This window comes from Flavobacterium sp. WG21, from assembly GCF_000335775.1.
GTDB lineage: Bacteria > Bacteroidota > Bacteroidia > Flavobacteriales > Flavobacteriaceae > Flavobacterium > Flavobacterium tructae.
Genome location: NZ_AMYW01000035.1, coordinates 1 through 48,758, shown reverse-complemented (window position 1 = coordinate 48,758; position 48,758 = coordinate 1). Strand labels below are relative to the sequence as shown.

Below are 48,758 nucleotides of genomic sequence, written 5' to 3'. Positions count from 1 at the left end.
AAAAGCCAGAATTTAATAATTCTGGCTTTTTTTATGCTCAATTAAATACTCTCAGTTCATTGGAGTTTGGAATTTAAAAATTGAATTTTATCAATTCTCTTTATTATCGTTTATCCGGTCTGATAATCATTCTCAAAGACTGATCTTTTGCGAAATAAGCAATCATCCAGTTCCAGAAGGTATTCAATCTGTTTCTATAGGTAATCAAAGACATTAAATGAACAAATAACCAGATAAACCAGGCAAAAAATCCTTTAAAATGCCATTTTGGACTTGGTAAATCTACAACAGCTTTATTTTTTCCAATAATCGCCATAGAACCTTTGTCATTGTAAATAAATGCTTTTAAAGGTTTATTTTGAACCATTGCTTTAAAGTTTTTGGCTAAATTTAATCCTTGTTGAATAGCGACCTGCGCTACTTGCGGATGTCCGTCCGGGAAATTTTTATCACCGGCTGTGATGGCTGTGTCACCAATAGCGTAAACATTTGTCAAACCATTTACTTTATTGTACTGATCTGTCGCCATACGTTTTCCACGGCCATAACTTTCTGTTGGGATTCCTTCAAAAATTTTAGCAGAAACTCCGGCAGCCCAAATCAGATTTTTTGTTTTAATGGTCTCGCCGTTAGCAAAATGAACGGTATCATCAACATAGTCAACAACACGTGTTTGAAGTTTTACCACAACACCAAGTTTGGTAAGTGCCTCAAGGGTATCTTCCTGAGAAGCTTTACTCATAGGCGAGAGGAGTGCGTCTCCCCCATCGACTAAATACACATTACTGGCTGATGTTTCTAATTCCGGATATTCTTTTAATAGAATACTTTTGCGCATTTCGGCAAACATTCCGGATACTTCCACACCTGTCGGGCCTCCTCCTGCTACAACGATAGTTAATAATTTGCGTCGTTTACGCATGTCTTTGGTAATTGCTGCTTTTTCAAGATTTTTAAGCAGGGCATTACGCATTTCGATGGCGTCGTTTAACGTTTTCATCGGAATGGCGTTTTTCATTACATTTTCCATTCCAAAATAACTCGTTTCAGCACCGGTTGCAAAAACTAAATGATCGTATGTTAGTTCTCCGTTGTTCAGAATAATTTTATTCTCGGCCGGAACCACAGAAAGCAATTCTCCTAAACGAAACTCAAGATTCTTTTTACCAGCAAAGAATTTTCTAAACGGATAACTGATGCTTGAGGGCTCTAAAAAAGCAGTGGCAACCTGATATATAAGTGGTGGAAAAAAGTTATAATTGTTCTTGTCTACAAGAGTTACCTGTATCTGAGGATGGTTAACAAGCTCTTTTGCAAGATTGATTCCTGCAAAACCACCTCCTATGATGACTATCTTCATATATGCTGTATATTAACTGGGATTATAGTGAAATTACCTTATAAATATACGACATAAATTAGCAAAGTTAATTGCCCGGAATATTACTTTTTGAATTTTTTAACAGGTTTTTCGGTCACTTCAACTTTGTTCTGTAAAACGTAACTGGCTATCAGTTTTTCAATTAGTTCGTCTTTAGTCAGATGATGAAAAACGGTCTTTACCTTCGTTTTCAGATCGGTTGACATCTCATGATTGGGCTTTGTTTTGAAAATTTGCTTGGCCCATAAAAGCATATTGTTTTCTTCAAGACTTAAAGCCGACGGTTTTTGAAATTTGGTGAATTTAATTCCTAATTCTGCTTCAAATTCCGGAATTTCTGCTACTTCTTCTTCCTGCAAAACCGTTAGTGAAAGCCCCTTTGCTCCTGCCCTTGCCGTTCTTCCGCTTCGGTGAACATAGTTTTCATAAGTGTCGGGTAAGTGATAATTCACCACATAAGAAATCTCTTTTACATCAATTCCTCTGGCTGCCAAATCTGTAGCCACTAATATATTGATATGTCCTTCACGAAATTGCTCCATGATTCTGTCACGTATTCCTTGCGACAAACTGCCATGAAGTGCTCCTGAAGAAAAACGATTGATCGCTAAATTTTTCGCCAATTTATTGACTGCTGCTTTGGTTTTACAGAAAATAATACCGCGTTCCCCCTCTTTTGAATTCAGGAAATGCATTAAAACATCCAGTTTTTCAATTGGATCCACTACAATATATTCGTGATCAATTCCTTGATTACCTGCAGTTTCCATATTTGCGCTAACCTGAACTACGTTTTTATTCAAATAGTTCTGAATCAGTTGTTTGATTGTTCCTGGTAAAGTAGCCGAAAACAATAAAGTACGGTGTTTTTTAGGAAGTTCCGCAATGATCTCGTCCAAACTTTCTTTAAGTATCGAAACCATTTCATCGGCTTCATCCAACACTAAATAAGAAGTTTGTTTTAAATCAATCGCTTTGCGCTGAATCAAATCAATTAAACGTCCCGGCGTAGCTACAACTATTTGTGTAGGTTGTGTTAATCGCTCAATTTGTGGTTTTATTGGAATTCCTCCGCAAATTGAAGCAATAGAAATATTTGGAATATGTTTTCCAAAATCTTCTAAATTTCTAAAGATTTGCTGTCCAAGTTCTCTCGTTGGAACTAAAATGACAGCCTGAACAACAGGAGATTCTGCATCAACTAACTGCAGCAACGGCAATCCGAAAGCTGCGGTTTTACCGGTTCCTGTTTTGGCTAAACCAACTACATCCTGAGTTTCAGCCAGAAGTAATGGAATTGTTTTTTGTTGAATTTCTGTTGGTTCAACAATGTTCAATTCGCCTAATGCTTTTAAAATTGGTGCTGAAATTCCTAATGATGAGAATTGTTTAGACATCTTTTTATTTTGTTTATTTTGTTTTTATTTGTTTCAAGTTTCAGGTTGCTTTGATAACTTAAAAATGAGTTTCTGGTAATTTGCAAAGGAGAAATCGCAATAGAATGAATTACTCTAAAATGCTATTTCTCCTTTTAAGAATATAATTTTGTTTAGATTCCAAAAAAACCTGAAACCTTAAACCTGAAACAAAATTTTTCTATTCGTCCGGTTCGTTCATGATTTTTTCACGATACTTCTTACCTATTAATAACGTCAGGTTCTTTTTATAATCGTCAAGAAGCCATTCGCGGTAATTTTTACTACACTGACTCAAACATTTTGCAAAACGTTTGATACGGCATTCTATATCATCATCAAGTTCTTTTCCTAATGATTTTGCTTCTTGCAGCGTTTCTGTATTGTCCACACACATGGAAGCATGTTGTTCTAACGATTTGTCTAAAACCACTTTTGAACGTAAATTTTGTTTGATAATTAACTTATGTTCTTCATCAACGTCAAAAGTTACATCGGCGGTTTTGCTGAATTTAGCACGTAATTCCGGCGGCATACTGTATTTAAAGTACATTTCAATCTCAGTATCATCACGAAGATTCTCTAAATAAAATTCAGGCGATTTAAAGATGTGCTGCCAGTTTACCGGCTCACTCCATAAACCAAAACGTGCGGCGTTATTCCCCAGGTCGATTACTGTAAATTCGTCTTTTCCGGGTAATTTACGGGACCCACGACCAATCATCTGATAATAAAGCGTTAATGACTTAGTCGCTCTATTCAAAATAATCGTTTCAACCGTTGGTTCATCAAAACCTGTTGTTAAGATTCCTACAGAAGTCAGAATCGCATCCGGTGTTTTTTTGAACCATTGCAAAATATCCTTACGCTCTTCTGAGCTGCTGGTGTTATCAAGGTGTCTGATGTCGTACCCTGCTTCTCTAAATGTTTCATAAACATATAACGAAGTGTGGATACCATTATTAAAAATCAGGGTCTTTTTACCTATTGAGCGTTCTGTATAAGCGTGCAATAATTTTTCCTGCATGATGGTATTCGTATACAAATCATCGGATGATTTTACGGTATAATCACCGTTAATACCTACTTTAAGAGAGGTTAATCCAACATCATAACTATAGGTTGTTGCACGAGCCAAAAATCCCTTGTCAATCAATGAACTAATGGTATCACCCACAATAAGTTCATTGTAACTCTGGTGCATCGGTAATTTTATATTTGAACTCAAAGGCGTTGCTGTTACTCCAAGAATAAAAGCATTTTTGAATGAGTTTAGTAATTTTCGGAATGAATTGTAATGTGCCTCATCAATAATAACCAAACCAATGTTATCTAAATGTAGTTTTTCGTCATTGATACGGTTTTTTAAAGTCTCGACCATGGCCACAAAACAAGAGAAATCGTTTTGGTCCGGTAATTCTTTTACTTTACTGTTAATGATTTTATTAGAAACACCAAACCCTTTTAGCATTTTTGAGGTTTGCTTACAAAGTTCGATACGGTGTGTCAAGACCACCACTTTTTTATCATTATTAGCTAAATAACGACGAACAATTTCGGAAAAAATCACAGTTTTTCCACCACCAGTAGGCAATTGATATAATAAATGATGTTTCGGAGGAGCGTTGTCTAAACGATCAAAAATGGCATCAATATCGCCTTTTTGATATGCATAAAGTTCTTTTTTCTCTTCTCTTTCTATTTCTAAAGTGTTTTGAGACATTGTTTATTTTTGGATTTTTGCAAAAATACACCGAAAAAACAGTTTTTCACTTTATTTTAACCTAAAATAAATGTTTTTTTTAAATAAGATTTTTTATGAGAATCACTTTATTAGTCGATTTTCTCTAAAATTGCCTCGAAATCGTACCTATTTATCCATTTTTGTTGAAGAGTTTCTTGTTGAATGGTGATGATTCTTTCTTTAAAATCCGGTAAAATTCCATTGGAAATCGAAAAATTCACTGCCTGTTCGAAGGAATTGAAGATGCTTTTACAGAATAAATCCTGCTTAACCGGATTTTGAGACGAATAAGTTTGCGCTATTTCTATATTGTAAAGCATAATATCAGCAACAACAAAAGGATCAACTCCTAACAAAATAAAATGTTTGATGTATTTCTGCGCTACCGAACGTCTCAATTTTGCTTTCGGACGTTTTCTGGCCCCTGCTTTTTTGATTGGAAAATATTCGTGTGAAATCTTTACTTTACATTCCTGCAATAGCTTATCTTCTTTAGGGTTAAAGACAAAATCGTAGTACACTTTTACAGGACTAAACTTTTCATACAATTCGATAATTTGCTCTTCGAGCTGTTCCTTATCTAATTCGGCAAGATATTTTTTTAAATCGCGTTTACTCATTATCAAAGTTTAAGATTACAAAAGTAAATTACTTTCCTGATTGATACTGCAAAAACCAACGATAATACTTAATTTTGCTAGTATTAAACTCAAAAAATAGAATATGCTCAAGATTTTCAAAGTTACTGCAATTTTAGAGGGAATCTCTTATTTAGTATTGTTTACCAATATGCTTTTCATCAAAACCAATAATCCTGAACTTTATCATACCTTATTACGTCCGTTGGGAATGACACATGGTGTTTTATTTATCGGATATGTATTGTTGGCTATTTTACTTAAAAAACCTCAAAACTGGGATTTAAAAACTTTTGCAATTATACAGATAGCGTCACTTATTCCGTTTGGAACTTTTTATATAGAAAAAAAATACCTGGAGAATAATGCCTAGACTTTTGGATAAAATATTCAACTTTTTATACCCTATTTTTAGAGACTGGGGCATGAGCCGCAACATTGCGTCCTATGTAAGCCTGGTCTTTAATATTGCCATTATGGTAATACTGGCTTATGCCATCTATTATTTGGCAAAATTTGTTTTGGTTACACTAACCGCCGTTTTTGCGCAGCGTACCAAAACAAAATTTGACGATTACCTTATTCACAATAAAACCACAAAATACACGGCCTATTTAATTCCGTTTTTCTTTATTTACAAGGCTGTTCCTATCATTTTGGATAAGTATGAGTACTGGGAGTCTGTTTTTGGAAAAATAGTGGGCGTTTATATCGTTTTGCTGGGATTGTGGATTACCCGCACCATTTTTAATGCTTTACGTGATTATTTAAAGCAAAAACCAGAATACAGCGACAAACCAATCGACAGTTTTGTTCAGGTTATTATGATCGTACTCTGGATTTTTGGGGTTGCCATTATTATTTCGAAGTTATTCGGAATCAAACAAGGCGAATTGCTGACTATCTTAGGAACACTTTCGGCTATTATTATCTTGATATTCAGAGATACTATTCTCGGGTTTGTTTCGAGCGTTCAGGTTGCAATAAACGACATGGTTCGTATTGGCGACTGGATTACGATGGATAAATTCGGTGCTGATGGTGATGTAATCGAAATTAACCTGACGACCGTTAAGGTTCGAAATTTTGACAACACGATTACCACAATTCCAACCTATGCTTTGAGTTCTGATTCTTTTCAGAACTGGCGCGGTATGCAGAAATCTGACGGTCGACGTATTAAAAGACACGTTTTGATCAAAAGCAGCAGCATTCGTTTTTTGAATGACGAAGATCTGAATCAGATGAAAAAAGTACAATTGATTTCTTCTTATATCGAAACCAGACAATCCGAAATCGACAAATACAATGAAATACGCGGAATTGATAAAACGTTAGCACTTAATGGCCGAAACATGACCAATTTAGGATTGTTTCGCAAGTATATCATGCAATATTTGGTAACACATCCCGGTTTAAACAAAGACATGCACATGATGTGCCGTCAACTGCAATCGACTGCGAATGGAGTTCCTTTAGAAATTTATGCTTTTTCGAGCGATAAACGCTGGGCCAATTACGAATATATTATGTCTGATATATTTGATCACGTAATGGCATCTGTAGAATATTTCGATCTTGAGATATTTGAACTGCCTTCGAAGATTGGTAGGTTTGATTAAGAAAAGTTTTGTTTCATGTTTCAAGTTTCAGGTTTTGACTTCGTCAATAAACCTAACAACAACGTGAAACATGAAACTTGAAACATGAAACATGAAACAAATAAACAAAAATTACTCCTTAACTTTTTCAAAAACAAACCCTGATTCGTTATATTCTATAGGCTGATCAGGCATAAAAAGCGGAAGATTAAAATAAATTCCGATTACTCCTTTTCCTAAGAACAATTTATTGTCTTTTTTTAGCAAGGCTAAAGGAATTCTCTTCCAGCTTCCGCCATTAGAGATAAAATGATAATCACCTCTTAGCGTGTCTCCTTTTATATCTCCTCTTACATCCCCGGAATCTTTACCTATTTTATGGTAGAATACTTCATAACGGCCGAAAAAACGCTTATTGTTTATACGGATATCCAAAACCGCTGTATCGCCTTTGTGAACCGCGCGATAAACGGCATGTTTGTATTCTTCTTTGTTTTCTTTTGAATTGCAGGAAATTAGAGCAAGAGTCGATAAAGAAGCTAATATAAAAGTTTTGACCATTTTTCGAATTTTTAAAATAACAGGTTCTGTTTTTGTGTGTCGAAAAAATTACAAACGATCTTTTACAAATTCAATTTGAGTTTTTCCGTGAGCTTTGGGTTTTCCCTCTTCATCCAGGCTAACCATCGTAGTTTTGTCTATGGTAATAATAATTTCACGAGTCATCATATTACGTACGGCACATTTTAAAATCAGTGAAGTGTTTCCAAATTTCACAACATCAATTCCAATTTCAACGATATCACCTTGTCGGGCGGAACTCTTAAAATCAATTTCAGACATGTATTTGGTAACTACTCTGGTATTTTCCAACTGAATGATCGTATAAAGTGCCAGTTCTTCATCGATCCAGGCAAGTAACTTTCCTCCAAATAATGTTCCGTTCGGATTTAAATCTTCGGGTTTGACCCATTTTCTGGTATGAAATCGCATAATATTTAGTTTGAATAAAAAATTTTGTATCGGATTTTTTTCTAAATTTAAAGAAAAAACATGGAAGCAAGAGACACTTTTTTAAAAGAATTCAGAGGCGAAACTTTAGGAACTATAAGTGCTCAATCTTCTGCGGATGAGTTGTTTCAAAATCAAACCATTAGACCCATTTTAAAACTTCAGAACGATTTATTCGTTGCGGTTTTCATTAACTATGTCAACAAAAATAAAGCTGATTTTTACTCGTACACCGTAGAAAAGAAACTCCAAACCATCGAAAACTCCATTCAAAAAGATATTAAGTTTAGAAATTCTCTGAAAGGAATCGTAATGGCGCTTTTTACCCTTGAAGAATACGAAACTTATATCCAAAACTCCTCCAGTCTCAACAAAAGGATGATGAATTTACTCATCGACCGCTTGAAAAGTCAAGTGCAATTGTTTGAATTAGAATCGAAGTCGAAATAGAATTTAAATGAAAATAAAATTTGGCCTATAAAACAAATCCAACAGGTTTTAAAAACCTGTTGGATTTACATAAATTACTATCTAAACCTCAAAATAAAAAAGACTAACGGTTAAATAAACTGTTAGTCTTTTTACTTTGCATCCATTAGGACGCAGTTCTCAAAAAAATGTTTTACACTTAATAAAACAAAATCTTACAAACGACGATTCTATAAGTTTAAAATCGACCGTAATTGTTGCTGTTTATTCCTCAGACAACATTAATTCCTTGATATATTTCACTGGAGCACTTCCAAAACTCAAGAATTTCTCGTGAAACTTCTTCAGATTGAATTTATCCCCTTCTTTCTTTTTAAGCTCTTCTCTTAAGTTATAGATCTCCGTGTATCCTGTAAAATAAGAACACAATTGTACTTGTGATAAAGTAACACGTTTCCATTTCCCATCTGCCTCAGCTTGTTGCTGAAAAGCTTCTTTAGTCAATAAATCCAATGCCGATTCTTTAGACATATTTTTAGTATGTACACTAATGTCCAAAATGGTGTTGCAAGTAGCTCTCAAGTTCCATTTGTAGTACATTAACCACATCTCATCAGAGTTTTTATATCCGCTTTCCAACATCATTTTCTCTGCATAAACAGCCCAGCCTTCTACCATAGCGCCATTTCCTAAAATAGATTTAATGATACTTGGCGATTGATTGCTGTACACCAATTGAGTATAATGTCCCGGAACAGCTTCGTGAATGTTTAAAATTTGAAGGATATAATCGTTGTATTCACGCAGGTAACTTTCTGAATTTTCAGCCGTCCAGCCAGACATGCTTCCCACATTATAATAGGTGTTGGCATTTTTATCATAAGGTCCGGGAGCCGAAATAGAAGCTCCTGCCACGCCCGCCATATAAGCCGGCTCTTTACGAACTACAAGTGGTTTTGAAGGATCGATATACAGTAAATCTTTTGCTTTAACATACGCTGTTAATTCCGGAATTTGTTTTTCAATTTCAGACTGGAATTTCTCAGGTGTAGTATGCTGTAAAGAGATTTTATCAATTACTTGTTTGATTAAATCCAGTTTGTCAGCAGGCTTTGGTTCGTTTCCTTTGTATTTTTTCCAAAGTTTATCAGCCAAAACAAACATTTTTTCGTGCAAATCTTTTTTATGATCTACGGCAACTTTGAAGATTTCCTCTGCTGTATAGCTTGATTGGATATCAAAATTGAACTTTTTAGCAAACAATTCCGATCCAAGTCTGAAAGAACGTGGTGTTTTGTTGTCTAACTTCTTTAACCAATCAGCATAATCTGCAACTGCTTTTTTAGCAACTTTTGCTTTATCGAGCATTTCTTTTTTCTCGGCAGCAGTTAATTTACTTTTTTCCAGAGCTGCAGCCAAGTCAACGTCAAAAACGGTAGAACCGCCCAAATTTTGCGCTATAGCAAGCTCTGTATGTTCAACTGTTGGATTTTTAATATTCTTTTTGGCTGCTTCATAAAATGCAGGAACATTATTCATTTTAGCATTGAAAGCACGTAAACGAACTTCCAGTGAATCGTATTTACCATTTAAGATTTCGGCGAAAGCTCCACAAACATTATATTCAGAAGGATTCCACTGAGAAGATTTTACTTCTTTAATGTTAAAAACAGTAGCTTCCAACTGATTTTTTATCATTTGAAAATCTGTCTTATTGTTATCCGACAAATCTTCAAGTTTAAATTGTTTTAAAGAATCTAATTCAGAATTAACAAAATCAAGTTGTCTTTTTTCCTCAGCAGCATCCGGAACGACCAAAACACTGTCTAGTTTGTGATAACCAACAGCCGAAGCCCAGCCCGGGTTAATCTTCCATAAATCAGTAACAAAACGATCCTTATAAGCGTCGAATTTTGTATCTAATGCTTTGTCGCTCTCTGACTTCCCATTCTTATTACAAGAAAAAAGTACCGTGATTGCAAAAATTGAAACAAACAGTTTTTTCATAAGTTATATTTTTTATGGTTTAAAGATAAAAAAAATGTTCTTTATGCAAAACTATTTGTTATTTGCAATTAATATTTCAATAATTCTAATAAAACATCTTCAAATCGATTTTTAGCTAAAAACTGATCCTCCAATGCTTTGGTAAACGGAATAGGTGAATCTAAACTGGCAACTCTTTTTACAGGACCGTCTAAATGTTCAAAGCATTCTTCCATAATCAAGGCCGAAATATCACTCGCAATACCTCCAAACAAAGTATCTTCCTGATAAATGATTACTTTTCCTGTCTTTCTAACCGAATTAAAAATAGTTTCGGTATCCAAAGGCTGTAACGTTCTTAAATCGATTAAATCTGCTTTTATTTCAGGATTTTTATTCAGCGTTTCTAATGCCCAATGAACCGTGGCACCAAAAGCAATAATAGTAACAGAGTTCCCCTCTTTCAATAAAGCTGCTTTTCCTAACGGGATAGTGTAATAATCCACAGGAACATCCTGATAAACGCTGCGATACAATTGTTTGTGTTCGAAAAACAGTACCGGATTCGGATCATTTATAGAAGTATTCAATAATCCTTTTGCATCATACGGAAAGGCCGGATAAACGACTTTCAGTCCCGGAGTTTTAGTAAACCATGCTTCATTGGTCTGCGAATGAAAAGGTCCTGCCTGAGTTCCTCCGCCACATGGCATTCGTACCACAACATCGGCCTTTTCTCCCCAACGGTAATGTGATTTCGCCAGCAAGTTTACGATCGGATTAAAACCTGTAGAAACAAAATCGGCAAACTGCATTTCGACAATAGCTTTACAGCCGTTGATTGACAATCCCATCCCGGCAGAAACTACTGCACTCTCACAAATTGGGGTATTTCGTACACGTTCTTTCCCGAACAACTTCACAAATCCATCCGTAATTTTAAAGGCACCGCCATACTCGGCGATATCCTGCCCCATTATCACCAGATTCTCATGCTGCTCCATCGATTCTTTTAAACTGCTGCTGATGGCATCAATAAATCTAATATTAGCTACTTCAGAATCAGATTTAACTTCCTCATAAACAAAAGGTTTATAAACATCTTCTAATTCACCACTATAATCCGGAACGATTTCCGGCTCTGCATTTGCCATGGCCCAGTTTTCATCAATTTCCTGTTTAAGGGAACTGTGTAATTGTTCGTCAAATTCAGCGGTCAGAACACCGGTTTCTATTAAATACTTTTGGTAATTCGCTACGGGATCTTTGGCTGCCCATTCGTCCATTAGCTCTTGCGGAACATACTTAGTACCACTCGCCTCTTCATGACCACGCATTCTGAAAGTCTTAAACTCCAGTAAAACCGGATGTGGATCTTTCTGCATTTCTTCTTTCAGTTGTGCCAGTTTATTATAGATTTCCACTATATTATTTCCATCAATAATATGACTTTCTATACCATAACCTATCCCTTTATCGGCCAGGTTTTCACAAAAATACTGCTCGTTTGTTGGTGTAGATAATCCGTAACCGTTGTTTTCAATTACAAACATAACAGGTAGTTTCCACACGGCAGCTATATTCAGCGCTTCATGAAAATCACCTTCACTGGTAGCGCCTTCACCTGTGAATACTGCTGTTATTTTATTCTCATTTTTAAGTTTATGCGCCAGTGCAATTCCGTCTGCGATTCCAAGTTGTGGCCCCAAATGCGAAATCATACCGATAATATTGTATTCCTGAGTGCCAAAGTGAAAACTGCGGTCCCTTCCTTTTGTAAAACCATTTGCTTTTCCCTGCCATTGCGAAAATAAACGATGTAACGGAATATTTCTGCTGGTAAAAACGCCAAGATTTCGGTGCATAGGCAACACATATTCTGAATCATCTAAAACAGAGGTCACTCCTACTGCGATGGCCTCTTGCCCTATTCCGGAGAACCATTTGGAAACTTTCCCCTGACGAATTAAGATGAGCATCTTTTCTTCGATTAATCGGGGTTTGAGAATTTTTTTATATAAGTCTAATAATTGAGTGTCAGTTAGGTCTTGTCTGTAAAAGATCATTAGCGGTTAGTTTTTAGTATTTCAAATATAGAAAAATATAACAATTTTATAGCTTTTTGTTAGAAAATTTTAATTTTAGTATAACTTTTAAAATTGAATTCTAAAATATTCTCTACCTTTGTTACTGAAAGGTTTTACAACGCCTTTTATCTTTAAATAAAAATGTAAAGTATGCAAAACATTCCTAGTGTAGACTTACGTGATTTCCTTTCGGACGACCCGAAACGTAAACAAAAATTTGTAAATGAAATCGGCAGTGCATTTGAAAACATTGGCTTCGTAGCCCTAAAAGGTCACTTTTTAGACGACCAGTTGGTAGACGAGCTTTATAGCGAAATTAGAAAATTTTTCGCTTTGCCAGTAGAAACTAAGCATAATTATGAAATTCCCGGTATTGGCGGACAAAGAGGTTATGTCTCTTTTGGAAAAGAACATGCTAAAGGACGCAAAGAGGGAGATTTAAAAGAATTCTGGCATTTTGGCCAGTACGTGGATGCTTCTTCTAAATATGCAGCAGAGTATCCTGAGAACGTAAATGTTACGGAATTACCTCGTTTTAATGTTGTAGGTAAAGAGGCGTATCAAATGCTTGAGAAAACAGGTGTTTATGTATTAAGAGCCTTAGCTTTACATTTAGGTCTGGATGAGTTTTATTTCGATCAGTATGCGAAAGACGGAAACTCTATTTTAAGACCAATTCACTACCCACCTATTACTACTGAGCCGGAAAATGCAATTCGCGCGGCTGCTCATGGTGATATCAATTTGATTACCTTATTAATGGGTGCTCAGGGTAAAGGATTACAGGTTCAGAATCATGATGGCGAATGGATTGATGCTATTGCTGAAGACGATCAGTTAGTGATTAATGTTGGAGATATGTTGTCAAGACATACAAACAACAAGTTAAAATCAACTATTCATCAGGTAGTTAACCCACCTAGAGAATTATGGGGAACCTCTCGTTATTCCATTCCGTTTTTTATGCATCCGGTAAGCGATATGAAGCTGGATTGTTTGGAAAACTGTATTGATGCAGAGAATCCTAAGAAATTCGAAGATATTACAGCTGGAGATTATTTATACGAACGCTTGGTAGATTTAGGTTTAATCAAGAAATAAACCTAAATTAGATTCCAAAATTTAAAAATTCCAAATCCCAAACTCATCATTGGGATTTGGAATTTGATTTTTACATACTATCTTTAATTAGCATTTATTTTTTAGCATAAAAATTATGGACTTACAAGATCAATTAAAAAATTTGTTTCCGGATCATATCGAATCCAATGAACCTGAAGAGATTCAGGAACAAGATCATGTTCTTTATATCCAAAAGGAACCTATGATCTGCAAATTCGAAAAACGAAAAGGAAAAGCCACCACCATAATCGAAGGCTACGAAGGATCAGACGAAGATTTCAAAGTATTGGCTAAAGAAATCAAAACCAAACTTAGTGTTGGCGGAACTTTTAAAGACGCCTCTATAATTATTCAGGGAGATTATCGGGATAAAATTATGGAAATCCTTAAAGCTAAAGGATTCAAAACTAAAAGAGTTGGCGGATGAAATGTTTCAGGTTTCAAGTTTCAGATTACTTTAACTTGAAACTTGAAACCTGAAACCTGAAACCTGAAACAAATAAACTTAGTACCTCAGAACCTTAGAGCCTTAGTGCCTTAAAAAAACTTAGAACCTTAAAAAAAATGATACAAAATTCAGAATTAATACTTAATCCGGACGGGAGTGTTTACCACTTAAACCTTCGTCCTGAACATATTGCACACGATATTATTTTCGTAGGAGATCAAAACAGAGTTGAAAAAATCACTCAGTTTTTTGATTCTATTGAATATTCTACACAAAAAAGAGAATTTAAAACCCAAACCGGAATCTACAAAGGAAAAAGAATATCGGTAATGTCAACGGGAATTGGTCCTGACAATATTGATATCGTGATAAACGAACTTGATGCTTTGGTAAACATCGATTTTGAAACACGCCAGCCAAAAGAAAATCTGACTTCTTTGAATATTATACGAATTGGAACTTCAGGTTCTTTACAAACCGATATTCCTGTAGACAGTTTTGTGATGTCTAAATACGGATTGGGACTTGACAACATGCTCCGTTCTTATTTAATTGACGAAGTTTCGAATGCTGATATTGAAGAAGCTTTCATCAAACATACGAACTGGGATGCTAGAAAAGGAAAGCCTTATGCCATTGCATGTTCTGAAAAGCTGGAAAAAATTATCGAATCGGATCAAATGTTCAAAGGAATCACTGCTACAGCCGGAGGTTTTTACGGACCACAAGGACGTGTTTTACGCTTGGACATTCAGGATCAGGAATTAAATAGTAAAATGGATAATTTTAGTTTTGACGAACAAAGAATTACCAATTTAGAAATGGAAACTGCAGCGATATACGGACTTTCTGCTCTTTTAGGACACAATGCGCTTTCGTTAAATGCAATTATCGCCAATCGTGCTTCGGGAACTTTCAGTGAAGATCCTTATAAAGCGGTTGATGCACTTATTGCGTATACCCTTGATAAACTGGCAGGAAATTAATTCAATACTATAATCCATTCAGAAATTAGATTATTCATGGAAAATGCTATTTTAAAGTTTGAAAAATTACTGAAGGATAATTCGGCATATTTCCCTTCTCTCAAAAGTGAAATTTTGGAAGCTAAAAACCCCGGGAAATGGTCAAAAAAAGAAGTTATCGGACATTTGGTTGATTCAGGGATTCATAATCTGGTTCGTTTTACAGAAATTAATTATCTGGAAAAACCATATTATCACAGACCTTACAATCAAATGGATCTGGTAAATTTAAATCAGTATCAAACCATGGACATTAATGATCTTACACAACTTTGGCTTTCTATAAACCGTCAAATCGTAAGGATCATGAAGAATGTAGATGAAAAAGCTTTGAATTATGAGATCATTTTAAGCGATGCATCTGTAATTGATTTAAAGTTTCTAATGACTGATTATGTAGAACATTTAGAACATCATATTAATCAAATAAGATCCTAAAATTATGTTTTTAAGAGTTGCCCGACATACCGATAATATTGAAAAAATAGCTAATTTTTATATCAATGTCCTTGGTTTTGAACTCTTGGGCAGCTTTGAGAAACATAAAGATTATGATGGTGTATTTCTTGGAATGCCACAATCCGACTGGCATTTTGAATTTACACAATCAAAAGTAAAAGCAAATCATACGTTTGATGAAGATGATGTAATTGTACTTTATCCAAAGTCAATTATCGATTACAACGAATTGATAGACAGAATTGAACGCAATAACATCTCAATCTTAACTGCAACCAACCCTTTCTGGAACGAGAACGGAAAGATGTTTTTAGATCCTGACGGTTATCGCATTGTGATATCGCCTTTGAAAGCAGTGATCGACGAGATTAATTAATAGAGGTTGCAATAAATATAAAATGAAATAATGGCAGAAACACATAAAAAAATACTGTTCAAATACTACAGTACTTACCTGGAAGAAATAGTGTCGGAAACCATGTGGGCAGAAATTTTAGATTCTGAGAAAGGTCTTTTTAAACTGGATAATATTCCCTTTTTCGGTCCTTTAATTGCTACAGATGATATCTTTAGAGCAGAATATGATGAAAATGAAAAGTGTTTCATTCACAAAGAAACCATAGAACATTCAGGAAACTCGATCGTACAGGTTCTTATTCTAGAAAAAGAATTTGATAAAGAAATCATACGCGAAAAATTAAAAGCAATCAATTGTTTGTCAGAAGCATTAAATGATACCTTTCTTGCAGTCGAAATTACAAAAAATACCGATTATTCGATTGTAAAGAACTTATTATCAGAATACGAGGCAAATGCTATAATTGAATTTGCCGAACCTTGTTTATCAGACAAACACAGAACCGATTTATTAAAAAATTAATACCCCAATAAACGTAGAATACTCTTAACCAACTTAAACTAAACTTAGAATGAAAACTGTAAAAATTGTAGGTGTTCCTGAGCACTTCAATTTACCATGGCAAATGTGCATTGAAAATGGTGAATTTGAAGCCGAAAATATTGATTTACAATGGAAAGACATTCCGGAAGGAACCGGCAAAATGTGCCAGATGCTGCGCAATGATGAAGCTGACATTGCCGTTATTCTGACTGAAGGTATTCTAAAAGATATTGCAGCAGGAAATCCAAGTAAAATTATTCAGATCTACGTACAATCACCTTTGATTTGGGGAATTCATGTTGCTGCAAAATCAACTTTTGAAACCGTGAAAGATCTTAAAGATAAAAAAGCAGCCATTTCACGATTGGGTTCAGGATCACAGTTGATGGCTTATGTCAATGCACATGAACAAGGATGGAAAACCGATAATTTACAGTTTGAAATCATAAATACGATAGACGGCGCTGTTGAAGCATTGACTAACGGAACTGCCGATTATTTTATGTGGGAGCGTTTTATGACCAAGCCACTGGTTGATAAAGGTATTTTCAGAAGAGTTGGTGACTGTCCTACTCCATGGCCATCGTTTGTAATTGCCGTCAGAGACGAGTTTTTGAAAAAGAACCCTAAAATAGTCGAGCAGATATTGGAGATAATCAATAGAACAACTCAGGATTTTGCTCAGATTCCAAATATTGACAAAACTCTGGCAAGTCTTTTCAATCAAAAACAAGAAGACATTCAGGAGTGGTTAAAATTAACCCAATGGTCTCAGAAGCAACTGACTGAGAAAGCTTTTATCAAAATTCAAAATCAATTATTTGATCTGGGAATTATTGAGAAAAAAAGTACTTTTGTTGAAACCGTAAAAGCGCTGTAAAAACTGCTTTTGAATCTTATGATAAAATTTCCTAAAATTGACTTTCCGCAATTAAAATCCAAACTACAGGTGAAATCACCCTGGGACAGGATTATTATTATGCTGTTGAGTCTTTTGATTACGGTTCCGATTTTTATCATATTACATCAAAATCTGATCGATTTGCAATGGGCATTCAATTTAGATCGTGTTTTGATTTTTATACTCGTTTTTACTGCAATTTTCTTTCTTCTGATGTTGCTCAGAACCATCATTATACTCTGCATTGCGATATATTTATTGGTATTATTCTACGGAACGGTTATTGGAAATTATGGCTTCAGTGAAATCTCCGAAGACTACAATTCGATGATTTACACCATGTCTGACAATCCATTCCCACAGGATATTATTGTGGCAAAACTACTTCCGTTTCCTAATAAATCCAAAATTATCAATGCGATAGAGTATCAGAATCCAAAGGTTCGAAACTTTGCCATTATGGCCACCTCTAAGCATTTTAAAGGCCTTAAAGGTTATTCAGATTATAGAACCATTATTCAGTGTTTTGCTGTATTTAAAGAAATCAACAGCCGTTGGAATTATGTTAATGATCCTAAAGAAGGGGATTATATTGCAACTGCCAGTGAGTCTTTAGAATACTTTTCAGGCGATTGCGACGATCATTCTATACTAATGGCCGCTGCTGTTCGATCGATTGGCGGAACTCCCCGATTGATTCATACGAAAGGACATATTTACCCTGAAATACTTATCGGCTCAACAATCGACTTGGAAAAAGTAAATTACCTGATCAAAAATGTGCTTTTTGTAAAAGAAAGTTATGGTAAAAAAATTCATTACCACATAGACGAACGTGGGCAGGTATGGATGAACCTGGACTATACCGCCAAATATCCGGGTGGCCCTTTTATGTACGAAGAAATTCTGGGAGAGCTCACCTTAAACTAGTTTTTCTGAAGCTATTCAGGCACAAAACCCTTGAGATTTATGGTTTTTTCATGTGTGATAGTAATTTTATAAATATTTGATTTTTAGATTTTTAATTAGAATAAATTTTGTAATTTTCTGTAGTTTAACATATAACCACAAAATCATGAAAAAATCTAAATTATTTATCTTCGCAATTGCAGTACTGGCTGTATTAATGATTTCATGTCATAAAGGTCGAAATAAATTAGTGAACTCCTGGAAAATTACTGCTGTAGAGCCTAAATTACCGATTTCGGATTCTATGAAAAATGTAATTCTAACTCAGGGTACACTTACCTTTACGGAAGACGGACATGTTACCGGATATCTTACTCAAGAAATTAACAATGGTACTTATGCTTTAACAAAAGGTGGTAAAAATTTAGTGATAAAGGATGAAACCGGTACTCCCTACCCTTGTGAAAGTATCATAACAGAAGATCAACTGACACTAGACAGTAAAGAAATGAAAGTTACCCTCAAAAAAATATAATGTTCTGCACCTTAAAACAATAAAACCACTCTTTTATAAACCAGAAAGAGTGGTTTTTTATTTGGAGTAATACCCCAATCTCTTTTTAAACAATCAAACACTTCTGAAAGTGAATTCCTTCATTGATTTGTTTTTTTTGAGTCAAACTATTGTAATTTAATATTTTAAGCCTAACTTTAATAAACTAAAACAAATGCCCCAATAGAACCTATGATTTTAAATTCGAAAAAAATATTTCTGATCGACGGCTTAGGAGCTTTATTCTCTACCCTTTTATTGGGTGTCGTATTAGTTGAATTGGAAATCTACTTCGGCGTTCCCAAAAAAACGCTTTATCTTCTTGCCGTTTTAGCCTGTTTGCTTATGGCATCTTCATTTGCGAGTTACTGGTTTGCGAATGAGAACTGGCGAGGTTGTCTAAAAATTATTGCTTTTGCAAACCTGTTGTACTGTGGTATCACGGCAGGCCTCTTACTCTATCTTTATACCCACCTAACCTATTTAGCGGTATTCTATTTTCTCGCGGAAATTGCAATTATACTCTTTCTTGCTCGAATGGAATTTAAAATTGCGAGCCGTTAACTTCTTATCTACTCTACGGCTCCATCGTTCGGAAGCCCATAAAACATTGATAATACTATCATTACAACAAAATATTTTTAAAAAATAGTGTCAAAAATTTTGCGCAGTCAAATAACTGCATTATATTTGCTGTCAAATAACTGCACAATGGAAATTCGTAGAGATGTATTTCAGGCAATTGCCGACCCTACCCGAAGGGCAATCTTAAGCTTAGTGGCTATCCAGTCAATGACTCCGGGAGTTATTGCTGAAAATTTTAATTCTTCAAGACAAACCATTTCAAAACACATTCAAATATTAACGGAATGTGAACTCTTGGAGCAAACGCAAAATGGAAGGGAAATTTATTACGTTACTAATGCCAGAAAAATGAAAGAAGTTGCTGATTTTATAGAACCGTTCCGCCAAATGTGGGACGATCGTTTTAACAAACTGGAAAGTATCATGAAAAACTATAAACCGAAAGAATAACCAAATTATGGAACGAAAAACGAAAATTACTGCCGAAGAAGGTCAACAGGATTTATTAATTACAAGAGAATTTGATCTTCCTCTAAAATTATTGTTCATGGCTTATACAGAGCCCGAAATTGTTGAACAATGGATGGGAACCAAAGTACTACAACTTGAAAATAAGAAGTATGGCAGCTGGCAATTTGAAACTTCCGACCCTAAAGGGAATGTGGTTTTTAAAGCTAATGGAGTGGTTCATGAGTTTTTTCCGGAACAGAAGATTACGCGAACATTTGAAATGGAAAACTCTCCTTTTCCGGTTCAGCTTGAGTTTCTTGAATTTGAGGCGATAACAGAAGAAACCAGTCAGTTAAAAATGCATATTATTTACAGATCTGCTGCACTTAGAGATCAGATGTTAAAACTGCCTTTTGCTCAGGGAATCAATATGGCTCACAACAGATTACAAGAATTCGCTGCCAAAAAACTAAATTAAACTAACTTAAACTAAACTATAAAATCATGAAAAAAAGAGACAAAATCATCTATTGGGTTGCTACATTATGGCTGGCGTTAGGAATGACTGCTACAGGAATCGTACAAATGCTAAAAATAAAAGAACAGGAAGGCATGATACAGCATTTAGGGTTTCCAATATACTTTCTGACACTTATTGGCATTTGGAAATTATTAGGTACTGTGGCGATCTTAATTCCTAAATTTCCATTACTAAAAGAATGGGCCTATGCCGGCTTTTTCTTTACCATGACGGGTGCTGTTTTTTCGCATTTGGTTGTTGGAGACCATCCAAAAGAACTATTTGGTCCGGTATTGCTTATAGTTTTAACTATTGTGTCCTGGTATTTCAGACCCTTAGAAAGAAAGGCAGTTTTGGTAAATTAGACTATTTCTACTAATAACCGTGAAATTTTTACACTCAAAAACATTTAGCTTCTAAAAATTAAACCCAAATGAAAAACAAACTATCAACAGAACAAAGCGAAGAATTATTGAAAGTACTACAAATCCGTTTTGAGAACAATATGAAGAGACATACAGGTCTTGCGTGGGATGATGTTCAGAAAAAACTGGAGGCAAATCCGGGGAAACTCTGGTCACTCGATGAGATGGAACGAACCGAAGGCGAGCCGGATGTTGTTGGATTTGACGAGAAAACGGGAGAATTTATTTTCTTCGATTGTTCTGCCGAAAGTCCAAAAGGCCGAAGAAGTCTGTGTTTTGATCATGAGGCACTGGAAAAAAGAAAAGAACACAAACCTGCCGGAAGTGCTGTAAATATGGCCGAAGAGATGGGAATTGAACTTTTAGATGAAATACAATACAAAGAACTTCAAAAACTGGGTAAGTTTGATGCCAAAACTTCAAGCTGGATTGTTACACCTTCTGAAATTCGTAAACTGGGCGGGGCATTGTTCTCTGATTTTCGCTACAATACCGTATTTGTCTATCATAATGGCGCCGAATCTTATTATGCAGCCAGAGGTTTTAGAGGATCTTTGAGAGTTTAATGAATTTTAATAACAATAGCATATGAACCCTAAAGTTGATCTTTACTTTGAGAATGCTGAAAAATGGCAAAAAGAACTGGAAGAGTTACGAAAAATTGCGCTGGATTGCCAATTGACAGAAGAACTAAAATGGGAAACAGCCTGCTATACGCTGTATGGTAATAATGTTGTTTTGATACATTCTTTCAAAGAGTATTGTGCTTTTCTGTTTTTTAAAGGAGCCTTAATGAAAGATACGGACGGAATTCTAATACAGCAGAGTGAGAATGTTCAGGCCGCAAGACAAATTCGTTTTACGAGTCTTGACGAAATCAAAGCTCAGAAAGCAATCTTAAAAACGTATATTTATCAAGCCATTGAAATAGAAAAAGCCGGTTTGAAGGTAAAATTAAAGAAGACAGCCGAATTTGAGATCGCAGAAGAATTTCAACAAAAACTAGACGAAAACAAGGCTCTTGAAACTGCTTTTAAAGCTTTAACTCCAGGTCGTCAACGGGCTTACTTACTGTATTTTTCAAGCCCAAAACAATCTAAAACCAGAGCATCCAGGGTAGAAAATATGACAGATCAGATTCTTCAGGGAAAAGGATTGAAAGACTAATTTTTTTAAAGATGATGTAGGAACCGTTTTAATAAAGAAGAATAGTTTTATCTTAGTATAAAAAACAAAGCTCATGGAAGACCAAAAAAATCAAACCAATCCCTCCTCTTCTGACCCGACACCAAAAGTAACGGGAGTTGGAGGCATATTCTTTTTTTCAGAAAACCCAAAGGAAACCAGAGATTGGTATGCCAAAAACTTAGGACTTGAAGTTAACGATTGGGGATCTACTTTTGAATCCAGAAAAATAGATGCTCCTGAGGTCGTAGAATCTCTTCAATGGAGCCCGTTTAAGAAGGATGACGCGTATTTCTCTCCTTCCAAAAAAGAGTTTATGATTAATTACAGAGTGCAGCATATTGAAGCTCTTGTCAAACAGCTTAAAGAAAACGGTGTAACGGTACTTGATGATATTGCCACCTACGATTATGGAAAGTTTGTTCACATTATGGATACTGAAGGCAATAAAATTGAACTTTGGGAGCCGGCATAGGATTTATTGGTCTTCTCAGTACAAAGAAACTATGTTTCTATAGGGATAATCTTTTTACGCAGATTGCTTTGCCTGTTCGCTATCGCTCGGGTCTGCAGATTTAGCTGATTTTTTTTCTGAAATAGTTCTCCGCTATACAGAAGGAATGTGTTTCTTTTAGTTTGTGTTTCTCAGTACATAGAAAAACTATGTTTCTCTGTGTTTAGTTTTTTTTCACGCAGATCCCGCAGATTTAGCAGATTTTTTTTTCTAAAAATATTTCTTAGCAATTATATTCGATCGAAGCATCCAATTGCCTCTTGGCTGAAATAGCTTAAAAACTATTTTGGCAAACATGAGGTGTTATAAACATGCAATTCAGTTTCATAAAAAATACCCCTTGCATAGCTCTTTGAAAAACCGAGCTTCTAAAAACTTAAAGAAACTTATAACAGATGCAGCTAAATCATTTTTTAGGCCACGACATACAGGATTAATTACAAAGATAATTCCTATATTCGCTGATGGGAATGTTAATTTTTAACAACACCAACTAACAATCAAAAACGCCATAACCTTAAAAAAAATTATGAAAAAAGTAACTCATCTGTTTACATTAATGCTCTTTATTTGTTACGCTTCTACCCCTCTCTATTCACAAATCACATCTGAAAAAATAGATCTTTTAATGCAGGACGCTTTGGAGAAATTTAAAGTGGCCGGGGCCTCAATTGCAGTTGTTAAAGATGGAAAAGTAATTCATCAAAAAGGATATGGTGTTGCCTCTATCGAAACAAAAAAGGCCGTAAATGAAAGCACAAATTTTCAAATAGCCTCCAACAGCAAAGCTTTCACAACTGCAGCGCTCTCTATTCTTGAAGACGAAGGCAAACTGAAATGGACAGATAAAGTAAAAGACCATCTTCCAAAGTTTAAAATGTATAACGATTATGTTACGGAAAATTTTAGCATACAGGATTTGCTTACACATCGCAGCGGACTTGGATTAGGTGTGGGTGATTTGATGTTTTTCCCTGATGGCTCCAATTTTACAATAAATGATGTTCTAACTAGTTTTCAATATTTTAAACCGGTATCTGCTTTTCGAACTAAGTTTGATTATGACAATTTACTGTATATCGTAGCGGGAGAATTAATTTCTAAAGTAAGTGGTATGACTTACGAAGATTTTATACAAACCCGAATTATTGATCCTTTGCAAATGAGCAATTCTTTTGCACAAAGCGACAGGATAAAGGATAAAAGCAATCTGGCGGTATCACATTCGTCAGAATCCGGAACTATAAAACGAATTGATGGATTCGGAATACAGATAAACGGTGCTGCGGGAGGAATCATTTCAAACGCAGCCGATATGGCAAAATGGATGACTTTATGTCTAAATAAAGGACAGTATGGAAGTGACTTGAAATCAACACTATTTTCTGTTAAAAATCATAACGAAATGTGGCGCATCCATACCGTTGAAGAAGTAGATCGTGATCCGAGATACAATTCGCATTTTAGCGGTTACGGTCTGGGTTGGGGATTAACTGATGTGAAAGGAAATCTAAAAGTATCTCATACAGGAGGTTTACCAGGAATGTTATCCATTGTTACGATGTACCCGGATCTAAACTTAGGCATCGTGATTTTAACCAACACAGAGAATGGCGGTGGCGGGCTCTTTACTGCCGTTACCAATACTATCTCTGACAGTTATTTAGGCCTGGACGATTTTGACTGGACCAATAAAATTGTGGAATGGATGAAACAAGGCAGAAATACAGGAGATGACGTTACCAAGAATGTTTGGGAAAAAGTAAAACTAGCAAAAAATGTGAAAGTAAAAAACGAAGACTTTATCGGAGTTTATACTGACAATTGGTTTGGAGAAATTGAAGTATTTGAAAAAAACAAACAGTTATGGTTCAGATCCTATCGTTCACCAAAATTAAATGGTCCTATGGCATTTTATAATGCTAATACATTTGCCATAAAATGGGAATATCAGGCAATGAATTGTGATGCCTTTGCGATGTTTTCACTGGATGAAACCGGTAAAGCACAATCAATTAAAATGAAAGGCATCTCTCCTAATATTGATTTCAGTTTTGACTTTCAGGATCTGGATCTAAAAAGAGTGAATAAGTAAACCTGTTTTTTATACTAAAATTAAAAAAAAGTCCGCAAAGTTTTCTTTTATACTTTGCGGACTTTTTGCTTCTCTATTCAATCAAGTAATGCTTTTAGTTCTGATTCCTTCTGATTAATAATGAACAGCTGACTTTTATCTTCCAATAATATCTTGTAATCAAACTCTTTGGCTGCATTGAACTTCCAGTTTTTTAATTCTTTAAAACTGTTCTTAATGAGTTTTAAATTTTCGGCATTATTTTTAGAAACAATGATCATCTTAGTCAGATTTGATTTTTGCATTTTTTCAAGTGCGCTTCTGCTTATTTCAGTTTCATCCTCAGATCTGGAACGGTAGCGGTACTTTTGTTTGATAGTATCAAAATCCTTTTCATTTTCAGAAATAACATATCTGTAAGCCATAAGATTATCCATTTCGTTTATCCAGTTTGGGAATTTTGTTTCATAGCTTTCAATATAATGATCTATAAAACTTTTGTCTATGGCTTTCTTTTGAGAAATGTACTCGTTAAGCATAGGGTAAATTTCTTTTGCCATGAGGTTGATGTATTTTTTATTGTACCAGTCACCATCATCAACTTTTCCATTCAGCTGTGCGTATACATAACCATTGGCTAATGAAGTTGCCAGAGCTTCGTTAAGCAGATGATAGGCGTAATTACTGTATTTTGATTTGTTTTCTTTGAAACTATTATCGATCATTTTTTTTACTTCCAATGGCTGTTCGTTGTAAATAATATGATACGTTTCGTGCAGCATTACACTAAAGAGATCCTTATAATCGTCTAAATCTGTTTGAATGGCACTGATGAAATTATTACCAAAAGAATTCGCGGTAAAGCCTTTAGAATTAGGCAAAGGATAAAATGCGATTTCAAAAGGAATTGAAGTATCCCAACTCGAATTGTAAAAAATCAAACCCATTTCAAAATAACGCTCCAAGTCATTTTCCTTTGCGTATTTGGTAATTTCAACGAGCTGTTTTTCAAATTTTTCTTTATTGGGATTGTATATGAGTTCGTTGTAAATTGGAGTAAAAGCAGAAATAATTCTGGTAAGATCATTCAACGTTTTGTTGGTTAAAACTCCTATAGAACGTATTTTAAAATCTTTTAAATTTTCTGTTTCGATTAAGTTTTTTCTCAAAAAATCAAAGGATTGCATTGGTTTTTTAGAGCCTTCCGGGAATTCTTCAAATGGATAGCTGTAATCCAATGTCAGATGATCAAATTCTACGACCAGTTTCTGAAATTGCTCGGTATTGTATTTTGACTTTTGAAACTCAGTTTTAAAAACGTTGTCCGGATAGTTTTCGGATAAATTCTGAAGGAAAACAAAAACAGCCAATTGTTCAGAATACTTAATATTAAATACTGTTTTTTGAGCAAAAGACCAATTGGTTACGGCACACACCATAACAACCAAAAACTTAATTTTTAAAGTAATTTTCATTGTTTAGTCATTAGAATTTATTCGATAAGGATTAAAAATAATTCAAAAATTAGCAGCCAACAAACACTCACGATACGCTACGCAAAACTTTAGCTGCTATGTTATCTTCAATAACTCTTACAATCTCTTTTTAGTATCTATAGCTTACTATTTTGCACTAGCCCTCTTTTGTCTTAAATTTGCAGTCTTGTTACAAGCATATCAAAGTTTTCAAATGCTGAAGTGTCTAAATTAGGTAAAAAAGTGGGAATACATACGATCGAAAATGCAGAAAGAAACTGGACTATTTGTCCCGAATGCCAGGGACGCGGTAAAAAAAGCCAAAGACTCAGCAAGAAAGTACGGCTTCAGTATCAGATAGCGCTGGAAAACTTTGAAAAATCGAAGGACTCAGGAGTTCCTCCTACTCGCCCTAAAGCGCATCTCAATGTCTGTCTCCACTGTGACGGATCGGGATTAATTCCTTCGGAACATCCTACTATGATTGACAAAGAAAACTACCCGCATGTTGCCATAATTGGAGCCGGTATCGGAGGAGTTGCATTGGCTGTTGCTTGTTTGCACCGCGGAATTCCTTTTACTCTTTACGAACGCGATACTAACTTTGATGCCCGATCACAAGGTTATGGCCTCACCTTACAACAAGCCAGTAAAGCCATTGAAGGATTCGGTATTTTCTCTTTAGAAGAAAAAGTCATTTCAACCAGACATTTGGTACATACTCCGGAAGGAAAAGTAATTGGAGAATGGGGAATTCGAAAATGGATTCCATCGGATACCAAAACAGCTCCGAAGCGAACGAATATGCATATTGCACGACAATATTTGCGTTCGGCACTGCTGAAACAACTTGGGACAAATGATATCGTACAATGGGGACATCAACTCATAGATTTTAAGGAATCCGAAGATCAAAGTATTTCCTTAAATTTTGAAGTAAATGGCAAAATCATAACTACTAAAGCCGATCTTGTGGTTGGGGCTGATGGTATTCGCAGTACGGTACGAAAACTGTTAATTGGTGACGAGGTTACTCCTTTGCGTTATCTGGGATGTATTGTAATATTAGGTATTTGTCCGTTAAAGGCTCTTGATGGACTTGATCATAATTTGCTCGACTCGGCAACTGTGTTTCAAACCGCTAACGGCAATGAGCGAATTTATATGATGCCTTATACAGAAAATTCTGTAATGTGGCAGCTTAGTTTTCCAATGTCCGAAGACGAGGCTAAAATACTGAGTGAACAAGGACCGAAAGCGTTAAAAGAAGAGGCTTGTCGAAGAACACAATGGCACACCCCTATTCCGCAAATTTTATCGGCAACTTTAGAGGCGCAAATTTCAGGTTATCCGGTATATGACCGTGAATTACTTCGTCCTGAATTATTAGCAAAAAATAAACGGACCACATTGATTGGGGACGCAGCACATCCGATGAGCCCTTTCAAAGGACAAGGAGCTAATCAGGCATTGTTAGACGCGCTTTCTTTGGCTCGGGGAATCGTAAGAGGATGCAGACCGCTATCCAACTGGAGAGAAGCAGGAATAAGAGAAAGTGTTTTGATTGAGTTTGAATCTGAGATGCTTGTGCGAAGTGCCACCAAAGTAAAAGGTTCTGCTGAAGCTGCAGAATTCCTTCATTCTGAAATTGTACTTCACGAAGGCGATGAACCAAGAGGCAGATGTTTAAAGAATAAATAAGCCAAATCATTTATTGCGTTTTTGTACAGTTTTTTTGTACAGTTTTTTTCTCGCAGATTTTGGAGATCAAGCAGATTTTTCTTTATAGCCCATGTGTTTTAAACTAAAAAAAGGAGCCACTTTTCAATGACTCCTTTTCGATATTCAATTTTAGTATTATTGAATTCTTTTTACAGACAGCTTGTCTAAGCAGAAGTAAGCTGCGGTATTCATTCCGTATACCGGGTGTGAATCTGTTGAAGCCATTTGAAAAACAAGGTATTTTACGTCTCCCAGACCTTGAAGTGCTGTAGCGCTTACATTTATCCATCCTGTTGGCATTACTAAAGAACCTCCAGTGTAATCAGCCAATGATTGTGTAATTGGTGCAGTAATAGTTCCGCTTGAATCTACTCCGTAAATTAACAATTCAAAGTGATCTCCTGAAGAAAATGCCTGAGCAAAACCGTCTCCATACAAACAACCATAATATGGCCATGGGTGCATGTTGATTTTTAATCCTTTTACATTGTACAATCCTGTATTTCCAATTTTAATCCAGTTAGAGAAACTTGTCTCACTAAAAGTAGTTCCCTGTGGATTTTTAGGATCTGTATAACTTGACCAGTAAGCCACGATGTAGGGATCTCCTGTTGTACCCGGAGTACCTGCAGCAATTGTAGAAGAAGTTCCGAAACCGCTTCCTGCCATAGTCCCCCACTGATTGGCTACCCAACCGTTAGATCCGCCAGTACCTGCTCCTGAACCATAATTTGTAATATCATTTACATTCGATACAATAAAACCATCCCAATAATTGTAACCTGATGATGTTCCGCTATGTGAAAATTTAAATATATCAACGGTTAAATTGGTACTTGCCACATAGGTATTTTGCCAATACTTCCCGCCTGTTGTTGATGTTCCGCTAGTCAGTAAAGAACTTGTCAGGTTAAGCGTAGTAGTTGTTCCTATCGAAGGATCGGTCACCGCACTTTTAGAAGTTGAGCCTGAGCTTTTAATCGCTGCACTGCCGCTTTCGCTATTTAATAGATTTTCATCATTACTACAGGACGAAAGTCCCAGAATCAAACCTACTGTCAAAAAATAAAGTACTTTTTTCATGATTTATAAAAATTTGGATTAATATTCTTGGTTGATTAATAAACAGTTTTATTCCCGCTTTCGATTACTTGCCTGCAGCAAAATTCAAATCTTCTGCCTGTTTGAAGGAGTTCGTCACCAGGTCTAATGCGCCAATCTCTGTGAAAGTAGGCACGTATACTTTTACGAAATCTACCCCGGGAAGATGTACTTTATTACCATTACTATCTACAGCCCAGCTAATGTCAATCGAAGGATCTTTGATTCCGCCATAGCCCCATTCAAAAGTTCCAACATTGAATGCTGTACCTTCTCCATCGCTAATATCTTTTGTAGCCAAATTGACTTTTGTTCCTTTTAATGTGTAAGAATCACCAAGCCATTGTGGGTAATAATTGTATCGTCTCCATTTTTTTGTTCTGGTGATAAAACCTGAAGCCGTTTTATTGTTTGCCCATTTAAGATATTCCTTGTCGAATTGCCAATCGTACTTTCCTGCTACGGCAGTTTTATTTGGATCCGGTTTGTAATATGTCACCTCATAATTCTTAACTGTAGTCGATTTATAATACTCACTTCCGGCTATTTCGTACCACTCATTATCCTCTGCAATTCCATTTTTATTGGCATCATAAGCCACCATAATACTCACAGGAGAAAACTTTGAAGCATTCGAAACTGTATTCATCTGAACTGTAAAATCACGTTTGCCATAAGCATTGATCACCGTATGGTCGAATTTTGTTACGATATAACCGCCAAAAGTTCCCAGATCAACAAGAGATCCATCGGCCAAAATAGCCTGTGCATTCTCTATCGCTTCCGCTTTCGTTGCAAACTCAAAACCGTCATTGTTATAATGCGGAGCAGGTACATAATCTATAATTGAAAGTGCTTTGGAAGTATAGGTTTTACCGGTTTCAGCAACTGTAACTTTAGTAGAAGCCTGTTTTACCAACTTATTTAGTGTTACGGTAAAATCTACAGCATAGCTTAGTGCTTTTGGTGCTATAAACTTCAAGGTCTTACTGTCGCCAATAACAGAATCTTTAGCCACTCCGTCTTTTCCGGTTACTTTTAAAGTCCATTTGTATTGGGCAACAGCACCATTTGCATTTTCAATCGTTACTTCCGGATCAATCGCTACCACATTGTATCGCTCCGTTGTAAAATCTGCCTGCAATTTTATAGTAAGAGTTGGATCTTTAATCGGCTCCGGTTTAGGTTCTTCAATTACAGGCTCCGGCTTTGTATCATCATTACTGCAATTGTAAAAAGAGCAAACAATGGCGAGGTACAAACTATATTTTATAAACTTTTTCATATTCTTCTCTTCTTACTTTTTTAGATTGTATTTTTTAATTATTTGAAGATCTGCAGCTCCCGAGAATCGCGTAGCCATAGACGATTGCTGGTGACAAAGTCCCATTGGTTCGCTGACACAGTTCACTACTTTGATAAAATGAATTCCCGGAAGATTTGCTTTATTTCCATTCTTGTCTACGGCCCAGTCGATATCAATATCAGGGCTTTTGGCATTTACGTATCCCCATTCCGGAGCCTCAAAATTCCACAAAGTAGTTTGCCCCGGACGTACTGCTGCGAAATTTACGTTTAACTTCGTTCCTTCGTAAACAGCTGTATTTTGAGTATCCCAGGCTGGATAATACTCTTTCTTGGTTTTAGACCTTGGCAAAAAGTACGTTTGAGATTGGTTGTTCTCACAATAAAGATGTTCACGATCTAAAAAAGGATCATTTGGACCGCTTACGACTACTTTCTTACCAACCGCAGGTTTATAGTAAGTAATTTTAAAATTCTTAACCGTATTTTCTTTAGCATGCTGACTTCCTATGATTTCATACCATTCGTCTTCATCGGGTTTTCCATTGCCATTTTTATCATAAGCAACATAAATTAATCCCGGAGCCGGAGGATTGGCTTTATCCGTTAAATCTGCTCCATAAACTCTGAAGTCTTTTTTTCCTGAAAGATTAACCACCATATGATCAAATCCAACCACAATTGAACCTCCAAAACCTCCTAAATCAATTGGATATCCTACACTGGTTTCACTTATTCTTCCCAATGCTACCCTCATAACATCTGCTTTCGAAAATCCGTCTTTGTACAAATCATTGGCAAACATTCCGGGTGCAGGATTAAAATCCTGAATACTTGTTATGTAAGGATTGTAACTTTGAGTCTCATTTATCACATTCACTGTGGTGGCGCTTGTGCCTTTTTTATCTCCTTCAGTAACATTTAAGGTTAATTCATATGCACCGGGATATAAAGCAACAAATCGTAAATCTTTTGTAGTTCCTATAATCGAATCTTTAGTCTGATTCACCGGTTTTTTTTTAGTACCCATTGATAATTTGGATTACTTGTTTCAGCTGAAGCTGTAATATTCAAAACTTTAAAGGTGTTTACTTCAAATTTATCCTGAAGCTTTACTGCTATTGGTACGACGAGTCCTTCTCCGGTGTTGACATCATTTTTATCGTCATCACTGCATCCGGTAAATGCCGCCGCAAAAGCCAATAATAATAAATGGGCAAAGTTTTTTTTCATAATTCCTGATATAATAATTTAGTTTAATACACTTTTGAATGGGTTATCGCGTAGGAATGCTTTCTCCTGAAAGATGCAAATCTGTTGCCCCCATTATTTCTGTCGAAGTTTCTCCTAGCCATCCCGCCTGCTGATTAAGGCCATTGTACACTTTCACAAAATCGATCCCGGGAAGCATTACTTTGTTTCCCTTTTCGTCCACAGCCCAGTTAATATCTATGCCCGAATCATCATCATTGTTCGGAGCATTATCTGCATATCCGTATAAAAAAGCATACTGCACAAAGTAACTTCCCGTTCCGCTTTCATCAACTGCGTTATCGGGCAATCTTGTTCCTTTATAAGTAATAGAAGACTGATCTTTAAGCCATTTTGGCCAGTAATCTAAAGAATGATTGTAGGCATTATTCTGAACCAGATAGCCATTTTTCCCCTGATTGTCTTTCCATAAAATATACTCCATATCGACAAAACCTACTGTACCCGTAGTTCCACCCGACACCGGAATTTTATTGGGATCAGGTCGGTAATACGTTATTTCATAATGCTGAATCGTTTTAGGCATTTTATGCCCGCCGCCTTCTATCTCGTACCACTGATCGTCCGGAAGTCCGTTTTTATTTTTATCGTAAGCAACCATGATTATTCCTGCTTCACTACTTCCGCCGCGCATGGTACTGTTCGGATTTGGATTAGCCTCTGCCCAGAAAGCATTACCCAGAATTCTAAAATCACGTTTGCCCTTAACATTAACAATGGTATGATCGAATCCAAAAACAACATAACCGCCAAAAGCCCCCAATGAAACCAGATCACCGGTTTTCTTAGCCAGATAAGTATTGGCTCTTGATAAAATTCTTTCAGGAGTATCGCCGTCATTAGCAATAGGCAGATCGTTTACAAACTGCCCGGGTGCCGGTTTAAATTCAAATACTTTTGAGATGTAGCTTTTATACTCCTTCGTTTCTTTTGTAACGGTAACGACTACTTTTTGAGTTTGTATACTTCCTTTGTCATTTACAGTAACAGCCAATTCATAAACTCCTGCTTCTGCTGCCGCAAATAAAAGTTCCTTTGCTGTAGTAGTACTTAGTGCATAACTTTCTGAAGATGCTTTTGTGATGGTCCAACTGTAAGTAGCTTCTGTTGTTGCGCTGATTGTTGGATTTAAAGTCATAATTGTAAATCTCTGCATACTAAAAGCTAAATCTGAACTAACAGGTGTCGGATTACTATTTTCATTTGATGCATTATCATCAGAACAATTGGTTAATGAGAGTACTGCAATAAGCAACAATATGGATTGGAAGTTTTTGAAAATATTATGGTACATGTGGTATTGTTTAGGTTGGTAGTGGTAAAAGCAGCTGAACTTCGAGAAATAACAAAAGAAGTTTCAATTAAAGTCTTCAACAGAGCGCAATGTTATCTTTGTAAGCGAACACAATCCCGCATCGCCAAAAGCCCTTGGAATTGTGCTGATTTTTTATTGGAACAGAATTAAAATAAGGGAAGACACCGCCAGATAATGCATTCGGAAAATACCGATTCAACAGTGATTTCCTTTTCAGAAGTGATACTCTCAGAGAGAAAAAGCAACTACACAACACTCCCGACTGAAGCAGAATAGAAGCAAAAACGATAACAATAAATAAGAATTCTCTTTTTGTATTATACATCACTTATTGAATTAAGAAAACTCCGGGATGTATAAATTAAAAACGCAATAAGGAAGAATCCCGTCATAAAAATGACAGGTTTCGTTTATTGTTCTTCAACTTTATTCCACGAAAGTCTTAAACTATGTGATTGTGGCAGGTCTCCTGACTTGTTCCATCTTTAAAAACAACCTTCTCATCCCGCACGCGGGACAATGGCATTAGTAACGTTTAAAGACTTGTATAGAACTTACAGTAGCGGGTCTGTTCAGGATTTGCACCTGATTCCCTTTTAACCATTTTTTCTTAAGAAAAAACAGACCAAAATCTGGCGCAAATATATAACTATCTTTTACAATAGCGTAATTCTGAATAAAAAAATGAAATTTTAATAATAATCAATGCGTTACCAAAATTTTAAACTTTTTCCGAAGGTCTATCCAATGGTACCAATTACAGATACATGTTTACTGACTAAACTTCTTTATTTATTTTTAATCTCAATTTTCATAAGTAAAACAATACCCGTAAAAGTTCCTTTTGATCCCTAAATCAGGTATATATACTTGATTTCAGAAGATCCTGACTAGTTACTTTTATAAATAACTAAAACTTAAATATTATGGAAACAGTAAAAATCCCTCAAGGGGTTCAGGTTACACTAAATGTAGCGATAAGTTCTGATGCAATTGTTGGTGCTGCTATTCGTTTAAAAGGTGAGGTAACCACTTACCCAGACAATCAATTTTCAGTAATTCTGGGAGATCTTTCAACACTGCAGAATGAAAAAATGACCGTGCAATCATTATTTCATGTCGATCAAAATATTGACCAAATAATGGCAACTACCCGATTAGATATTGAAGTTTCTTATGGTGACCAAACCCAGAAGCTAACTGTCAAAAAAAGGAAAATATACAATCAGCTTTTTATAGCATTTGCATACGTTCAATTTACAAAACAATAAAGTTATGAAAAACTATTACTTACTAATAATTATAATAATAGGAAACATTTGGAACAGCAATGCACAGGAAAAAAATGTTCCATTAAGTGAGTTTCCTATGTCTAACTTGACCAGCCCTGCATTTCAATTGCTAGAAGAGACAGTAACAGATATATACACTCCTGAGAATGTAAAAGCATTAGCATTACATGTACAGAACAATTTTGGTGAAAGTATGGCTATAGAAGTAACTCCCTACTTTTTTATTAATACCAAAAGTAAAAAAAGGACCTACGACAGATACATAGGTGTCACGAAAGATAAGGCAACAGGCAACTTAAAACAAAATCCTTTTAGCGGATTAAACACAACTACTCTTTCTTTTGCCTATTTAAAAAAGGATTTTGAAACTATTGCAGGTGACAACAAACGCCAGACCTTTTCTATAGGGGCAAGAACAACATTGTTACGATTTTTTGATAAAGAAAAAATATATGAAACGAAACAAAATATTCAACGTGTATTAACAGATAAAGCATTAATGATTCCCGAGGAAATACTTCAAATAGTAGATGAAAAGGAACAACAAAAAGCTATAGAAAAATTCTTTTTAGAAGAACAAAAAGTAAGAGATCGCTTAAAACCTTTTGAAAAGATAATCAAACCAATTTTTAAACTGGATGCAGCAGCAGCATATAGCGAACTTTTCAAGGACAATTCTATAAATGGCGGAACAATTAATCGTTTCGGATCATGGCTAACCGGGGAATTTAATTTGATTCTAAATGAGGATAATGAAGAAAGTTCTACCAATAACTATGCAAATCTTCTGTTTATTGGCCGATATATCGAAGATGGGTTTAATATGGATTCTACTAATGTTTATACCACTAATTATTATAGAGATTTTGGAAGTAAATTAAGTTTTGAATTTGGAAAATTTACCTTAGGGTATGAATACATCAAACGAAACGGAACTGTAAAAAGCGAAAGATCTGTAGGTAATATAAGTTTTAGGATAGATAAAAACATAAGTATCACAGGAGCATTTGGAAAGGACTTTCAAAAAGAAGATAACCTTCTGGCACTTTTTGGAGTGAATTGGGGATTAAATTTTGGAAATTCATCGGCTCCTCTCGAATAGCTGAACTATAAAGAAATAACCTACAAAACACATTGGATGTAATATAAAATTTGAAATCCTATAAAAAAGAAAGCATACTTGTTTTTTCTTTCAATTAACTGATTAGAAACAAGTATGCTTCTATGTCTTATATTAATACAAAAATTACACTACTACTAAATCATTAGCAAATGTTCCTGTACAGGTCCTAATGCAAAAACAATAAACATGGACATCACGGTCAAAATCATAATGACCATAAATAATAAGGTTCCAAAAATACCTGAATGAACTCTCAAAGTGCCCAGCGAAGGAACTACGGCTTTTTTAGCACTTAAATAACCAATGATTAAAAATGCTCCAATCATCGGAATAAAGCGACCGGCCAGCATCGTAACTGAGGTGGTTAAATTCCAGAAAGGAGTGTTATCAGCCAGACCTTCAAACCCACTTCCGTTTCCCGCCATCGAAGACACATACTCATAAACTATTGTGGTAAAACCGTGTGGTCCTGTGTTACTCAGCCACTCAACAGCTTCCGGAACATACAAATAAACATGAATTGCAATTGCGGAAAAAAGTAACGGAATCGCCAAAGCGCAAAGGTTAACCAAAACCGCTATCTGAACTTCCTTAATCGAGATTTTTCTGCCAAACAACTCAGGAGTTCTTCCTACCATCAGTGAACCGATAAAAGTGGCTATAATCAGGTAAATAAACATATTGATCCATCCGGTACCCAGCCCTCCAAAAAACGCATCTACCTGCATTCCTATAAACATCCCTATCGAAGACAACGGCATATAACTATCGTGCATACCTGTTATGGTACCAGCCGGGATTATCATATTGACCGCGCTGTAAAAAGAGGAATAATACGTTCCAAAACGCACCTCTTTACCTTCCATATTAGCTAGTGATGCGTCAATTCCCATTGCACTGAGTTTTGGATTACCGGACATTTCACCACAGATTAAGGGAATACAAGTTACAACAAACCCCATGAGCATCACTCCCAAGAGCATTCTTGAAAATTTTTTATTGTTGAGATACCGGCCTACGAAAATGATAAAAGACATCGGCAAAAGCCAAACGATAATGGTATGAATGATGTAGGTAAAAAAGTTAGGATTTTCAAATGGATGCGCACAGTTGGTTCCAAAAAAGCCACCGCCATTAGATCCTAATTCTTTGATCGGAAGAAAAGCTGCTACAGGTCCTGTTGACACTACTACTTCCCTGCCTTCAACAGAGGTAATTTTCTCTGGTTCATCAAATGTCATTGGCACGCCGTTAAACAAAAAAAAGTTGCGGTAATTATACTTAACGGCAACAGTATACGAGTAGATGATTTTACAAAATCACTATAAAAATTCCCTAATCCTTGTATCGATTGAGCAGCAAGCCCCCTGACTATTGCTACACCCGCACAAAGGCTTGTGGCCGCACTTAAAAACTGTAAAAGCATAAACACGCCTACCTGTGCAAAATAACTCGCTCCTGTCTCTCCTGAATAGTGCTGCAAGTTGGTACTGGTCAAAAAACTAATTGTTGAATTTAACGCCAATGTCCACTCCATACTGTCGATACCAGCCGGGTTTAAAAATAGTTTTCCCTGGAGCAATAAAATAACAAATCCCCAGAGGAACCATATGAACTGCACAGATAACAATACTTTTAAATATGTTTTCCAATTCATTTGAACCGTGGGGTCAATTTTACAAAACCGGTATATCAATCGGTCTAATGGATTAATGAAGTCTGTTATGCTTTTTTCATTTGCATATATTTTTTTCATTTCCCGGCCTACAATGACCGACAGCAAAATAACCGTAAGAAGAATACCAAGTGAAACTATTAATTGAGTTAACATATTTTTTTTAAGATTGAGGTTCTTTGCGAAAGCACCAACAACTAGTCCATACGAACAATAAAAATGTTAACCCCTGATTTACAACCAAAAACACTTGTAGGAAACACCACTACCTTATCATTTTGATACGATTACACTATCATTTTGATACTATTTCCTTTTTATTCCTGAAAAATCTAAAGGAATAGGAAGCTAAAAATCAAATAATTAATTAGAAAATGCTTTTTACGGCACATCATTTGCATAAAAATACAAAAAGTAACTGTGTTTACTTTTATTAAACTTAATTTCCAAAGCCATGAAGAGACATAAAAAAAATGCCGGTTACTTTAAAATTTTTAAGCAAGCTACTAAAGAGCGAAGACAAAAAAACAAAATCATACTTACGATACAGATTATTTTTATAACCATTATAACGATTATGGTGTATCAAAGAATTATGACATAGAAATGTATGGCAAAAAAACGAATCAGCTTATACAATATTCTTCAACTTCAGGCAAATAAGTCCGAAATAGTAATAATAAACAACTTATCACTCCCTGAATAAAGCGACACAGAATAAAACCTGAAGAAAACTGATGCGTTTTTTTGCTTATCGAATCAATTTTAAAAATGCACTATACACATCATCTTTAATTGAGGTTCGCAAATAGACTTCGTTTTCGTCTTTGGTTTTATATTCAAACTGAATCAAAGCCGCATCAGAATAATAAAAAAAGTAATCATCACCCAAGAATTCAAGATTTGAAATAGGTCTCGTTGATAATTTGTATTCAAATGCAATTTCACCATTTGTAATGTCCAATTGAAAAAGCTTACTTTTACGAGTGTATCCCCAAATATTATCACTTTCTTCGACCATATACTCAACATTATCAGATTTAAAATCCCTTTTCCAAATTTCAGTTCCTGTTTTTGAATCTACAGCATATATCGAAGAAACTTCGGGTCCTTGTGCGGCGAAATATAGCTTCTTGTCTTTGCAAAATATACGTTCCTTAATATTGTTCTGACTTTCCTCCAATTTAAACTGCCATAAAACATCTAATTTATCAGGATTTAGAGCAAAAACTACATTTTTTTCATTTGAAGTAAAGATAGCCTCTCCATCTGTCACCAGTTTTCCGCGCATGGCTTCCTCAAAACTTTTCTGAACAAGAAGTTTTCCGGTATTGGCTTCAAAACTATAAACAGAAGTTCCGCTTTGAATAAAAACTTTGTTATTAAATAAAAGAACCGGACTTTCATTATTTTCAGCATCCAGTTTATGATTCCATAATAAACCACCAGTCTTTATATCAAGCGCATAAAGGTTACCGTTTTGGGAGGTTATGAATAATTTTCCCTCATTTATAACCGGAATCTGATTTTTCAGGATGATCTGATCTGTGCTATTCCCCAGTCTTGATTTCCAAAAAACAGCACCACTCTGATTATCAATGGCAAAAATTTCTCCGTTAATAAAAGGAACATACACTACTCCGTCCTGTAATGTGATAGCATTTGCACACAACTCCGTAAAGGAATCTGTTGCTTTTACGGTCCAGTTAATTTTTTCGGACTCTAAATTGAAGGAAAAAAGAGAACCGTCGTAATCGTAAATCAATATCGACTCTTTATCCAATGCAACTTTCGCCAACGGTTTTAGCACTTTATGAGTAACTTTATCGCTAATATTACCTGCAGCTTCCATTTTAACCGGTGCTGAAACGGTTGGTACTTGTCCAAACATATTGGTAACGGCACATGCAAATAAAAGAGTAATTATATTTTTTTTCATTTTTAGATTTGGGGTTAAATGAACTGATTTCTTTTTATCAAGACGAAATTGCGTTTTAAGTGATTCCATGCTTGATAAATGCTTAAAATTATTACGGTACTAATATAGAAACAATTTTCACTGCTAGATCAATATTCCAGAAATAACAGCTAAAAAAACTTCTTAAGGAATTAAGGATACTTTTATAGTTCTAACAAACCTGTATACAAGCCATTTCTCCCATGGTTTAAAGAAAATTTCAGCCAAACAATGACGAGAAATATTTTTAGTTTGTTTTCCAAATCAACCAAATAATTTACTCTAATAATTCTTACATTCGCTCAGGGAAAAGTCTATTGATATCTACTAATAAACAATTTAATGAAACAAACTTTTACACTCTTCAGAATCCTCTTTTTAGTACTTTTTATTAGTGGCAACAATTACGCACAACAGAAAGACGACTTTTCTTCAAAAATTGACAGTCTAATACAAACCACAAACCCAAGAAATTTTAACGGAGTTGTTGTTATTAAACAAAACGGAAAAATAAAATATGCAAAAGCACATGGTTATTCTGATTTCAACAAGAAAACAGAACTGAAAATTTCTGATAAATTTTCAACAATGTCAATTGCCAAACAAATTACGGCTACACTTATCTTACAAGAAGTAGAAAAAGGAACAATCAATTTAGAAACCCCTATTCGCAAATATTTACCGGAATTAAAATATTCGTGGGCAGATACCATCACTGTTAATCAATTGCTCAACAATACTTCGGGATTAAGCAGTGAAGACATAGACAAACCTCTTAAATTTACTCCGGGAGCTGCTTTTAATTATTCTAATATTGGCTATTATGTAGCAGGACAAGTTTTGGAAAAACAAAGTCATAAAAGTTTTGAAGAGCTAGTAACTGCTTTGTTTAAAAAATGCGGGATGACCAACAGTTACTACCCCAATGAGACAAACAATACATTTTTAACAAAAGGGCACTCCGTAAAAAAGGAGGGTAGTATTAAACTGAACGAACAATTAAATTTTGACATTCATAATTATTTTGGCAGTCATTTAATTGTTTCGGTTCCTGACCTAGCAAAATGGAATGAATGTCTGCACTCAGGTAAACTATTAAAACCAACTACTTATAAAATGATGATTGCTTATTCAATCACCAATACACATCCCCTTTTTGGTGATAAACCAATTGGTTATGGTTATGGATTGCGAATAAATGATAAAACCAATATTATGGAAATCGGACATACAGGTTTTCATCCCAGTGAAGGATTTACAGCGGTCAATTTATACTATCCAAAAACCAAAACCAGCGTTATTGTTATGGAAAATCAAGCATTTGAAAATTTTAGTATTGCTTATTATTTTGAACAGGAAATTAGAAAAATCGTTAAAAAAAGTAATCTGTTGAATTAAAACTCAAATTTATAAAAGCCATATGCGTAAACGAAATTCAAAACAAATTATCACAGTACTTTTTTTGACTTCGAGTCTAAATTTCACCTTTGCACAAAGAAAAGAGTTCCGGGAAACCACCGTTGATAGTCTAACTTTCGTAAATAACCGAAAAGCACTGAACAGTCTGAATACCGATAGCTTCCTAAAAAGAATATTTACTAAAGAAAATATAGAAATCCCTTATAGGCTCCTAACGCCAAAGGATAATAGCAATCACCAAAAATACCCTTTAGTCATTACTTTCCACAACTCTACCCGAATTGGAAATGATAATGAAAACCAGCTTGAACCATTCGCGAAAATTTGGCTGAGACCTGAAATTTACACAAAATATCAATGTTATGTAATCGCACCACAATTCAGCGAGCGTTCTTCAAATTATGAAAAGAATAGTGATGGAATTCAAGTTTCAAAACCTTCTCCAGCTGTTTTTGCCTTACTCGAATTAATTCAAAACATTGAAAAAGAATACCCAAACATCGATAAAAACAAGATTTACTTAATTGGATATTCTATGGGTGGATCGACTGCGCAAAATCTACTCAATATCGCTCCAGGCCAATTTGCCGGTATGGTTTCCGTAGCAGCAGTTCCTGATTTTTCCAATCTCAAAAAATTAAGCCAGAAGAACATCTGGCTTATTCATGGAAAAAAAGACGATGACAATCCTTATATTGGAAGTGTTGAATTGTTTGCAAAATTATCCTCTAACAAGAATTTGACTTTTACCACTTTGAATAATTTAAATCATAACAACATCGTGATTCCGTTTTTACTAACCGAAGAGATTCCAAAATGGTTATTTGAAAAGCATAAGTAAATCGTATTTTGATGGATTTAGAACTTGATATTCTTTCCTTAAATGTCTGTGCTGACTGTTGATAAATCCTCTTATTTGTTTTTCTCCATCCACTCAATGATTTTTAAGGCAACACCATTTGAGGATTGAAAATTTTGTCCAGTAACAATTCGACCGTCTTGTTCCACATAAGATTCATTTCGCTTTGAAAATTTAAAATCTCCACCCCTTTCTTCTATTGTCTTCTGAATTAAGAACGGAAAGTGCTTAAAGTACTCGCCATCTTGTTTTTCGAAAGAGTCAGGATAACCGCTTATTTTTTTTCCATCCACTAAAAATTTACCATTTTTAGTTTTCAAATTAACAATACCGGCTGTTCCGTGACATACCGAAGAAATAATGCCATTATTATCTTCGTACACTTGCATCGCAATACGTTGAATATCTAAACTTTCAGGAACATCATACATGGCACTTCCACCGCCGATATAATGAACGGCTTTATAGTTTTTATAATCAATTTCTTTAGGGCTTACGGTATGTTTTATGGCGTACATAAAATCCTGATCGTATAAGTATTGCTTTTGTAAATTATCAGAGGTATTAATATAAGCCAAAGGAATACTGCCGCCCTTTGGACTCACAAAATCGACAGTATAACCCGCACGAATAAAAGTATCATAAGCATTTACGATCTCAGCGAAACTATTGCCTGTTGAAATGGTAGAATTTCCGTAATAATGTGCGTTAGAAACAATAAATAAAATCCTTTTTCCAGATTTATTAGTTGCTTTACTGCTGGCCGCTTTGCTGATTATTTTCCATTCACCCTGAATTTTCTTCAGCAAAAACATATCCATAAATTCTTGTTTTTTTTCTGCAATGATAATTTCAGCCTTTGCAATAGCAATATCATTAAAAAATTCCAGAGAAATAACTCTGCCTAAACGACCGTTAAATTCACCTTTCTTACCTTTTTGAAACCAGGTAACATATTCCGAAGCCGGAACGATCCATAAGGGTTTGTCTTTGTGACTTAAAAAAAGACTGGCTTCAGAATAAAAAGCCTTACTAATACTGTCAGGCTGATTGTAAGATGTCCCCTCAATATAGTTTTGAATACAATTCTGAATTAAAGATTGTTCTGATTGCGAAAAAGATAAATTGGATACTAATGCAAATAAGACTAAAAGAAAAACTCTCTTCATAAACTTGGATTTTAATGGTTTTAAAATATTGCTCAAAACTATACTCATTGCATCTTAAAACGTTCCGGATTTATAATAACGGACTCCAATTTTATACTTTTAGGAGTAAAAATGATTCTTTTTGCTAAATGGCTTCAAAAAAATCGGGCATAAAAAAAACTCCTTAATTTCTTAAGGAGTTTCTTGTTGGAAGATAATGGATTAAAATAAAACCTATATACTAAGCTATTTCAATTCTTTTATTTTTTCGATCTGTTTAGGCTAACTGCAATGCGAATTCTATCATTTCTTTAAAAGAATTTTGTCTGTCATCTGCTGATAGAGCCTCCTTTTTAAGAATATGATCCGATACCGTTAAAATAGCCAAAGCCTTTTTTCTATATTTAGCAGCTATAGAATACAACGCAGCTGTTTCCATGTCAACTGCCAAAACGCCGTAGGTTTTCCAATTTAAAAAAGGATCGCCTAAATGGCTTTCAGTATAGAAAAAATCAGATGTCAATACTGACCCTGTATGAGCTTTTATCTTATTTTGCTCTGCAATATCATAGGCCTTTTTTAATAATTCAAAATTCGCCGTCGGAGCAAAATCATTGCCATTAAATTTAAATTTATTCATCCCGGAATCTGTGCACGCACTCATGGCTAAAACAATATCCATCATATTTACATCATCCTGGATAGAACCACAAGACCCCACTCTTACCAGTGTTTCTACACCATACTCTTCAATTAATTCTGTAATATAAATAGAAATTGATGGCATCCCCATACCTGTTCCCTGTACACTAATTCTCTTACCATTATAAAAACCGGTATATCCTAACATTCCTCTAACCTCATTATAGCATACTACGTCTGTTAAAAACGTTTCCGCTATCAGCTTCGCTCTTTTTGGATCACCAGGAAGTAAAACGAAATCTGCTATATCACCCTTTTTTGCGTTATTATGTGCACTCATATTATTATTTTTTAGATTTATAAACTATATTTCTCTCCTCTAATTTACTTGATTTAGATACTATTTCAAGCATAATTCTATAACGGATTTTAATGAAAATCAAAGTGATATGAATAAAAACTAATTTGGAGTTGCTCTTGCTTTCACTTCATAAATCCCTGACAACACCTTAATAGAGGTCCCATAAAACAAAAAACCTCCAAAATCAAATGATTTTGAAGGTGTCTTAAAAAGTGGTGGGCGATGAGGGGTTCGAACCCCCGACCCCCTCGGTGTAAACGAGGTGCTCTGAACCAGCTGAGCTAATCGCCCTATTTTATTAGGTTGCTATCATTTCGTGATTGCGAGTGCAAATATACGGCTAGATTTTGTATTTGCAAGCATTTTACGAAAAAAAAACAACTAATTTTAACTCAATACACCTACTCGCTTCATAGTCAATACCTTTTATAAACTATTTTTTATTCGTTCTGTTATTTCGCCAATTGCTCCTAGGCCATCAAAAGTCAAAACTTTAATTTTAGACTTCATATATTCGATTGCAGGCCGGGTCAAAGTTTCAAAAACTTTAATTCTCTTCAGATGAATTTCAACATCTTTATCGTCTTTTCGATTAGACGTTTCGGCTCTTTTTTGTGCTCTTTTTAAAAGTTCTTCTTTTGGAACTTCTATATTAATTACCTTATCTATTTCCATATTCTTGGATGCAACAAGTTCCATCAAATCGTTAACCTGAGGTTCAGTTCTCGGATAACCATCCAAAATAATCCCTTTAGCTGAACTGTTTTCATCCAGAATTTTACTAAAAAGATCTTTCATAATGGAATCAGGCACTAAGTCTCCTTTTTCCTCATATTGAGACATTATTTTTCCGATCTCTGTTTTATTCTGTTTTTCCAGACGACATCGGTCTCCAGTTGAAATATGTTTAAACTTAAGTTCTTCTTTTAAAATTTCACATTGAGTACCTTTTCCTGAATACGGAGGCCCCATTATTACTAATATTTCCATTTATGTGGTGTTTTTATTTTTCTTTATTGTCTTCAAAAAAATCCAAACATTGTTTCGACTTTGCAAGACATCACAAATTTACAAGAAATGCAAATTATTTCATAGACATAAAATGACAACTTAAATTACTTTAGAGATCTTCCTGATAAATAAATCTTTTTTTTATTTAGATAATAATTACATCCTGGTACTTGGTGATTCATTTGGAGAAACCATTACTTTTGATGAGATTCCAATTAAACAAAGCAATTAAATCACAACTTAAATTAATTAATAAAAAAAATGGAAACCAAAATAATAAATAATCTTATAAATGCTTTTGAAGCCAAACTGGACATTTTGAATGTTTTTATGAATATGGGTGCAAGCACTGATGAAATAGAAAATTTGCAAAATACCATAAAACAAAAACTACCGGGATCATATATTCAATTATTAAAAAAATATAATGGGGAAAAACGTATCCTAGGATTTATGGCTGGGTTTGGATATTCAAGCATTGAAGATGTTATAAGAGATTGGGCTTTTTTTAAAAATGCATCAGAAACACAGCCAGCAGGAATCAATCAACTTAAAAAGATAAAAAACACTCTATATTCCCCTAAAAGAATTCCTTTTGCTCATGATGGCTCCGGAAATTTTATCTGCATAGATTATGATCCAAATTTTGATGGAATCTCGGGGCAAATACTGTATTTGCCAGCAGGAGATCCCGAGCCAATTTCTGTCATTGCAGATAATTTTGATAATTTTTTAACCCTCATTATTGAAAAAATTGAATCTGAAGAATTAGAGTTAATCGACGAGAGAGAAGATTGGGACGAGGAAGACTGGGATAAAGCTGAGATCAACTTTTGCAAAACGTGGAAAGACGACTGGACTGATATAGCAGAAGAGTATAATTCAAAACTTTGATTTTTATTGAATTTTCAAAACTTTCCAATTTCACTTTTCTGTTTATGCAATACCTTAAAACTAACCGTAAGAAACCATAAGACAATTAAAAACAAAGTTCGTAAAACTGATAATCCATAAATCTCTATGAACTTTGTTTTTTTTTTAGATTAGTAATAAAAAAACAATAGTACTCTTTGTGGTTCAAATCTGCTTTTCCAGGATTAATCCCAAAAAGCTATAAAATAAAAAACCTCCAAAATCAATTGACTCTGAAGGTGTAGTTATTGGTGGGCGATGAGGGGTTCGAACCCCCGACCCCCTCGGTGTAAACGAGGTGCTCTGAACCAGCTGAGCTAATCGCCCTATTTTACTAGGTTGCTATCGTTGTTGATTGCGAGTGCAAACTTACGACTAGATTTTGTATTTACAAGCTTATTTTGAAGAAAAATTACATCATTTTGCGAAATAATTTTTAGTAATCTATTTATCAATCTTTTAAAACAGAAATAATTTTCATCATTTTTTGCCATTTAGTTAAAAAACGAAATCTCAAAGCCTAATTTCGAATATTCTTTTGTATTCACTGGCTATAATCATACATTTGCATACCTTAATAGTATACTCAAATGCCTAGATATCAAGAAAACGATTTACCTAAAGCTAAATTAGACTCTAATTCACTTCAAAAAGCACTACGAATTTTTAAATACGGTAAAAATCACAAATGGAAATTCTTTCTGGGATTGATTTTTCTCTTATTAACCAGTGCCACCGCCCTTGCCTTTCCGAAATTAATGGGTATGCTCGTGGATTGCGTTACCAATAAAAATCTCAACAGAGCCAATGAAATCGCAGTTGGACTTATGGTAATCCTTACACTGCAAGCTATTTTCTCTTTTTTCAGAATTTCGCTTTTTGTAAATTTTACCGAAAATTCACTTTCAAACATCCGCTTTGCTTTGTATGAAAACTTAGTAAAACTACCGATGTCATTTTATTCTCAAAAACGTGTTGGAGAGCTAAACAGCCGAATCAGTGCTGATATTTCACAACTACAGGATACTTTCACTACGACCATTGCTGAGTTTTTACGTCAGTTGATCCTAATTATTGGCGGATTTGTTATTTTAGGTAACATCAGCCCAAAGTTAACTTTAATGATGTTGGCCATTGTACCTGTTGTTGCTGTAGCGGCAGTTGTTTTTGGAAGATTTATTCGTAAATACGGAAAGAAAACGCAGGATAAAGTAGCCGAAAGCCAGGTAATTGTAGAAGAAACGCTGCAAGGAATAAGCAATGTAAAGGCTTTTGCGAACGAATGGTACGAAATTCAGCGTTATAAAAACAAAATCAAAGAAATTGTAAAAATCGCTATTAAAGGCGGTCAATACAGAGGTTACTTCGCTTCTTTTATCATTCTTTGTCTTTTTGGCTGCGTGGTTGCTGTGGTTTGGTACGGAATCACCTTAACGATTAAAGGTGAAGTGGAAGGCGTAGGAGATTTAATTTCTTTTGTACTTTACACCACATTTATCGGTGCTTCTTTTGGCGGAATTGCTGAAATGTATGCGCAAATCCAAAAAGCAGTTGGCGCAACGGAACGTGTTTTCGAATTATTGGAAGAAACTCCGGAGGATATCAATGCCAAAACAAGAACTACCCCAATTGAAAAAATCAAAGGAAATCTTTCCTTCAAAAATGTTGCTTTCAGTTATCCTTCCAGAAAAGAAGTTGAGGTGTTAAAAGATGTAAATTTCACTGCCGAATTTGGTCAGAAAATTGCGATTGTCGGGCCTAGTGGTGCCGGAAAATCAACTATCTCCTCGCTCCTTTTACGCTTTTACGACAGAACATCAGGTGATATTATCGTTGATGGAAAAAGTATCTATGACTACGATTTAGAAGAGCTTCGCGGAAATATGAGTATCGTTCCTCAGGATGTTATTCTGTTTGGCGGAACTATTAGAGAAAACATTGCTTACGGAAAACCGGATGCTACCAATGAAGAAATTATAGCCGCAGCGAAACAAGCCAATGCTTTTAACTTTGTGGAAGGTTTCCCTGAAAAATTTGAAACCCTGGTAGGAGAACGTGGTGTAAAATTATCGGGCGGACAGCGTCAGCGTATTGCAATCGCAAGAGCATTGCTTAAAAACCCAAGTATTTTAATATTAGATGAAGCAACATCCTCTTTAGATAGTGAGAGTGAAAAACTGGTTCAGGAAGCATTGGAAGTTTTAATGGAAGGAAGAACGAGTATCATCATCGCACACCGACTTTCGACTATTAGAAATGCCGATAAAATTCTGGTTTTAGATCATGGAAGAATTACCGAAGAAGGTACACATCAGGAATTGATCAATCTGGAGAACGGAACTTATAAAAACTTAAGCAACCTTCAATTCAGTAACTCCTAATCAGAATGTAAGCAGTATTAACTAACCTTAAACCATAGAAATGCCACATTTAAGAATCGTTTTAATTTTATTATTTATTGTTTTAAACACTATCAATGTTCTTGCACAGGAAAAACCTTTTAATGTGGTTAATATTTCCAAAGACGGATCACAATACATCAAATTTGGAATGAACCTTCAGGTTTGGGGAAGATATGCCGAATTGAACGAAGGAAGTAAAATTGGCACAAATGAAGTTAGTGATGCCTACGATATCGTCATCAGACGTTTGCGTTTACAAGCAATGGGAATGCTGACGGAGAATATTTTCTTTCATCTTCAGCTGGGACAGAACAATATTAATTTCACACAAAACAACGGACCTTCAAATGCACCGCTTTCAGTTATGGATGCTTTAGGAGAATACCATTTTAGTAAAAAACTTCATATTGGCGGTGGATTGACAGCTTGGGGAGCCGGAACAACACGTTATTCTGCAAATAGCTCTTCCTCGCATCTTACTCTGGATACGCCAATGTACCAGCAGTTTACTAATATTTCATCGACATTCGGAAACCGAAATCTTAGTATTTATGCTAAAGGTGATCTGGGCAAATTTAATTATCGTGCCGCTATTACCAATCCATACCGAAATACAACTGACAATCTGGGAATCAATTCTTCGATCAGCACACAAACACCAAGAGCACAGTATGCGGGAATCTTAACCTACTCTTTCTTCGATAAAGAGTCACTTGAAGATGCCTACCACAAAGGAACCTATTTAGGAACAAAGAAAATCCTTAATATCGCACTAGGTTATATGACTCAAGCCAAAGCCATGTGGCACTTAACTCCCGATGCAACTATTGCATACGACGATATGAAAATACTGGGTTTTGATGTTTTTTACGACAGTCCGATTAACAGTAAAGGTGCTGCTATAACTGCTTACGCGGCTTTCAACAATAATAATTACGGAAAAAATTACATCCAGTCTGTTAACACACCCAATCCTGCTATAGGAGACAATTCTCTGATAAACGGCTCAGGTGCCGGATTTATTGGCGTAGGAACCGGAAATATATATTACGCCCAGTTAGGATACCTTTTTGGAAAATCAGATAACGAATCCAAAAAAGGCCGTTTCCAGCCCTATGCTGCCACACAAATTGCAGACTTAGAAGCATTAGACACTCCAATGGCTATGTATGAATTAGGTGTAAACTATTACACTACGGGCACTTTGGGACCAAAATTCAGTTTAAACTATCAAAACAGAGCGGTTTACGACAAAAACCTTACAGGCGCTTACAAACAAAGTGACCGATTAGGAATGGTCGTTTTACAATGCCAGGTTTCATTTTAATTCAATACCCAAATCTGATAGGTTTTTTAAACCCATCAGATTTTAATAGAAGATAAAATCAATAAAAAATCACACAC

Annotated in this window: 46 protein-coding genes, 2 tRNA genes, 1 pseudogene and 1 riboswitch; of the genes and pseudogenes, 28 read left to right on the top strand and 21 right to left on the bottom strand. The window is 35.2% G+C overall.

The genetic code is table 11. The features are described 5' to 3' along the window. Window positions 1-103: 103 nt before the first annotated feature. The 4 genes from C245_RS0119495 to C245_RS0119480 all read right to left on the bottom strand — a co-directional run bounded on the left by C245_RS0119495 (window position 104) and on the right by C245_RS0119480 (window position 5,160). Entirely contained in the window at window positions 104-1,360 is a 1,257-nt protein-coding gene (locus C245_RS0119495) for an NAD(P)/FAD-dependent oxidoreductase (protein ID WP_017498297.1), read from the bottom strand. Between the two features lie 83 nt (window positions 1,361-1,443). Then, window positions 1,444-2,778, bottom strand: coding sequence for a DEAD/DEAH box helicase (locus C245_RS0119490; protein ID WP_017498296.1), 1,335 nt, complete (start codon window positions 2,776-2,778; stop codon window positions 1,444-1,446). Window positions 2,779-2,977: 199 nt separating this feature from the next. Further along, complete coding sequence (locus tag C245_RS0119485; protein ID WP_017498295.1) at window positions 2,978-4,519, bottom strand: DEAD/DEAH box helicase; 1,542 nt, start codon at window positions 4,517-4,519, stop codon at window positions 2,978-2,980. 110 nt (window positions 4,520-4,629) lie between these two features. Then, window positions 4,630-5,160, bottom strand: a complete 531-nt coding sequence (locus C245_RS0119480) for a DUF6155 family protein (RefSeq protein WP_017498294.1) — start codon at window positions 5,158-5,160, stop codon at window positions 4,630-4,632. 103 nt (window positions 5,161-5,263) lie between these two features. Between C245_RS0119480 and C245_RS0119475 the strand changes: the two genes are divergently transcribed. Next, complete coding sequence (locus C245_RS0119475) at window positions 5,264-5,551, top strand: DUF3817 domain-containing protein (RefSeq protein ID WP_017498293.1); 288 nt, start codon at window positions 5,264-5,266, stop codon at window positions 5,549-5,551. Continuing rightward, window positions 5,544-6,800, top strand: a complete 1,257-nt coding sequence (locus C245_RS0119470) for a mechanosensitive ion channel family protein (RefSeq protein WP_026110171.1) — start codon at window positions 5,544-5,546, stop codon at window positions 6,798-6,800. The genes C245_RS0119475 and C245_RS0119470 overlap by 8 nt, the downstream gene beginning before the upstream one ends. 111 nt (window positions 6,801-6,911) lie before the next feature. Here the strand turns inward: C245_RS0119470 and C245_RS0119465 are convergent, their stop codons facing one another. Then, window positions 6,912-7,340 carry a hypothetical protein gene (locus tag C245_RS0119465; protein WP_017498291.1) on the bottom strand — a complete coding sequence of 143 codons (429 nt, stop codon included), beginning with the start codon at window positions 7,338-7,340 and terminating at the stop codon, window positions 6,912-6,914. A gap of 48 nt (window positions 7,341-7,388) precedes the next feature. Further along, window positions 7,389-7,772, bottom strand: a complete 384-nt coding sequence (locus tag C245_RS0119460; RefSeq protein WP_017498290.1) for an acyl-CoA thioesterase — start codon at window positions 7,770-7,772, stop codon at window positions 7,389-7,391. A 60-nt stretch (window positions 7,773-7,832) separates the two neighbouring features. Here C245_RS0119460 and C245_RS0119455 point away from each other — a divergent pair, with 60 nt between their 5' ends. After that, window positions 7,833-8,240 carry a hypothetical protein gene (locus C245_RS0119455; RefSeq protein ID WP_017498289.1) on the top strand — a complete coding sequence of 136 codons (408 nt, stop codon included), beginning with the start codon at window positions 7,833-7,835 and terminating at the stop codon, window positions 8,238-8,240. Between the two features lie 243 nt (window positions 8,241-8,483). On the opposite strand, the gene C245_RS0119450 is transcribed toward C245_RS0119455, so the two are convergent. After that, the gene (locus tag C245_RS0119450; RefSeq protein ID WP_017498288.1) at window positions 8,484-10,226 is read right to left on the bottom strand and encodes a DUF885 domain-containing protein; all 1,743 of its coding nucleotides are present in this window, start codon (window positions 10,224-10,226) and stop codon (window positions 8,484-8,486) included. Between the two features lie 68 nt (window positions 10,227-10,294). Then, window positions 10,295-12,271 carry a thiamine pyrophosphate-dependent enzyme gene (locus C245_RS0119445; RefSeq protein WP_017498287.1) on the bottom strand — a complete coding sequence of 659 codons (1,977 nt, stop codon included), beginning with the start codon at window positions 12,269-12,271 and terminating at the stop codon, window positions 10,295-10,297. A gap of 171 nt (window positions 12,272-12,442) precedes the next feature. Here C245_RS0119445 and C245_RS0119440 point away from each other — a divergent pair, with 171 nt between their 5' ends. From C245_RS0119440 to C245_RS0119360, 17 genes are all read left to right on the top strand, one after another. Then, window positions 12,443-13,393: an isopenicillin N synthase family oxygenase gene (locus C245_RS0119440; protein WP_017498286.1), complete on the top strand. Its 951-nt coding sequence runs from the start codon at window positions 12,443-12,445 to the stop codon at window positions 13,391-13,393. A gap of 115 nt (window positions 13,394-13,508) precedes the next feature. Then, the gene (locus C245_RS0119435) at window positions 13,509-13,841 is read left to right on the top strand and encodes a translation initiation factor (protein WP_017498285.1); all 333 of its coding nucleotides are present in this window, start codon (window positions 13,509-13,511) and stop codon (window positions 13,839-13,841) included. Window positions 13,842-13,978: 137 nt separating this feature from the next. After that, complete coding sequence (locus C245_RS0119430; RefSeq protein ID WP_017498284.1) at window positions 13,979-14,848, top strand: nucleoside phosphorylase; 870 nt, start codon at window positions 13,979-13,981, stop codon at window positions 14,846-14,848. 36 nt (window positions 14,849-14,884) lie between these two features. Then, window positions 14,885-15,325 (top strand): DinB family protein, encoded by a 441-nt coding sequence (locus C245_RS0119425; protein ID WP_017498283.1) that lies wholly within the window; start codon window positions 14,885-14,887, stop codon window positions 15,323-15,325. A gap of 4 nt (window positions 15,326-15,329) precedes the next feature. Next, window positions 15,330-15,722: a VOC family protein gene (locus tag C245_RS0119420; RefSeq protein WP_017498282.1), complete on the top strand. Its 393-nt coding sequence runs from the start codon at window positions 15,330-15,332 to the stop codon at window positions 15,720-15,722. A gap of 30 nt (window positions 15,723-15,752) precedes the next feature. After that, on the top strand, window positions 15,753-16,226 hold the full coding sequence (locus tag C245_RS0119415; RefSeq protein ID WP_017498281.1) for a DUF4265 domain-containing protein: 474 nt from the start codon (window positions 15,753-15,755) through the stop codon (window positions 16,224-16,226). A gap of 49 nt (window positions 16,227-16,275) precedes the next feature. Next, window positions 16,276-17,127, top strand: a complete 852-nt coding sequence (locus tag C245_RS0119410) for a substrate-binding domain-containing protein (protein WP_017498280.1) — start codon at window positions 16,276-16,278, stop codon at window positions 17,125-17,127. An 18-nt stretch (window positions 17,128-17,145) separates the two neighbouring features. Further along, complete coding sequence (locus C245_RS0119405; RefSeq protein ID WP_017498279.1) at window positions 17,146-18,078, top strand: hypothetical protein; 933 nt, start codon at window positions 17,146-17,148, stop codon at window positions 18,076-18,078. A gap of 145 nt (window positions 18,079-18,223) precedes the next feature. Then, entirely contained in the window at window positions 18,224-18,592 is a 369-nt protein-coding gene (locus tag C245_RS0119400) for a hypothetical protein (RefSeq protein WP_017498278.1), read from the top strand. A gap of 210 nt (window positions 18,593-18,802) precedes the next feature. Beyond that, window positions 18,803-19,174 (top strand): hypothetical protein, encoded by a 372-nt coding sequence (locus tag C245_RS0119395; protein WP_017498277.1) that lies wholly within the window; start codon window positions 18,803-18,805, stop codon window positions 19,172-19,174. Between the two features lie 147 nt (window positions 19,175-19,321). Further along, window positions 19,322-19,645 (top strand): helix-turn-helix transcriptional regulator, encoded by a 324-nt coding sequence (locus C245_RS0119390; RefSeq protein WP_017498276.1) that lies wholly within the window; start codon window positions 19,322-19,324, stop codon window positions 19,643-19,645. A 7-nt stretch (window positions 19,646-19,652) separates the two neighbouring features. Next, a complete protein-coding gene (locus C245_RS0119385) occupies window positions 19,653-20,123 on the top strand; it encodes an SRPBCC domain-containing protein (RefSeq protein WP_017498275.1) in 471 nt (156 codons plus the stop codon). Between the two features lie 26 nt (window positions 20,124-20,149). Then, a complete protein-coding gene (locus tag C245_RS0119380; protein ID WP_017498274.1) occupies window positions 20,150-20,530 on the top strand; it encodes a DoxX family protein in 381 nt (126 codons plus the stop codon). 68 nt (window positions 20,531-20,598) lie between these two features. Continuing rightward, window positions 20,599-21,156: a DUF4256 domain-containing protein gene (locus C245_RS0119375; RefSeq protein WP_017498273.1), complete on the top strand. Its 558-nt coding sequence runs from the start codon at window positions 20,599-20,601 to the stop codon at window positions 21,154-21,156. A gap of 22 nt (window positions 21,157-21,178) precedes the next feature. Continuing rightward, entirely contained in the window at window positions 21,179-21,757 is a 579-nt protein-coding gene (locus tag C245_RS0119370; RefSeq protein ID WP_017498272.1) for a YdeI family protein, read from the top strand. 73 nt (window positions 21,758-21,830) lie between these two features. Continuing rightward, the gene (locus C245_RS0119365) at window positions 21,831-22,250 is read left to right on the top strand and encodes a VOC family protein (RefSeq protein WP_017498271.1); all 420 of its coding nucleotides are present in this window, start codon (window positions 21,831-21,833) and stop codon (window positions 22,248-22,250) included. Between the two features lie 568 nt (window positions 22,251-22,818). Next, window positions 22,819-24,384, top strand: a complete 1,566-nt coding sequence (locus C245_RS0119360) for a serine hydrolase (RefSeq protein ID WP_026110167.1) — start codon at window positions 22,819-22,821, stop codon at window positions 24,382-24,384. A gap of 77 nt (window positions 24,385-24,461) precedes the next feature. On the opposite strand, the gene C245_RS0119355 is transcribed toward C245_RS0119360, so the two are convergent. Further along, window positions 24,462-25,838 (bottom strand): hypothetical protein, encoded by a 1,377-nt coding sequence (locus tag C245_RS0119355; protein WP_017498269.1) that lies wholly within the window; start codon window positions 25,836-25,838, stop codon window positions 24,462-24,464. Between the two features lie 249 nt (window positions 25,839-26,087). On the opposite strand from C245_RS0119355, the gene C245_RS0119350 reads away from it, so the two are divergent. Further along, entirely contained in the window at window positions 26,088-27,539 is a 1,452-nt protein-coding gene (locus tag C245_RS0119350; protein ID WP_035746987.1) for an NAD(P)/FAD-dependent oxidoreductase, read from the top strand. Between the two features lie 156 nt (window positions 27,540-27,695). Here C245_RS0119350 and C245_RS23320 read toward each other — a convergent pair whose 3' ends face one another. From C245_RS23320 to C245_RS0119325, 5 genes are all read right to left on the bottom strand, one after another. Next, a complete protein-coding gene (locus C245_RS23320) occupies window positions 27,696-28,643 on the bottom strand; it encodes a DUF4465 domain-containing protein (protein ID WP_017498267.1) in 948 nt (315 codons plus the stop codon). 64 nt (window positions 28,644-28,707) lie between these two features. After that, a complete protein-coding gene (locus C245_RS23805) occupies window positions 28,708-29,946 on the bottom strand; it encodes a hypothetical protein (protein WP_017498266.1) in 1,239 nt (412 codons plus the stop codon). Window positions 29,947-29,958: 12 nt separating this feature from the next. Next, the gene (locus tag C245_RS0119335; protein ID WP_017498265.1) at window positions 29,959-30,996 is read right to left on the bottom strand and encodes a hypothetical protein; all 1,038 of its coding nucleotides are present in this window, start codon (window positions 30,994-30,996) and stop codon (window positions 29,959-29,961) included. Next, window positions 30,972-31,199, bottom strand: a complete 228-nt coding sequence (locus tag C245_RS0119330; RefSeq protein WP_017498264.1) for a hypothetical protein — start codon at window positions 31,197-31,199, stop codon at window positions 30,972-30,974. Before C245_RS0119330 ends, C245_RS0119335 begins: the two co-directional genes overlap by 25 nt. A gap of 43 nt (window positions 31,200-31,242) precedes the next feature. Continuing rightward, entirely contained in the window at window positions 31,243-32,532 is a 1,290-nt protein-coding gene (locus tag C245_RS0119325; RefSeq protein ID WP_035746967.1) for a hypothetical protein, read from the bottom strand. Window positions 32,533-32,994: 462 nt separating this feature from the next. Beyond that, window positions 32,995-33,198, bottom strand: a riboswitch (cobalamin riboswitch). Window positions 33,199-33,479: 281 nt separating this feature from the next. Between C245_RS0119325 and C245_RS0119320 the strand changes: the two genes are divergently transcribed. Together C245_RS0119320 and C245_RS0119315 are read left to right on the top strand one after the other, a co-directional pair. Continuing rightward, window positions 33,480-33,824: a hypothetical protein gene (locus C245_RS0119320; protein ID WP_017498262.1), complete on the top strand. Its 345-nt coding sequence runs from the start codon at window positions 33,480-33,482 to the stop codon at window positions 33,822-33,824. A 4-nt stretch (window positions 33,825-33,828) separates the two neighbouring features. Next, window positions 33,829-34,947 (top strand): hypothetical protein, encoded by a 1,119-nt coding sequence (locus C245_RS0119315; RefSeq protein ID WP_017498261.1) that lies wholly within the window; start codon window positions 33,829-33,831, stop codon window positions 34,945-34,947. 155 nt (window positions 34,948-35,102) lie between these two features. Here the strand turns inward: C245_RS0119315 and kdpA are convergent. Together kdpA and C245_RS0119300 are read right to left on the bottom strand one after the other, a co-directional pair. Beyond that, a pseudogene (gene kdpA, locus C245_RS23310) lies at window positions 35,103-36,724 on the bottom strand (potassium-transporting ATPase subunit KdpA). A 670-nt stretch (window positions 36,725-37,394) separates the two neighbouring features. Further along, window positions 37,395-38,582 (bottom strand): PQQ-binding-like beta-propeller repeat protein, encoded by a 1,188-nt coding sequence (locus tag C245_RS0119300; RefSeq protein ID WP_026110164.1) that lies wholly within the window; start codon window positions 38,580-38,582, stop codon window positions 37,395-37,397. Window positions 38,583-38,942: 360 nt separating this feature from the next. Between C245_RS0119300 and C245_RS0119295 the strand changes: the two genes are divergently transcribed. Continuing rightward, entirely contained in the window at window positions 38,943-39,998 is a 1,056-nt protein-coding gene (locus C245_RS0119295; RefSeq protein WP_017498256.1) for a serine hydrolase, read from the top strand. A gap of 22 nt (window positions 39,999-40,020) precedes the next feature. Next, on the top strand, window positions 40,021-40,860 hold the full coding sequence (locus C245_RS0119290) for an alpha/beta hydrolase-fold protein (protein ID WP_017498255.1): 840 nt from the start codon (window positions 40,021-40,023) through the stop codon (window positions 40,858-40,860). A gap of 71 nt (window positions 40,861-40,931) precedes the next feature. Here C245_RS0119290 and C245_RS0119285 read toward each other — a convergent pair whose 3' ends face one another. The 4 genes from C245_RS0119285 to C245_RS0119270 form a co-directional block, all read right to left on the bottom strand. After that, window positions 40,932-42,047 (bottom strand): nuclear transport factor 2 family protein, encoded by a 1,116-nt coding sequence (locus C245_RS0119285; RefSeq protein ID WP_017498254.1) that lies wholly within the window; start codon window positions 42,045-42,047, stop codon window positions 40,932-40,934. Window positions 42,048-42,303: 256 nt separating this feature from the next. After that, window positions 42,304-43,008, bottom strand: a complete 705-nt coding sequence (deoD, locus tag C245_RS0119280) for a purine-nucleoside phosphorylase (protein WP_017498253.1) — start codon at window positions 43,006-43,008, stop codon at window positions 42,304-42,306. A gap of 234 nt (window positions 43,009-43,242) precedes the next feature. After that, window positions 43,243-43,320, bottom strand: a tRNA-Val gene (locus C245_RS0119275). A 135-nt stretch (window positions 43,321-43,455) separates the two neighbouring features. After that, a complete protein-coding gene (locus C245_RS0119270; RefSeq protein ID WP_017498252.1) occupies window positions 43,456-44,019 on the bottom strand; it encodes a nucleoside monophosphate kinase in 564 nt (187 codons plus the stop codon). A gap of 282 nt (window positions 44,020-44,301) precedes the next feature. Between C245_RS0119270 and C245_RS0119265 the strand changes: the two genes are divergently transcribed. Further along, window positions 44,302-44,934, top strand: a complete 633-nt coding sequence (locus C245_RS0119265) for an SMI1/KNR4 family protein (protein ID WP_017498251.1) — start codon at window positions 44,302-44,304, stop codon at window positions 44,932-44,934. A 267-nt stretch (window positions 44,935-45,201) separates the two neighbouring features. Here C245_RS0119265 and C245_RS0119260 read toward each other — a convergent pair. After that, a tRNA-Val gene (locus tag C245_RS0119260) sits at window positions 45,202-45,279 on the bottom strand. Between the two features lie 263 nt (window positions 45,280-45,542). Between C245_RS0119260 and C245_RS0119250 the strand changes: the two genes are divergently transcribed. Further along, window positions 45,543-47,333 (top strand): ABC transporter ATP-binding protein, encoded by a 1,791-nt coding sequence (locus C245_RS0119250; RefSeq protein WP_017498250.1) that lies wholly within the window; start codon window positions 45,543-45,545, stop codon window positions 47,331-47,333. Between the two features lie 40 nt (window positions 47,334-47,373). Next, the gene (locus C245_RS23305; RefSeq protein ID WP_017498249.1) at window positions 47,374-48,681 is read left to right on the top strand and encodes a hypothetical protein; all 1,308 of its coding nucleotides are present in this window, start codon (window positions 47,374-47,376) and stop codon (window positions 48,679-48,681) included. Window positions 48,682-48,758 lie beyond the last annotated feature (77 nt).

Bases quoted from the DNA above. Each gene is read 5' to 3' on its own strand.
- C245_RS0119250 (WP_017498250.1), top strand. From the start codon at position 45,543: ATGCCTAGATATCAAGAAAACGATTTACCTAAAGCTAAATTAGACTCT.
- C245_RS0119365 (WP_017498271.1), top strand. From the start codon at position 21,831: ATGGAAGACCAAAAAAATCAAACCAATCCCTCCTCTTCTGACCCGACA.
- C245_RS0119355 (WP_017498269.1), bottom strand. From the start codon at position 25,838: ATGAAAATTACTTTAAAAATTAAGTTTTTGGTTGTTATGGTGTGTGCC.
- C245_RS23320 (WP_017498267.1), bottom strand. From the start codon at position 28,643: ATGAAAAAAGTACTTTATTTTTTGACAGTAGGTTTGATTCTGGGACTT.
- C245_RS0119425 (WP_017498283.1), top strand. From the start codon at position 14,885: ATGGAAAATGCTATTTTAAAGTTTGAAAAATTACTGAAGGATAATTCG.
- C245_RS0119490 (WP_017498296.1), bottom strand. From the start codon at position 2,778: ATGTCTAAACAATTCTCATCATTAGGAATTTCAGCACCAATTTTAAAA.
- C245_RS0119360 (WP_026110167.1), top strand. From the start codon at position 22,819: ATGAAAAAAGTAACTCATCTGTTTACATTAATGCTCTTTATTTGTTAC.
- C245_RS23805 (WP_017498266.1), bottom strand. From the start codon at position 29,946: ATGAAAAAGTTTATAAAATATAGTTTGTACCTCGCCATTGTTTGCTCT.
- C245_RS0119440 (WP_017498286.1), top strand. From the start codon at position 12,443: ATGCAAAACATTCCTAGTGTAGACTTACGTGATTTCCTTTCGGACGAC.
- C245_RS23305 (WP_017498249.1), top strand. From the start codon at position 47,374: ATGCCACATTTAAGAATCGTTTTAATTTTATTATTTATTGTTTTAAAC.
- C245_RS0119295 (WP_017498256.1), top strand. From the start codon at position 38,943: ATGAAACAAACTTTTACACTCTTCAGAATCCTCTTTTTAGTACTTTTT.
- C245_RS0119400 (WP_017498278.1), top strand. From the start codon at position 18,224: ATGAAAAAATCTAAATTATTTATCTTCGCAATTGCAGTACTGGCTGTA.
- C245_RS0119330 (WP_017498264.1), bottom strand. From the start codon at position 31,199: ATGAAAAAAAACTTTGCCCATTTATTATTATTGGCTTTTGCGGCGGCA.
- C245_RS0119445 (WP_017498287.1), bottom strand. From the start codon at position 12,271: ATGATCTTTTACAGACAAGACCTAACTGACACTCAATTATTAGACTTA.
- deoD (WP_017498253.1), bottom strand. From the start codon at position 43,008: ATGAGTGCACATAATAACGCAAAAAAGGGTGATATAGCAGATTTCGTT.
- C245_RS0119410 (WP_017498280.1), top strand. From the start codon at position 16,276: ATGAAAACTGTAAAAATTGTAGGTGTTCCTGAGCACTTCAATTTACCA.
- C245_RS0119465 (WP_017498291.1), bottom strand. From the start codon at position 7,340: ATGGTCAAAACTTTTATATTAGCTTCTTTATCGACTCTTGCTCTAATT.
- C245_RS0119415 (WP_017498281.1), top strand. From the start codon at position 15,753: ATGGCAGAAACACATAAAAAAATACTGTTCAAATACTACAGTACTTAC.
- C245_RS0119390 (WP_017498276.1), top strand. From the start codon at position 19,322: ATGGAAATTCGTAGAGATGTATTTCAGGCAATTGCCGACCCTACCCGA.
- C245_RS0119300 (WP_026110164.1), bottom strand. From the start codon at position 38,582: ATGAAAAAAAATATAATTACTCTTTTATTTGCATGTGCCGTTACCAAT.
- C245_RS0119375 (WP_017498273.1), top strand. From the start codon at position 20,599: ATGAAAAACAAACTATCAACAGAACAAAGCGAAGAATTATTGAAAGTA.
- C245_RS0119385 (WP_017498275.1), top strand. From the start codon at position 19,653: ATGGAACGAAAAACGAAAATTACTGCCGAAGAAGGTCAACAGGATTTA.
- C245_RS0119325 (WP_035746967.1), bottom strand. From the start codon at position 32,532: ATGTACCATAATATTTTCAAAAACTTCCAATCCATATTGTTGCTTATT.
- C245_RS0119315 (WP_017498261.1), top strand. From the start codon at position 33,829: ATGAAAAACTATTACTTACTAATAATTATAATAATAGGAAACATTTGG.
- C245_RS0119420 (WP_017498282.1), top strand. From the start codon at position 15,330: ATGTTTTTAAGAGTTGCCCGACATACCGATAATATTGAAAAAATAGCT.
- C245_RS0119455 (WP_017498289.1), top strand. From the start codon at position 7,833: ATGGAAGCAAGAGACACTTTTTTAAAAGAATTCAGAGGCGAAACTTTA.
- C245_RS0119480 (WP_017498294.1), bottom strand. From the start codon at position 5,160: ATGAGTAAACGCGATTTAAAAAAATATCTTGCCGAATTAGATAAGGAA.
- C245_RS0119405 (WP_017498279.1), top strand. From the start codon at position 17,146: ATGATAAAATTTCCTAAAATTGACTTTCCGCAATTAAAATCCAAACTA.
- C245_RS0119430 (WP_017498284.1), top strand. From the start codon at position 13,979: ATGATACAAAATTCAGAATTAATACTTAATCCGGACGGGAGTGTTTAC.
- C245_RS0119475 (WP_017498293.1), top strand. From the start codon at position 5,264: ATGCTCAAGATTTTCAAAGTTACTGCAATTTTAGAGGGAATCTCTTAT.
- C245_RS0119435 (WP_017498285.1), top strand. From the start codon at position 13,509: ATGGACTTACAAGATCAATTAAAAAATTTGTTTCCGGATCATATCGAA.
- C245_RS0119320 (WP_017498262.1), top strand. From the start codon at position 33,480: ATGGAAACAGTAAAAATCCCTCAAGGGGTTCAGGTTACACTAAATGTA.
- C245_RS0119485 (WP_017498295.1), bottom strand. From the start codon at position 4,519: ATGTCTCAAAACACTTTAGAAATAGAAAGAGAAGAGAAAAAAGAACTT.
- C245_RS0119285 (WP_017498254.1), bottom strand. From the start codon at position 42,047: ATGAAGAGAGTTTTTCTTTTAGTCTTATTTGCATTAGTATCCAATTTA.
- C245_RS0119470 (WP_026110171.1), top strand. From the start codon at position 5,544: ATGCCTAGACTTTTGGATAAAATATTCAACTTTTTATACCCTATTTTT.
- C245_RS0119270 (WP_017498252.1), bottom strand. From the start codon at position 44,019: ATGGAAATATTAGTAATAATGGGGCCTCCGTATTCAGGAAAAGGTACT.
- C245_RS0119460 (WP_017498290.1), bottom strand. From the start codon at position 7,772: ATGCGATTTCATACCAGAAAATGGGTCAAACCCGAAGATTTAAATCCG.
- C245_RS0119380 (WP_017498274.1), top strand. From the start codon at position 20,150: ATGAAAAAAAGAGACAAAATCATCTATTGGGTTGCTACATTATGGCTG.
- C245_RS0119495 (WP_017498297.1), bottom strand. From the start codon at position 1,360: ATGAAGATAGTCATCATAGGAGGTGGTTTTGCAGGAATCAATCTTGCA.
- C245_RS0119290 (WP_017498255.1), top strand. From the start codon at position 40,021: ATGCGTAAACGAAATTCAAAACAAATTATCACAGTACTTTTTTTGACT.
- C245_RS0119450 (WP_017498288.1), bottom strand. From the start codon at position 10,226: ATGAAAAAACTGTTTGTTTCAATTTTTGCAATCACGGTACTTTTTTCT.
- C245_RS0119370 (WP_017498272.1), top strand. From the start codon at position 21,179: ATGAACCCTAAAGTTGATCTTTACTTTGAGAATGCTGAAAAATGGCAA.
- C245_RS0119335 (WP_017498265.1), bottom strand. From the start codon at position 30,996: ATGGGTACTAAAAAAAAACCGGTGAATCAGACTAAAGATTCGATTATA.
- C245_RS0119395 (WP_017498277.1), top strand. From the start codon at position 18,803: ATGATTTTAAATTCGAAAAAAATATTTCTGATCGACGGCTTAGGAGCT.
- C245_RS0119265 (WP_017498251.1), top strand. From the start codon at position 44,302: ATGGAAACCAAAATAATAAATAATCTTATAAATGCTTTTGAAGCCAAA.